A 57105-nucleotide genomic window follows, 5' to 3' on the forward strand; every position below is an offset into this window, starting at 1 on the left:
ACCAGCGCCTCCACCTCGGCCAGCGCCTGCTCGGCGTACCCGCCGCCGACCATCGCGGCCACCCTGCGCCCCCGCCACGAGGGATCCACGCCCTCGCCGACCGACAGCACGTGCCCCGCCACCCCGGTGCCTGGCACGAACGGCGGCTCGGCACCGAACCACTCCCTGCCCCAACCGGCGCGCAGCTGCGCCTCCACCGAAAGGACGTCGGCCGCGGCCACCCCAACAACGACCTGCCCAGGTCGCGCGACCGGGTCGTGGACCTCGCGCGCCCGCAGAACGTCTGGACCGCCGAACCTGGTGACCTCGATAACCTTCATGCCGAGGAGTATCGGACCTCAAGTTCGCTTCAGGTCAAGCTCGGCTAACCGAAGAGCTTCTGGGCCTGCTGGATGAGCGTCAGCACGGTCAGCGACCCGAAGAAGGCAATCGACCAGACCAGTGCCGCAAGCCGGTAGGTACGCACCTTGATCGGCCCCGGCAGCGCCCGCCTGTTGAGGACGATCAGCAGGATCGAGTACACGAACATCATCCCCGCGGCGAAGCACGCCGAGAGCACCAGCAGGATCAGCGGCTGGTCGAAGCCCGCCAGCAGGACCGCGATCCCGACCAGCGTCATCGCCCAGACGACGAGGAAGTAGACCCTGTTGATCGAGACCGGCCGGTCGCGCAGGTAGACCGTCTTGAGCACGTCGGAGGCGAGCCTGCTGGTGTAGTCGACGATGCCCATCGCCGAGGCGAACAGCGACAGCGCGCCGATCACCCAGAACAGCACGCCGAACCACGCGCCGACCGTGGCCGACAGCGCCTCGCCCTCCACCTTGAGGAAGCCGATGCTGTTGGCCAGCCCCGCCTTACCGAAGACCGTGGAGTAGGCCAGCATCGACATCAGCGCGATCGTCACGAACGACACCACCGCGAACGTCGAGGCCTGCTCCACGTTCGCGAAGCGCCACCAGGCCCGCCACCTCGCGAGGTTCTCCTTCGTCGGCGCGAACTGGAAGCCGGTCGACGAGGCGGCCTCCTCGTGGCCGGTGACCGGGCTGACCAGGCGGGGCACGTAGTGGCCCATGCCCAGGCCCTTGTCGCGGATCCAGTTGCTCTGGCACAGGTTCTGCCCGCCGCCCGCGCCCGCGTAGGCGATGGCGCCCATCAGCAGCGCGAACTCCAGCGGCGGAACCGGCAGGCGCGCGCCCACCGTGAGACCCCTGCCCAACGCCACCCACGCGTCCGCGTTGATCGCGAACAGCACGGCCACCACGATCAGCGTGACCACCAGCGCGATCTTGACGAAGATCACGCGCTCCAGCATGGTGTAGATGACCGGTGCCAGCGTCAGCCCGAGCGCGATCACCAGGAGCATGCCGATCGCGATGAAGCGGACGCTGCCGCCCGTCAGGTAGGTGACCATCGTCGCGGAGGTCGTCACCCAGCCGGGCCACAGGTTCGACAGCAGCGTCATGACGACGAAGACGGCGCCCCAGTGCTTCCAGAACCGGCTGAAGCCGGTCAGCGCGGTCTCGCCCGTGGCCAGCGTGTACCGCTCGATCTCCATGTTGAGGAACCACTGCGTGATGATGCCGATCAGCGCGCCCCAGATGAAGACCAGGCCGACCTGCGAGGCGATGTAGGGCCAGAGGATGAACTCGCCGGAAGCGAGCCCCACTCCCGCACCGACGAGCCCCGGCCCGATGAGCCGCCACCTCGAGGTGGGCGGGTCCGGCAGATCCCTGACAGTGACCGGAGGTAGGACACGCTCCGGCACGGTAGGCGTGAACACAGCTGCTCTCTACCCGATCAACACCACATATTCACCATTCCTGGTAAAACCCGTGATCCGCCCGCCGTCCGCCATCAGCCCTCCCAGCACCTCTCGCGTCGCGAGCCGCCACGCTTTCGCCGCCGACGGGTCGTCGCGGCGCAGCGCCTCGATGTCGGCGGGCGTGCCGACCAGCGCCACGGGCCCCTTCACCTGGCCCCTGACCGGGAGGCGGTCCTCCTCCTCCAGCACCACCACGCCCTGGTACGGCCCGCCCGGTGCCTCCTGCTCCTTCACCAGCCACTCGACCACCAGCCGGTCCGACTCGTCGCCCTCGTTGATCGCGTCCGCCATGGCGCCGTAGAAGCTCTCCACGTACTCGATGGGGCGCGCGCCGAGCTTGGCGAGGTTGAAGTAGGCGTTGCGGCGCACGAGCGGGTCGAAGGTCCAGGTGATGCGGTCGATGCCGCGTTCGGCGCACCAGGCGCGCTGGTGCGTCTTGAGCGCGTGGCCGATGCCCCTGCCCGGCGCGGCGCCCGTGACGTGGGAGTGCAGGGTGTTGCCCTCGGCGAGAATGCCCACCGACGCGCCGACCAGTGTGCCGCCCTCGTAGGCGCCCGCGACGTAGCTTCCTGTGTGGGAGAAGACCCGCATCAGCTCGACGGTGACAGGAGGGTTGGCGGGTTCGGGGTGCCAGATCTCGTCGAACAGCCTGAACACCTCGGCGAACTCGTCGATGCGGCGCAGCTCGCGCACCACCACCCGGGCTCTCCTCACCTCTGGAAATCTATCCGAGCCCACGCGCACCACACCCGTGCGGCGGCGGATTCGCCGAGGCGCGGGGTCCGGGGAGGTCTTTCGGGGGAAGGGCGGCCGGACCGCGTCCGACCGGCCGCGCCATCGTGTCCCGGGTGGGGCGGGGTCAGGAGGCCAGCACCGCGGCCACCAGGGCCCGCAACAGCCGCGTCCGCCCCGGCATCTCCGCCACGACCACGTGCTCGTGGTCGGCGTGCGCGCCGCCGCCCACCCCGCCGAGCCCGTCCAGCGTCGGCACGCCGAGCCCCGCGGTGAAGTTGCCGTCCGAGGCCCCGCCCACCGACGCCGACGTCAGCGCCCCGAGCCCCAGCTCCTCGGCCAGCCGCACCGCCACGGCGAACAGCTCCGCCGACAGCGCCGCCTCCATCGGCGGCCGGTTCGGACCGCCGCTCACCTCCAGCCGCGTCCCCTTCACCTGCGGTGACAGCGCCCGCATGAGCGTGTCCACCCTCGCCTGGGCGGTCAGCGTCGGCACCCGCACGTCCACGCCGACGCGTGCGAGGGCGGGCACCGTGTTCACCGTCGTCCCTCCGGCCAGCACCGTCGGCGTGACCGTCGTCCCCGTGACCGGCTCACCCGAGTCGACGAGTTCGGCCACCCCGGCGATCGTGAGGATCTGGTGGGCGAGCTCGATCCCGGCGTTGGCCCCGTTCCACGGTTCGAGCCCGGCGTGCGCCGCCTTGCCGTACACCGTGACCGTGTAGTCGGAGGTGCCCTTGCGCGCGGTCTTGAGCGCACCGCCGTCCGCGCTGGCCTCCAGCACGAACGTGGCCGCCAGGCCGCGGGCGGAGTCCTCGATCAGGGCGCGCGACGTGACCGAGCCGACCTCCTCGTCGCCGGTGACCAGCACGCAGACGCCGTCGAGTGAGCCGAGCCCGGCCAGCGCGTGGAACATCTGCACCAGCCCCGACTTCATGTCGAAGACACCCGGCCCGCGCGCGATCCCGTCGACGACCGACCACGGGTGGGTGGCCAGCGTCCCCATCGGCCAGACGGTGTCGTGGTGGCCGAGCAGCAGCACCTTGGGCGTGCCGAAGCTCCACCGCAGGTGCGCGACGCCGTCGACGACGATCGTCTCCGGTTGCGCGCCCAGGTGGCGGGCGCCCATCGCGGCGACCACCTTCGCGCTGCGCGCCACCGCCTCCAGATCGCTGGAGAAGGATTCGCAGCTGACCAGTTCCTCGAGATCGTCGATCACGCCAGGGCCTTTCCGAACAGGCGGTGCACGTTGCCGCCGACGATCTTGTGGACGTCCGCCTCGGGCAGCCCGCGCGCCAGCAGCCCCTCGGTGACCAGCGGCAGGCCGCTGGGCCCTTCCAGTCCGGGTACGGAGGCCCCGACGTCGAGACCCGTGGAGGTGACGTTCTCGCAGCACGGGGGAGTGAGGTCGCGCCTGACCTCGTCCATGAAGTCGGGCCCGAGGCCGACGTGGTCGATCCCGGCGACGCCCGCGATGTGCTCGATGTGGTCGAGCACATGGTCGAGCGTGGCCTCGCGGGCGTTCTCGGTGAGGAAGGCGGCCAGGAAGTTGACGCCGATCACGCCCCCGGTCCCGGCCACGCCCCTGAGCTGCTCGTCGGTGAGGTTGCGGTGGTGGTCGCGCAGGGCGCGCGCGGACGAGTGCGTGGCCATGACCGGCTTGGTCGCCAGCTCGAGCACGTGCGCCACGCCCGAGGCGCCCAGGTGGGAGACGTCGAACAGGATGCCCAGCCGTTCCATCTCCTTCAGCGCCTCGACGCCGTGGGAGGTGAGCCCGCTGCCCGTGGCGTCCTCGCCGCTGCCGTCGGCCAGCGGTGTGCGGCCCCAGTGGGCGATCGAGGCGATCCGCACGCCGAGCCTGTGCACGGTCGGGATCAGCTCCACGCTGGCGTCGATGCCGGGCATGCTCTCCATCGCCAGCACCAGCGCGATCCTGCCGGCGTCGACGGCCGCGTCGATCTGCGCGGCGTCGGTGCACAGCGCCACCTCGTCCGGGTTGCCCTCGGCGATCACGTGCGCGCACTCGATCATCCGCAGCGTCTGCCTGAGCGAGCCCTCCGGACGGTACTCCGACGAGATGAACACCGGCAGCACCTGCAGGTTCACCTTGCCGGTCCGCAGCTGCGGCAGCCATTGGGCGCGGAAGAACTCCGCCCACCGGTCCGGCGGTCTCGCCGAGACCGCCATCAGCAGATCGTTGTGCGTGTCAGCCACCACATGCGACGTCATGCCGAAGACGTTATCCGGTAGGCGGGCAGCGGCGGGAGGGCGGTGAGCCTGCGATACAGCGTCGTGGGCCCCGGCCAGTTGTTGGTGACCCGACCCTCGGCGGTCTTGTACCAGCTCCGGCAGCCGTTGTTCCACACCATCCGCTCCATCGCGGCGGCCAGTTGCCTGCGCCAGGCCGCCATGGCCTCGGGCCTGACCTCCATGGGCCCGTTCCTCTCCACGTACGGCAGGCACGCCATGACGTGCCGCACCTGACATTCGATCATGAAGACGATGGAGTTGTGGCCGAGGTTGGTGTTCGGGCCGTAGAGCAGGAACAGGTTGGGGAAGTTCGGCACCGCGATGCCGAGATAGGCCTCGGCGCCGTCCTTCCACTGCTCGGCGAGCGAGATCCCGCCCAGCCCGGTGAACGTGATCGGCTGCAGGAACTCGGTGGACCTGAAGCCGGTGGCGTAGATGATCGTGTCGGCCTCGCGCACCCCCTCGATGGTCTCCACGCCCTTCGGGGTGATCCTGGTGATCGGGTCGGTGACGACGTCGACGTTGGGCCGGGTGAGGGCGGGGTAGAACGAGCTGTCGATGATCACCCTCTTGCAGCCGACGGGGAAGGCGGGGGTGAGCTTCGCGCGCAGGTCCTGATCGGCGACCTGGGCGTGCAGGTGGCCGAGCGCCCGCTTCTCCAGCAGGCCGGCGCTCCAGCCCTGGGCGAGGGCGGGGTAGAGGGTGCCCTCGGCGTACCGGTAGATCCACTCGCGGTAGGCGCGCTGGAGACCGGGAACCAGGCGGAAGGCGAGCGTGGTCCTGGGGCCGAAGGTGGCGTCCGGCTTGGGGATGACCCAGTTGGGGGTGCGCTGGAAGACGTCGAGGTGGCCGACCAGCGGCTGGATGCGAGGGATGAACTGCGCGGCGGACGAGCCGTTGCCGATCACCGCCACGCGGTGGCCGGTCAGATCGTGGTCGTGGTTCCATCGGGCGCTGTGGAAGGCCACGCCCCCAAAGCCATCAATTCCCGAAATTTCGGGATATGAGGGGCGGTTCAGTTGCCCGACGCACGACACCACGACGTCGAACTCCTCGCTTCCCTCGCCGGTGGTGACCTGCCAGTGGCGGCCGTCGAAGGCGGCGGAGACGACCTCGGTATTGAGCCGGATCTTCGACCTGACGCGGTATTTGTCGGCGCACATGTCGAGATAGGCGAGAATTTCCGGCTGTTCGGGATAGCGGCGGGTCCAGCTCGCGTACTTCTCGAAGGAATACGAATACAGGTGGGAGGGAATGTCGCAGCCCGCTCCCGGATAGCTGTTGTCGCGCCAGGTGCCGCCGAGCTCGCCCGCCTTCTCGTAGACCGTGTAGGAGCCGATCCCCGCGCGTTCCAGCCTGATCGCCATGCACAGACCGCCGAACCCCGCACCGATGATCGCGACCCTCATGCGCCCCTCCACAGATGTCAGGATCCACTTACGGTAGGCGGCGCTCGTTCACGTGTCGAGGTGGCTGAACCGGTAGTCTGCGCAGGTGACGCTGGCAGACGTGATCAACCTGTTCGAGGCCGCCTATCCGCCGGAAAGGGCCGAGTCGTGGGACGCGGTCGGCCTGGTCTGCGGAGATCCCGCCCAGTCCGTGCGGCGGGTGCTGTTCGCCGTCGATCCCGTGCCCGTCGTCGCGGAGGAGGCGCTCGACTGGGGAGCCGACCTGATCGTCGTCCACCACCCCCTCTACCTGCGCGGCACCACCAGCGTCGCCGCGACCACCTACAAGGGGCGGCTGATCCACGACCTGATCCGCAACGACGTCGCCCTCTACACCGCCCACACCAACGCCGACGTCGCCAACCCCGGCGTCTCCGACGCGCTGGCCCGCGCCGTCGGCCTGGCCGGCGACCTGGTGCCGCTGCAGCCGTTCGCCGACGACCCGTGGCGCGGCCTCGGCCGCGTCGGCGACCTGTCCCGCACGATGACGCTCGGTGAGTTCGCCGAGCAGGCCCTCGCGGGGCTGCCCACGACCTCGTGGGGCCTGCGCGTCGCGGGCGACCCGTCCAGGCCCGTCAAGCGGGTGGCCGTCAGCGGCGGCTCGGGAGACTCCCTCCTCGGTACGGCACGCGCCGCCGAAGTCGACGTCTTCCTCACCGCCGACCTGCGCCATCACCCCGCAAGCGAGTTCGTCGAGGCAGGCGGCCCCGCCCTGGTCGACGCCGCCCACTGGGCCACCGAGTGGCCATGGCTCGACAGCGCGGCGTCCATCCTGAGCTCCAGTGGCGTTAACGTTGAGACGCGCGTCTCCGCCACGGTCACCGATGCTTGGACAAGAGGATATTGATCATGAAAGCAGCCCCTGCCGAACAGAAACGACTGCTCGACCTGGCCGAGCTCGACTCCGCTGCCGACCGCCTAGCGCACCGCCGTCGCACGCTGCCCGAGCTGGCCGAGATCGACGAGCAGTCGAAGCGCTTCGCCCAGCTGGCCACCCAGGTGATCGCCGCCGAGACCGAGGCCGGTGACCTGGCCCGCGAGCAGACCAAGGCGGAGAGCGACGTCGACACCGTGCGCACCCGCGCCGAGCGCGACCAGAAGCGCCTCGACTCCGGCATGGTCACCTCGCCGAAGGACCTGTCCAGCCTGCAGTCCGAGATCGCCTCGCTGCACCGCCGCCAGGGTGACCTGGAGGAGGTCGTGCTGGAGATCATGGAGCGGCGTGAGGCCATCGAGTCCAAGGCCGCCGACCTGATCGCCCAGCGCGACGAGATCGCCGCCACCCGCGGCGCCGCCGAGGACCGCCGCGACGCCGCCCTCGCCGAGATCGACAAGGAGGCCGCCGACGTCGAGGGCCGCCGCTCGCGCGTCGCCACCGAGATCCCTGCCGACCTGCTCGCCCTGTACGAGAAGCTGCGCGGCCAGTACGGCGTGGGCGCCGCCATGCTGCACGGCGGCCGGTGCATGGGCTGCAAGGTGACGCTCTCGATCGCCGACATGAACCGCATCAAGGCCGCGCCCCACGACGAGGTGCTGCGCTGCGAGGAGTGCCGCCGCATCCTCGTCCGCACCCCCGAGTCCGGCATCTGACCCCAGGCCCCCCGCCTCGGCCTTCAGCGATCAAGGAGCAGTCATGAGCACGACCTCGTACCTCATCGAGGCCGACGGCGGGTCGAGGGGCAACCCCGGTCCAGCCGGCTACGGGGCCGTCGTCATGGACGCCGCCGACCGTCAGGTCCTCGTCGAGGTGGCCGAGGCGATCGGCGTGGCCACCAACAACGTCGCCGAGTACCGCGGCCTGATCGCGGGGCTCACCTCGGTACTCGAACTCGGCGGCGAAGGGGCCTCCGTCGAGGTCCGCATGGACTCCAAGCTCGCCATCGAGCAGATGGCCGGCCGCTGGAAGATCAAGAACGAGGGGCTCAGGCCGCTCGCCATCGAGGCGCAGGCCCTGGCTAGGCGGCTGCGGGTCACCGGCTGGACCTGGATCCCCCGCGAGCGCAACAAGCACGCCGACCGCCTGGCCAACGAGGCGATGGACGCGGCCGCCAAGGGGCTGGCGTGGAAGGCGGGCGGCGTCGCCGTACCGGTGGCGGGCACGGCGGGCGGCGGCGAGGCCGGTCCGCCGGGCGGCGAGCGGAAGGCGCGCGCGCCGAAGGCGGGCGATCAGACCGACCTGCTCGACCTGTCGGCCCCGACCGCCTCGCTGGTCACCCAGCAGGCCACCAAGGGCACCGGCTGGGGCCCCGCCACCAGGGTCGCCACCTCGCTGCTCCTGCTGCGTCACGGCGAGACCCCGCTGTCGGCCGAACGCCGCTTCTCGGGCCTCGGCGACGCCGAGCTCACCGCGAACGGCCTGGCCCAGGCGGCTGCGGCCGCGCGCAGGCTGGCGGCTCCGCCGTACCGGATCGATGTGATCGTCAGCTCCCCGCTCAAGCGGGCCCGGCAGACCGCCGAGGCGGTCGCGGGGCTCGTCGGCGTCGAGGTCGAGGTGGACGAAGGCCTCAGGGAGACCGATTTCGGCGCCTGGGAAGGTCGCACGTTCACGGAGATCCAGCGTGAGTGGCCGGACGAGCTGGCCGCCTGGCTGGCCGACCCCAGCGTCTCACCGCCCCAGGGGGAGAGCTTCGACGAGGTGGCCCGGCGGGTCGAGGAGGCCAGGGACCGGCTGATCGAGCGCTACGAAGGCAAGACCGTGCTCGTCGTCTCCCACGTCACGCCGATCAAGACGCTGCTCAGGCTCGCGCTGCTCGCGCCACCCGAGGCCCTGTACCGCATGCACCTCGACCTGGCGTGCCTGTCGCTGATCGACTTCTACGCCGACGGTCCCGCCGTGGTGAAGGCGTTCAACGACATCTCCCACCTGCGCTGACCCCGGTCACGGCCCGGCCGGGCCCGATGCCGCGAGGTTCACCGGGCACGACCGGGCCGTGGGCACCGTCCCCTTCAGACGATGACCGCTCCATCGGATCTAGCGAGGGGACTGCCGGGTTTACCCGGCAGGGGAATCGCTTCCCTGAGATGGTTTCTGTGTTCGAAACGGGCAGGGCTTGTCCGTCGCCGACCTCAGCCGAGGGAAGCGAGAAGCTGCTCTCTTCAGGGAGCGGAGGAGTCACCACATCCCCGCGCTCTTGCCAATGGGTTGGAGGCGGTTTGGGATGCGATAATCTCGCTGGAGACGAGCCGGCCGGGCGACCGCGTCGAGCCTCCTCACGGAGGCTCGCCGAGGAAGGTCCGGGCTCCACAGGGCAGGGTGGTCGGTAACGCCGACCCGGGGCGACCCGCGGGACAGTGCCACAGAGAGCAGACCGCCTCCCGGATACCCGGGAGGTAAGGGTGAAAGGGTGGTGTAAGAGACCACCAGCGCCCACGGCGACGTGGGCGGCTAGGTAAACCCCACCCGGAGCAAGGTCAAGAAGGGACGCTCCGCCAGGAGCGTTCCGCGCGCGGCGTTCGAGGACTGCCCGTCCGAGCCGCGCGGGTAGACCGCTTGAGGCCGCCGGCAACGGCGGTCCTAGATGGATGGTCGCCCCTTCGTTCGCGAAGGACAGAACCCGGCCTACAGGCCGGCTCGTCTCTCCATCGATGACCTCCAGTGACGCCACGGTGGCGCCCACGGCGGGCGCAGCCGCCGCACGGCGTGCACCCCCAGGATGTACGCCACGACGGTCGCGACCAGCACCATCCACAGGTAAGCCACTCCCGGCTCAGCCCCTACGCAGCCGGATTCCCGGCAGGTCACGATCTATGGGCGGACTGTCTCTTATAGGGTCCTTTTCATGACCATCACCGACCTCGCCGATCTGCGGTTGGCCACTACGAACGCGGCGGCTCTGTGGAAGGCGCTGGGCGACGTGCGCGGCTGCGACGTGGTTCAGCGGCCCGGGTTCGTCGGCGTCGGGGGCGACGAGCGAGCCGGGTTGCGGATCGTCCTCCAGTCTCCCGCGCCCGGCGAGGACGACGTCGCCGAGCTGACCGAGCTGGCCGGGGGCTGGACCCGCGGACCCGTGCTCGTCGAGGACTCCTACGGCGTCGTCGACATGAGCGCGATCGGGCTGGAGCCCCGCCACCTGCCCGTCATGATCCGCAGGCCGGGTGAGGCCCTGCCGCCCGCCGCTCTGGAGGTCGTCAGGGTCGAGACGGAAGACCAGCTGGCGACCGCCGAGCGGATCGTGATCCAGGGCTTCCCGCTGTCCCGCTTCCAGCCGCACCACCCCCGGCAGGCCTTCCCCGCGGCGCTCCTGGGCCACGACGGCGTCGAACTGTTCCTCGTGGAGAAGGACGGCGAGCCCGCCGGCGCGTGCGTGACGGTCGCCGACGGCACGGTGGGCGGGCTCTACTGGGTGACCACCCTGCCCCAGTTCCGCTCGCGCGGGATCGGGCGGTCGCTCATGCACGCGGTGCTCGGCGGCCTGCTGAAGGACCTGCCGGTCACACTGACGTCGGCGAAGGCGGGCAAGCCGCTCTACGACTCGCTCGGCTTCACCACCATCACACAGTCCACGTGGTGGTCGTCGCCGTGATCTCGGGCGGGGCCGTCTAGCGGGCGGCCCAGTCCGCCAGGATCGCCGCCTCCTTCTCGCGGGCGATGCCGTGGACGTTCTTCCTGCCGAACACCCGCTCGCCGACCGGGATCTCCCGCAGCCACTCCCAGGTGTCCCTGACGGTCTCGGCCACGGTACGGCAGCGCAGCCCCGCCGCCTCGGCCTTCGCCGTGGAGATCGTCCAGAAGTTGGCCATCTCGGGCTTGGGCGGCGCCCACAGCGGCAGCTCCATCCAGACGCCGACCTCGTGGTCGAGCAGGAACTGGTCGTCCACCCACACGAACTCCGCGTCCGAGCCCGTGACCTGCCTGCACAGCTCCAGCCACTCGCCGTAGGTGGTGTTGCCCGCGGGCCCCGTGACCATGAAGCGGTCGCTGACGCCCTTCTCCGCCTGGTCGAGGGTGAAGATCGCGATGTCGCGCGCGTCGATCAGCTGCATCGCCACCGAGGGGTCGCCGGGAGCCAGGACCTGGCCGCCGCGCTCGATCCTGGTCAGCCACCACGGCAGCCTGGCGACGTTCTCGTAGGGGCCGAGGATGAGGCCCGGCTGGACGATCAGCGTGTTGCCCTCGAAGCCCTGCTCCACCGCGCGCTCGCAGCCCGCCTTGAGCACGCCGTAGTCGCCGTCCTCGGGCCCGGCGTCGGGCTCGCAGTCCCACAGGCCCGACTCGTCGGTCGCGGGCTCGGCGGGAAAGTCGCGCACCGCCGAGACCGTCGAGATGAAGGCGTAGGTGTCCGCGTGCCCCGACAGCAGGCGCGCGGACCGGCCCGCCACGCGCGGCACGTACGCCGAGGTGTCCACGACGATGTCCCAGCGCCGCCCCTCCACCAGGCGCTCCAGGTCCTCCGCCGACTCCCTGTCGCCGTGGACGGCCTCGACGCCCGGCACGTCAGGGTAACTCTGTCCCCTGTTGAACGTCGTGACCTCGTGCCCGCGCGCGAGCGCCTCCGACACGATCGCGCGGCCGACGAACGCTGACCCTCCGATGATCAGAACTCTCATGAGAGCATTCTTCGGGTACGGCACGCGATTCGCCCCATCTCTTCACCGAGAGCGTAGGCAGGCGTCACGGCCCTTCCTCCGCCGGGACCAGAGCCCCGCCGGCCGCCGCCTCGGCGAGCGAGGGGACGGGCAGGATGTGCACCCTCGCGGAGGGGATGTCGAAGTAGAGCCCCACCAGCTCCAGCGATCCCGCCGCCACCTGCTCGGCGACCTTCCTGTGCGTGCGCAGGTTCTCCAGCTGCTGGATCACGTTCACCCTGCACAGCCGGTCGAGCGGGCCGGTGTCGCTGCCGTCGCTGTCGGTGTGGACGAACCTGGCCAGGCTGTGGGCGCCGTGCCGCAACCACCGCCGCAGCCCCGGCAGGCTGCCCGCCTTCTCCCCGGCTGACAGCAGCCCCACCATGGCCCCGCACCCTGAATGGCCGCACACCGTGATCGTCCGCACGCCCAGCACCTGTGTCGCGTACTCGATCGCCGCCGACACCGAGTCGTCGTGCGGCTGCGCGCCGTACCGGGGGACGAGGTTGCCGATGTTGCGCACCACGAACAGGTCGCCTGGACCGCTGGCGGTGATGAGCGTCGGCACGATGCGGGAGTCCGCGCACGTGATGAACAGGTGCGTCGGCTGCTGCTTGCGCGCCAGCTCGGTGAAGATGGGCCGCATCCGCGGCGCCGTACGCCGGTGGAACTCGCGCGCGCCCACGGTCAGCTCGCACTCGGCGGGACCGCCCTGCTCGGGCACGGCCGAGCCCCTGCCCCTGCGGCGGTGCGCCCACGGCAGCCACCAGCGCTCGTGCGCCTTGGGCGGCGTCTTGGCGGGGAACATCCGATGGCCGCTGGCGGCCAGGCTGTACCACTCGTCGTGCAGCTCGTCGATGTCGACGCTGCCGCCCGAGCGCTCGTGCTTGAGCCGCCACGAGTGCAGCGTCTCGAACGCGGCGTTGTCCATGAAGTCGATGTCGAGGTCGAGGTCGACGGGCACGCCGGGCGGGATCGCGCGCAGCTCGTCGGTGAGCCTGGGCACGCCGAGGAAGGTGAGCGACCCCGAGATCGTCACGTGCCGCCGCCCGCCTGGCTCCTGCCGTACGTGCACGGAGACCCAGGTGAGCCGCCGCAACGCCAGCATGACGGCCAGCGCCAGCCCGAACAGCACCCCTTCGGCCAGGCCGAGCACGACCACGCCCGCCAGCGTGACCAGGTACACGGGCACCTCGCCGTGGCCGTGGACCTTCCGCACGTGACCCAGGTTGATCATCTGCAGGCCGATGAAGGCCAGCAGCGCGGCCAGCGCCTCCAGCGGGATCAGCCGGATCGCCCAGCCGAAGGACAGGACGAAGACCAGCACCCACACCCCGTGCAGGACGGTCGACCAGCGGCTGCGGGCGCCCGCCTGGACGTTCGTGGTGCTGCGCACGATCACGCCCGCGGTGGGCAGCCCGCCGAGCAGGCCCGACACCATATTGGCCAGGCCCTGCCCTCGCAGCTCCTTGTCCAGGTCGGTGCGTGGCCCGTCGTGCTGGCCGTCGATGGCGACCGAGCACAGCAGCGACTCCACGCCCGCCAGCAGCGCCACCAGCATGACCGCGGCGAGGATGCCATGCCAGTCGCCCTCGGGCAGCACGGGCGGCGCCCACTGCAGCAGGCCGCCGGGCAGGTCCACCCTGGTGACGTCCCAGCCGAACACCGCCGCCGCGATCGAGGCGAGCAGCAGCGCGGCCAGCGGCGCCGGGATCACGCGGACCCCGCGAGGCAGCCACTTCCACACCAGCAGCACGCCGATCGTGATCAGCCCGACGGCCGCCGCGTGATTGTGCAGGTTCACCACCTGCGCGGGCAGCTCGATCAGGTTGTCGATGGCCGCGCTCTGCGGGCTGCCGCCGAGCACCACGTGCATCTGCGACAGCGCGATCACCGCGCCCACGCCCGCGAGCATGCCGTGGATGACGGCAGGGGAGACGGCCAGCGCCACGCGGGCCGCCTTGAAGGCGCCGAGCACCAGCTGCACCACACCGGCCATCACCGTGATCATGCAGGTGGCCCGCCACCCGAAGGTGTGCACGAGGTCGGCCACCACCAGCGACAGGCCCGCGGCCGGCCCGCTCACCTGTACGGCGGAGCCGCCGAACAGGCCCGCCACCACGCCGCCGACGACCGCGGCGATCAGCCCGGCGGCCAGTGGCGCGCCGGAGGCGACGGCGATTCCGAGTGACAGTGGGACCGCGACGAGGAACACCACCAGCGACGCGGGCACATCATGTCGAAGGGCAGTCAGTCCGTTACTCTGAGTGTCCACCACCAGACTGTATCGGCTGACAGTCCGCCAAATGGGCCGTTAAGAGAGGCCTTTACGATCAACGGTAATAGTCGGGGTAGTCCTGCTCCGGGGAGCGATGGTGGCTGCCCCTGCGCCCCTGCTTGGCCGGCTCGGTCGTCTCCGGCTGGCCGTACATCTCGCCGTAGGAGGGCCAGCTGGCGTTCGCGGCGGGCGTCTCCGGCCACGCGGCGGGCGACGCGGGCGCTGCGTTGGGAGCCGCCTGCGGCTGCTCCTGCTGCTCGTAGGAGGGCGACGGGTACTGGCCGCCAGCGCCGCCCAGCGTGCCGTCGTACGGCGTGACCGTCCTGCCCGGCGCGGTGGGCGTCGTGGACGCGGGCGTCGGCCCGGTCGTCAGCGCGTCGTCGTCGGGGGCGGCCCAGCCGGAGCGCACCTCGTAGGAGCTGGGGTAGGCGGCGGCGGGAGCGGTGGGCTGCGTGTAGGTCTCGAACGCCGGCCACGACGAGGTGGGGGCGGGGCCGTCGAGGACGTCATGGGCGGGGGCCGCGGACCACGAGCCGGAGTTCGGACCGGCGGCCGGCTGCGGCGACTGCCACGTCGTCTCGGCGTCGGCGGAGCCGTAGGCGGGGAACGGGTCGCTCGTCGGCGCGCCGTGGATCGGGGCGGCGGGGGCCGCGGGGAAGGAGCCGCTGTTGGTGACGGCGGGGAACGATCCGCTGCCGAAGGCGGAGAAGGAACCGCTGTTCGGCTGCGGCTCCGGCTGGCGCGGCGGCACAGGCTGACGCGGGGGAACCGGCTTGGCGCCCGCGCCCAGGATGCTCATCACGTCGGGCGTCGGGGCGGCGAAGGTCACCGTGCGCTGGTCGGCCAGGTCGGAGGCCGAGGGCGCGGGGCGGGGCTCTGGCCTCGGCGCCGGCTCTACCAGATCGGCCAGCGGGCTCTTGTCGGCCGCCGCGGCGGCACGGGCGGCGGCCCTGCTCGACCGGCTGGACCTGCCCGACCTGGCGGCCGGGGCGGGGACAGGAGCCGGAGCCGGGGGAGCGGCGGCGGGCGCCGCGTCGGCGGCGGGCCGCGGCGGCAGCGGGAGCTGGACCGTGCGTTCCATGGACGGGTCGGCCATGGGACGCTCGGGCTCGACGGGCCTGCTGGCCGCCATGCGCGCCTTGACCGTGCCGCCCGCGCCGAAGCCGCCCTCGGTGGCCTCGTTGCGGATGTTGGCCCAGAACTCCTCGTCGTCGTCGGCGTCGGCGCCGTTGCCCCACTCGTCGACGCCGCGCTTGCCGCGCTGGCCCGTGCGGACCGGCTTGGGCTGCTTGTGCTGGTCGATGGGGCTGAAGTCGGGGCTGAAGTTGACCATGCGAGGTTCGTGCGCGGCGAACTCGTCCGTCGAACGGATCTGGGTCATCTCCTCCTTCTCCGCCATCGCTTTCAGTCGCTCCGGCGGGAGCGAACTCTCCCGCTTGTTCATCGAACGCATGCCCAGTGCCACGACTACGAGCACGAGGAGCACGACGGCGACGAGAACCAATACGACCGCAGTCATTGCACCACCCTCAAGGCCATGGCCTGCCAGCGGCGTCGGTGAGATCGCGCGGCCATCGACGCGATCTGCCCCCTTTGATCACCAACGCACAGCGAACGGATCTGATTGTGTCGGACCACTATGAGCGTTGTCACACCCAAAGTGAAGAATCGGTAACCATTACTACCGGCAGCGTTTGCGTCATCACTCGATGTGCACCGCCGTCAGGCGTCCACGCGCGATGGTCTGGTCGGCGATCATCTTCAGGACGTCGGGGAGGGAGGCTCTCCCCGTGCCCTCGAGCCGCCCGCTCAACGCGTAGACGCTGAACCGATAGCTTCCGGCTTTGTCGCAGGGCGGCTCGTAGCCGACCTTCGTGCTGGTCACCGCCGCCTGGCCGGCCTCCTTCGGCAGGTCGGACGAGGCGTCCTCGCCGAGCTCGGTCGTGCGCGGGTCGATGTTGTAGACCACCCAGTGCACGGCCGGGTTGGCGGAGCCGGTGTCGTCGACCACGATCGCGATCGACTTGGCACGGGACAGCACGTCGCTCGACCAGCGCAGCGGCGGGCTCTTCTTGGTGCCGTGACAGGAATATTCCGACGGCAGGGGAGTGTTGTCGCGCAGCCTCGAGCTGCTGACGTTGATCTCCCTGATCTCCCTGGCGGGGCCGTTCAGGATGCCGCAGCCGGACACGCCGAGCGCCAGCGCGGCCACCATCCCGATGACAGTGACGCGCCCTGCGCGCGTGTACGTGTTCGGCTGCCCCATGCCGGACGATGCTACGCGCCTGTCGGTGGTGCGCCGACCGGTTCGGGAGGTTCGGTCGAGAGGAAAGCCGTTGAAATCTGTAATAATCGGGGCATCGAAGGGTGACCTTGGACACAATCGTGGCCCTCGCGCTTCATCCCGCGCCTCGATGACCGGCGCTTCTCTCCCTCCGGCACGATCTGATCAATCTGATCAATCGGTACGGCGGCGGCGGTGGGAAAGCCCGCGCGCCCTTCTAAGCTGGGCAGTGTGAGTGAGCCGCCCGGCCCCGTAGCGGGTTCCCTGCGCGACCCAGAGCATCGCGTCTCGCCCAAGGCGGTACGCCTGTGGCTGCTGGAGGCGCTGATCGCTTTCGTGATCTTCGCGGGCGGCTCGTTCGGGCTCGCCGCCTGGATCCCGAGCTGGTCATGGCTGCCCGAGTGGCTGTCGGGCAACTCCTGGCTGGTGCCCGTGGTGGTGCTCGTGCCCGGCACGCCGCTGCTGCTGATCGAGCCCTTCGTGCGCTATGCCGTACACCGCTGGGAGCTTTCAGGAGACGTCGTCTACGCCAGGTCGGGCTTCCTGACCAGGGAGTGGGTGTTCGTGCCCGTGAGCCGCATCCAGACCGTCGACAAGGCCCAGGGATGGCTCGAGCGGATGCTCGGACTGGCCACGCTGGAGATCCGCACCGCCTCGCACGCGGGGTCGTCCACCATCAAGGGCCTCGACTACACGATCGCCGCGGGGCTGGCCGAACGGCTGGCGCACAGGGCCGAGGAGCTCAGGGACGACGCCACATGAGCGAGGAGCCCCCAGGACTGAAGCTCAGCCCCAAGGTCCTGCTCATCGACCCGGTGCGCATGCTGCCGTCGCTGCTCGTGCCGCTGGTGGGCGTGCTGTTCGTGGGCGGCTTCTCCTCGCGCTCCTTCGGCTGGGCCGCCGTGGGCGTGGTCGGCGCCGTCGTCTTCGCCGTCGTGCGCTGGGCGACGTTCAGCTACCGCGTCGCCGACGACCGGCTGGAGATCAAGCGGTCGCTCGTCAGCAGGTCGGTGCGGACCATCCCGCTGGAGCGCATCAGGGGCGTGGACGTCACCACGCCGCCCATGCACCGGCTGCTGGGCCTGGCCGTACTCAAGATCGACACGGGGGCGAGCGGCGGAGGGGAGCAGGAGGGCGAGCTCGACGGGGTGACCGTCGAGGAGGCCGAGAGGCTCAAGGGCGTCCTGCTGCGCCGCGCCAGGGCCGCCAGGGCGGAGGACCCCCAGAGCGCCCATGACGCGCTCCCTGACGCCCCTCCCGCGCCGCCCGAGGAGCGGGTGATCGTCAAGGTGCCGCGCAGGTGGCTCCTGTACGGCCCGCTGTCCGGCTCCTACCTGCTGACCCCGTTCGCCCTGGCGGGCGGTGCCATCGGACTGGCCTTCCAGTGGGGTGACGACCTGGGCTTCCGCGACCTCGCGTGGGACGCGAGCCAGTGGCTGTGGCAGCACCCCCTGCACATCGCGGGCGCCATCCTCGTCCTGGTGCTGGCCATGCCGTTCTTCGCGGCGGTCATGTACACCGTCTTCAACTGGGACTTCACGCTGAAGGAGCGCGAAGGCTACCTGGTCGCCGAGCGCGGCCTGATCACCAGACGCAGCGTCTCCCTCGAGGCCCGCCGCATCAGGGGCTACGAGATCGTCGACGCCATCGCCGAGCGGAAGGCCGGCGTCGTCAGGACATGGGCCATCGTCACCGGCCTCGGCGACTCCGAGACCAGGGGGCAACTGCTTCCCGACGTCCCCCGCCCCCTGGCGCTGGACGTCGCCGCGCAGGCCGTGGGGACGTTCGCCGCGCCGTTGCGCCCGCACCCGCCCGTCGCCCGCGACCGCAGGCTGTTCAGGGCGATCGCCCCAGCGCTCGCCGTGGCGGTCGCCGCCGCACTCCTCGGCGTCTTGACGTCCACGGGACTGTGGTGGGCGCTGGTCGTCGCGGCGCTGGTCGTCGCCGGGCTCGGCATCCCCCTCGGCCACGACCGCTACCGCTCGCTCGGGCACGGCTACGACGGCGTGCTGCTGTCGGTGCGCTCCGGCTCGCTGCGGCGCGCCCAGGCGGTCGTCGAGCGGCGCGCGATCGTCGGGTGGCGGCTGCGGCAGACATGGTTCCAGCGGCGGGCGGGGGTGCTCACGCTCATCGCGGGGGTGGGCGCGGGCAAGGGCGGCTACGAGGCGGTGGACGTCTCCGCCGAGCAGGCGGTCGGCTTCCCCGCCGAGGTCACCCCCGAGTGGCTGGCCCCCTTCCTCCGCACCCCGGACTGATCTTCGCAGGTCCTCTCCGGACGCGAACGACGGCCTCTGTTCTCCGCACTCCAGACGGATCTTCGGAGGGTCTCCCGAACGCGAACGAGGGGTGGTCCCGCGGGACCACCCCTCGATGATGTCGGCTCGCGTCAGTCCTGGCGGCGGGCGCCGAACATGATCTCGTCCCAGGTCGGCACCGAGGCCCTGCGGCCCCTTGCGCCCTTCTTGGCCTGACGCGCGGCGGGCGCGGGCGGCGGCGACGGCACGGGACCCGGCGCCGCGTCTCCCGGCTTCTTCGGGACGGGCGGCTTGGGCACCGGCGCCTTCTCCTGCGCGGGCTTGGCGTCCTCGTCGGCGCTCGGGCGCGCGGCGGGCACCGCGGCCTTCTCCTCGGGTACGGCCTGCCCGGCCGCCTCCTGCGCCTCATCGACCCGCTCAGGCTCGACGGCCTTCGCGTTCGCGGCGGCCTGCTCGTCCTCGGCCGCCCGGGCGACCTCAGCGGCTCTCGGGATCTCCACGGCCTTCCCGGCCTCTGGGGCCTCCACGACTTTCCCGGCCTCTGCGGCCTTCGTGGTCGCTTCGGCCTTGGCGGCCGTGGTGGACTCTGCGGCCTTCGGCTCGTCCACGGCCTTGGTGGTTCCTGCGGCCTTCGACGCCTCAGCGACCTTCGTGGGCCCCGCTGCCTTCGGCGCCTCCGCCTGCGTGGTCTCGGCGACCTGCACGGTTTCGGGGGCCTTCGGGGCCTCGGTGGACTTCGGCTCCTGCTCGGCGACGGCCTCAGTCACCTTGACCGGCACTTCGGCCACCTTCAGCTGCTCGGGGAGCGGCTTGGCGACCTCCTCGACGACCTTGGGCTCCTCTGAAGCCTTCGCCTCGGCCTCAGCGACTGTGGTCTCGGCGACCGTGGCCTCAGCGATCGTGGCCTCAGTGACGGTCGTGGCTTCCGGCTCGGCGACCTCGGCCTCAGCGACCCTGGACGCAGCGCCCCCGGACGCGGCGGGCTCGGATACGGCGGAGGCGACCCGCTCGGCTGCTTCGGCGGTCCGCGCCGGGGCAGGGCTGGCTTCTGCGGCGACCACGCCCTGCGCGGAGACCTTGGCGGGCCGCTCGGTAGTCGAGGGCACCTCGGGCCTGGAAGCAACGGGCTCTTCGGAGGCCGCGGAGGTCCGTGTGGACTCCCCGGTTGTCGAGGGCGCCCCGGGCGCGGCCACCGCGGGTTCTGCGGAGACCGCGGAGGTCGACGCCTCGGGTGCGGCTTCTGCGATGACCTTGGCCGCATCGACGGGAGCGGACACCTCCGCGACGACCGAGGCCTGCGAGGACTCCTCGATCGCCTCGGAGGCCTTCGACGTGTCGGCAGGCGTGGTGGCGGGCGTGGTGGCCTCGGCGGCAGGTGTCGCCGCGACCCCCGTTTCGACCGCAGGCGTCTGGGCGGCGGGAGCCGTGGGTGCCGACTCGAAGACGGCCGGTCCGGAGGCCGAGGCCGCGGTGGGCGCGCGGCCGGCGGCAGGGGCGACGGCGGGCGTCGAGGCGGTGGGCGCGGAGTCGGCGGGTGGCGTGAGGGCGGCCGGTGCCGCGAGCTCGTGTGCCACCACCGGCTCGGGGTCCCCAGCCGCGGGCGGCGCGGGGAATCGCGGCGCGACAGGCTCGGCGTAAGGCTCGGGCAGGCGCGGCGCGGCCGGCGCGGGCGCCTGGTCATCGGCCGCCGGGCGCTCGACCGCGGGCGCGTGGTCGAACGTCGTGGGGCGCGCGGTCGTGGGCGCGTGGTCGAACGCGGCTGGGCGGTCCTGCGCCGGAGCACGGTCGGCGGGGCGCTCGGGTTCGCGTACCGCGGGAGCGTAGATCGACTCGGGGTCGGGCGCGGCCCGCGCAGGGGGCTCCGCCGTACGCGGAAGGTTCGGCGCCCACGCGGCGGGCGGCTCGGGAACGGCAGGGCGCGCGGGCGGAGGCTGGGTGTAGGGCGCGGGGTCCTGGCGGGTCACCGAGGGGAACGGCACGGGCGGCTGCATCAGCGGCTCGGCGGCCAGCGGCGGCACCGGCTGCAGCTTGGCCACCCTCGGCGTGAACGGCGTGACGGTGGTGTCCTCGATCGGCGGGTTCGGGTCGAAGTCGGCCGAGGACAGCCGCATCGACTCCTCGTCGTGCGGGGTCACGTGACGGCGGCGCGGGTCGAACAGCCACTCGGCGTGGCGCGTGTGACCGTTCCACACGTAGCCGAGCTTGACCCGCCACAGCCCGTCGTCGCGCTTGGCGGAGTCCCAGTCGATCTCGTCGGCCGGCACGCCACGCCTGGTGAGCCGCTCGGCGACCAGGTCGCCGAGCGTGGGGCCTGGAGCCGACTCCCCTGGCATGCGCACGGACACGCGCTGCGCCTGCTGGGCGACGTACTCCCTTTCCTGGAGTACGGGGCCCTCGAACCAGCGGACCCGCTCGACGGGGATTCCCGCGGTCGCGGCGATCTCCTCCGCGGTCTCCCCGGCGCGTATGCGGGCCTGGATCTCCTTGGGGCGCAACGGACTCTCCACTTCGATCTCGTACTGGCCGAGACGGGAGAAGTTTCCGCGGACGGCAGCGCGGAGCCGGTCGTCCACGGGAAGCGTGAAACGGGTCCCTCTGCCGGCCGTGGCCAGCACGAGATAGGTCCCGTCCTCGCTCACCGCGACGAGTCGGAGCTCCTGCATGCGAGTCCCTTCGTCAGCGTTGTGCTCAATCTTCCCCCGGACCCTTGAGTCTCTCGCGTGTGCCGGTTGCCTGCCAGCACCGTACCCGGCATGTCCGAACATCGCCTTCATGGGACGGGCCCTGGTCGATGTGACGCCGGTCACATTTGACGTTTCCACCCGAAATTACCGCTCGTCACGGTGCAGCAGGAGGTTAGGAGTCCTCGACGGATTCTGGCGAATCACGTCACGCGCCGCCGTGAACTTCGGCGAAGTGGCGTCATCCGGTGTGTCGGCGGACGGATGGGACTCCAGGTGGCGGGCCATCGTGCCCGCCGTACGCGGGGAGGCCGTGACGGCCACTCCCGACCTCCCGAGCCTGCGCACGGCGGTCGCCAGGGCGGGGGAACGGCCCGCGGCGACGGACAGGTTCACCACCGCGGGGCGGCGCGCGTGCCTGCGCACCCAGTCGAGCCCCGCGATCACGTCGGACAGGTCGCCCGAACCGTCGCAGCCGAGCACCTTGACCGAGCCGACGCGCGCGCCGGGCGCCACGCCGTCCGCCTCGCCCGCCGCGAGAGAGGCGGCGCGGGTCCCGTGCTCACCGCAGAAACGCCTGCGGGCGCCCGCGGCGTCGAAGGCGTGCCACGCCCTGTCGCCGAACCGGTCGTCGGTGACGTCGACGCCGGTGTCGAGCACATAGACGGTGACGCCCGCGCCGGTGGCGGGGGAGCGGGACGGGGCCTCGCTCGTGGCCAGGTCGAGCGCGCGGACCGTGTCGTCGCTCTCCAGCGCACGTACCCTGGGGTCGGCGCGCAGCTCGGCCGCCTCCGCGGAGGTGAGCAACGTCGCGAAGCCGGGAAGCGCGGCGGTGTAGTAGCGGCGCACCCGCCATCGCGCGTCGCCGACCAGCGCGCGGGCGTCGGCCCTGTCCACGGCGGTGACGATGTAGGGGCGGGGCGGCTCGTCGGGAGCGGGGGCCGGGAAGCCGGCCGGGGCCACGACAGAGGCCACCACGGGAGCCGCTGTGGTGACGGCCGTCGCCAGGGCCGCGGCGGCGTACACGGAGGGTAGTCCGAATCGGCGGGGCACGATTGTCCAATCTGCTGTCACGCAGGTCACAGGAACAACAGGACACGCGACCGCGTCTAGTTACGAAGAAGCTCTTTACCGAACGAGTGACAAGAGGGGACTGATCCGGGGCATGAGCGGCGAGCAGCAGAGGTTCGAGCTGAGCGTGCCGCAGATCGCAGGAGGGGCACTGGCCGCGGTGACGGCGGCCGTGGCGGCGTCGTATCTCGGGGTGGCGGGCACCTTCGTGGGGGCGGCGGTGGCGAGCATCGCCAGCACCGTCGGCGGCGCGGTCTACACCCACTACCTGAAGCGAGCCAACGACCAGATCAAGCAGCACACCGTCGTCGCGTGGCGCGACAACGCGGAGCCGCCCGTCCACGTCGAAGGGGAGGGCGAGCTGGCGACGGCCGTCCACGCCACCGTCAGGGAGGAGCGGGATTCCTCGCCCACGCTGGTGATGGCCCCGGTCGCGCCGGTGGAGCCGAGGCGGCGGCTGCCCTGGCCGAAGCTGCTGGCGGCCGCCGCGCTGGTGTTCGCGATCAGCGCCGGCGTCATCCTCGCCTACCAGGCCTTCGCCCACGAGACCGTGCACGAGACGGTCACCGGCAAGACCGGCGCGGTCGAGCGGGAGAAGGGCGAGCCGCGGCGTCAGCAGGAGGAGAACGCGCCGGTCGCTCCGCCGGTGCCGGACGAGCCAGGCTCGCGGGAGCCGACGCCGACGTCGACTCCCACGCCCACTCCCACCCCGACTCCCACGCCGACGCCGACCCCCAGCACGACGCCGACCCCCACGCCGACGCCCACCGACTCCGCCTCTGCCGAGCCCACGCCTTCGGAGGCGCAGAGCGACAGGGGCACGGACGCCGACCAGAGCCCGCCCGCCGAAGACCGGCTCGAGCAGGTGCCCGAACAGCCATAGCCTGCCTCGTAGGATGCGGATCGTGACCGCGGCCGAGGAGTTCGAGACGCACAGGCCGCGACTGTTCTCGCTGGCCTACCGGCTGCTGTCCTCGGCAGCCGAGGCCGAGGACGTCGTGCAGGACGCCTACCTGCGCTGGAGCGCCGCCGACCGCGACGCGATCAGGACCGAGGCGGGTGGTCAACCCCGGCAAGCTCGGCCACATGGAGAGCCGGCTCAGCCTGGCGTGAGGCTCGTCAGGCGCCCAGCACCGTGTCCAGATAGGCGTTGGCGAACACCCTGCCGGGGTCGAGCCGGTCGCGCAGCGCCACGAAGTCGGCGAACCGCGGATAGACCCCGGTCAGGTAGGCGGCGTCGCGGGTGTGGAGCTTGCCCCAGTGCGGACGCCCTTCGAGACGCGTCATGATCTCCTCGACCCCCTCGAAGTAGGCGGGGTTCGGGGTGGGCCGGTAGATGTGGCAGGCGATGTAGGCCGACGGCCTGCCGTACGCGGTGGACAGCCACGCGTCGCTCGGCGGCGTGACCCGCACCTCGATCGGGAAGGTGATCTTCCAGTCCATCCGCTCGATCAGGTCTCTGGTCTCGCGCAGCGCCTGCTCGAGCCGTTCGCGGGGGACGGCGTACTCCATCTCCAGGAAGCGCACGTCACGGACGGAAGTGAAGATCTTGTAACTGGTGTTCACCGACTCCGAGTCGCCGAGGAACGCCGCCGACAGCGCGTTGAGCCGGGGGATCGCGGTGGGAAAGCGCCCGCCGATCCCGCACAGCGCCCCGAAGAGCGTGTTCTCCAGGAACACGTTGTCCATCCAGTGCTTGACGCTGCTCGGTGGCTGGGCGGGTCCAGGATGCCGGTTGTTGGTCTTCACCAGGCAGGCGTCGGTGTGCGGCAGCCAGAAGAAGTCGAGGTGCTCGTTGGCCGAGGTCATCGAGTCGAGCCGGTCGAGGATGTCGCTCAGCGGCGTTGCCCTGCGGCTGTTGTGCAGCAGGAAGGAGGGCTCGACGCGGAAGGTGACCGCCGTCAGCACGCCCAGCGCGCCGAGCCCGACCCTGGCCGCGTCGAACAGGTCCTCGCCTGGGGAGGCCGTCACCACGGAGCCGTCGGCGAGCACCATCTCCAGCCTGACCACCTGGTCGGCCAGGCCGCCCGTGTCGCGTCCGGTGCCGTGGGTGCCGGTCTGGATGGCGCCCGCGACCGTCTGCGCCGTGATGTCGCCCATGTTGGCCAGGGCGAGGCCGCGCTTGCCGAGCTCCTCGTTCAGCACGCTGAGTGGGGTTCCCGCGAGCACGCACACCGAGCTGGACCCGTTGTCGGTGGTGACGGAGCGGATGCCGGACAGCCCCTGTGGCCTGAGCATGATGCCGTCGGTGATGGCCACACCCGTGAAGGAATGGCCGGTGCCGACCATGCGGACGCGGCGGCCGCTCGCGGCGGCGTCCTGTACGGCCCGCGCCACGTCCCGCACGGACGAAGGGGTGCGCACCTCGGCGGGAGCGCCTGACTGGTTACGGGCCCAGTTCGTGAAGACCATGCGCACCCCTCCGGAGCAACGTTCGGTTTAAACGCGAACGATACTCACTTTTCCCAGCCTTCGGGAACGGGGAAGATGTCGCCTGGCTGCAGGTTATGGCTCTTGATCACCTCGGAGACCGTCACGAGATGGTAGCCCTTGCCCTGCAGCGTCTTGATGAGCGAGGGCATGGAGTCGACGGTCTGCTTCACCCAGTCGTGCATGAGGATGATGCCGTCCTGCTTGGCCACCGCGAGCGTCTGCTTCTTGATGGCCGCCTCGTTCTTCGACTCCCAGTCGCGGGAGCCGCCGGTCCACAGGATCATCGGCATCCCGAACTCCGCCGCTATGTCGGAGACCTGCAGGTCCGCCATGCCGTACGGCGGGCGGAGCAGTTTGGGCTCCACGCCCGCCGTCTGCTTGATGAGGTCCTGCGTCTTCTTGATCTCGTTCCGGATGGCCCCCGGCTCGAGCTGGGTGAAGTTGGGGTGCTTGTAGCTGTGGTTGCCGAGCTCGTGTCCCTCGGCGGCCATGCGCTTGGCGAAGGCGGGCCGGCTCTTCACGTACTGGCCCTCAAGGAAGAACGTCACCTTGGCGTCGTACTTCTTCAACGTGTCGAGCAGCTTGCCCGCGTACTGGCCGGGGCCGTCGTCGAAGGTCAGGGCGAGGCACTTGACCTGCGTACAGTCGACCTCCTTGCGGGCAGGAGCGGCGGAGGCGGCCGACGGGGTCAATGTGACCGCAACAGCCGCGATAGCCAGGAGTGAAACAAAATGTCGGGACATAGCAGACTTTCCTATGTTGAGGGTGGGTCTGAGGGGAACTCCCGACGGTAGCGGATCAACCTTTGACGGGTGAAGGAGCCTCCGGAAGTCTCAGCAAACCCGAACCTCCGATGCCGACGAGGGCCGCGAGCAGCGCGCACGCCAGCGAGAAGCCGTAGGCGTTGGAGGCGCCGAACGCCTCGGTGAGCCGTCCGCCCGCCCACGCGCCGATCGCCACACCGAACCCGATCGAGGTGGAGATCCACGCCATGCCCTCGGTGAGCAGGGACGGCGGCACCAGCCGCTCGGTGAGCGAGAAGCCCGTGATGAGCGTCGGCGAGATGGCCAGGCCCGCGACGAACAGGGCGCCCGCCATGAAGGGCGCGCTGCCGATGAACGCGATCGGCAGCAGGCCGACCGCGAAGACCACGATCGCCCTGACGAACCTGGCCCGCAGCGACACCTTCCACGCCCGCGAGCCGAACCACAGGCCCGACACCATCGAGCCGCCCGCGAAGGCTGCCAGCAGGAAGCCGGCCGCGCCCTTGACGCCGTGCTCCTCGGCGAAGGCCACGGTGATCAGGTCGACCGAGCCGAAGACCGCGCCGAGCGCGAGATAGACGCACGACAGCAGGGCGATGCCGGGGATGGTGATCGGGCTGCCGCCGACGTGCCGTACGGAGGAGACGGGGGGTTCGGTACGGCGCTGCATCGCGAAGGCGAGCGTGCCGATCAACATGAGCACCAGCGCCGCGATCAGCCCGGCGAACGGGTTGACCGTCGTCGCCAGGACCGTTACCGTCGCGGGCCCGGTGACGAAGATCACCTCGTCGGCCACGGACTCGAACGCGAAGGCGGTGTGCAGCTTCGCCGAGCCGCCGAGCTGGTGCGACCAGCGGGCGCGGACCATCGAACCGAGGGACACCGAGGTGGCGCCGACGACGAATCCGGAGGCGTAGAGCGTCCAGTCGGGCAGGCGGAATCCGGCGCACAGCATGAGCGCCACCATGGACACGCCGTTGACCAGGGCGAGCGGCGTGATGACCCGGCCCTGACCGAACCTGTCGACCAGGCGGCCCGACAGCGGGGCGGCGATGGCGTAGGAGATGTTGGTGACGGCCGCGACGGCGCCTGCCGTGGCGTACGAACCGGTGATCAGCGAGATCAGCAGGACGATTCCGATGCCCAGCATCGACATCGGCATCCTGCCGATGAATCCGGCGAAAACGAAACCTTTGACGCCTGGTGTGTTGAACAGCCCCCGGTACGGCCCGACCACTACGTCCCCCTACTCTTCAAGCGCCCAACCTTTGCGCACCGTCTGTCCGGACAGCAAGTGATTTTTCGCCTGATCGTCTAACGTGGCCTGCGTGTCTGCTCTTCCCTCCGTCCGGGGACTCATGATCGTTCTCGCCGTCGTGGTGTCGGTGGGCGCCGCGGGCGCTTTCGCGTTCGCGCTCGGCGACGAGAAGGAGAAGGAGAAGGACCCGGCTCCGTCCGCCGTCCGCAAGGACGAGACCCCGCGCCTCGACACTCTGGTGCCGGTCAAGGAGTTCGGCCAGGGCGGCCCTGGGATCACGGTCACGCCGCCGCGGGTGCTGGGCATCGCCGGCGCCACGGTCGCGAAGCAGACCCGCCTGGCGCTCGGCGGCCTCAAGCACGTGCAAAAGGTGATCGTGGTGGACGCCGGCTCGGTGAAGGTGGCGGGAACCGGCGTCAACCTGCTGGCCGTCGAGCCCTCCGAGTACCGCTCGTGGACGCCGCAGGCCGTCGCCGACCAGCCCGAGGTGTGGAGCGCGCTGGCCAGGGGCGAGCTGGTCGCCGACACCGCCGCCGCCCGCAGGTTCGGCCTGGTCCTCGGCGCGTCCTACCAGATCGACGGCGGCCCCAGGCTGCGCGTGGCCGCCTCCGCCACGCTCGGCCTGCCCGGTGTGGACGGCATCGTCAGCACCGAGGTCGGCCGGAGCCTGGGTCTCATGGAGGGCGTCGCCGTGCTCCTCCACGGCAAGGAGGGCAAGATCGGCGAGGCGGGCGTGCGCAAGCTGCTCGGCAAGGACGCCCAGGTCGTCACCGTCGGCCGCGTCAGTCCCCCCGCCCAGCGGCAGGCCCAGACCCAGACCCAGCCCGAGAAGCAGGTGGTACGGCAGGGCAGCTACCTGGACCTGTACAAGGCCGCCGCCACCCGCTGCCCCGGCCTGTCGTGGACCGTGCTGGCGGCCATCGGGCAGGTGGAGAGCTCCCACGGGCGCAACAACGGCCCGTCGAGCGCGGGCGCGCTCGGTCCGATGCAGTTCATGCCCGCCACCTGGAAGTCCTACGGCGTGGACGGCGACGGCGACGGCCGCAAGGACATCTGGAGCCCTTACGACGCGGTGCCGGGCGCCGCCAACTACCTGTGCGCCAACGGCGCCGGCCAGGGCGGGCAGAAGCTGCGCAAGGCCGTGTGGTTCTACAACCACTCATGGGACTACGTGAACAAGGTCCTCGGCCTGTCCGAGGCGTACGCGCGCACGTACGCCTGAGCGCCTGCCCCCGCGCCTGCCCCTGAGCGTCCCGCGGCTACGTGGGCCGCCGCACGGGTGCGGGGCAGCAGGTCAGCGCGCACGCCACCGGCTCGGGCTCGGCCATCAGCTCGCGCACCATCCGCACGAAGCGCGGATGCGTCCCGGCCGTCACCGCCCGCTCCAGCGGCAGCCCCAGCTCGGCGGCCAGGTGCCTGGCCTCGACGTCGAGGTCGAAGACGACCTCCATGTGGTCGGAGACGAAGCCGATCGGCACCAGCACCACCGCGGGCGCGTCCGTTGTCTTCAGGTGGTCGAGCACGTCCGGCTCCAGCCACGGCACCTGCGGCGGGCCGCTGCGCGACTGCCACACCAGCTCCCACGGCTCGGTACGGCCGAGCGCCTGGCTGACCAGCTCCGCCGACCTGCGCAGCTGCGCCTCGTAGAGCCCGCCGGACGGGCCCGCCGTCTCGGCCATCGAGACGGGGATGCTGTGCGCGGTGAACACCAGCCTGGCGTCATCACGGCCCAGCCGGTCGAGCGCCTGCCTGGTGTGGTCGGCCATCGCCGCGACGAACCCGGGGTGGTCGCCGAAGTGCCGCATCTTGACCAGCTCGGGGCCGCCCTCGACGGAGATGCGGGCGATGTCCTCGTAGTACTGGCGGCAACTGGAGTAGCCCGCGAACGCCGAGGTGGCGAAGACCGCCGCCCTGGTGACGCCGTCGGCCTTCATCCGCTGGACCGTGTCCTCGCCGAACGGCCGCCAGTTGCGGTTGCCCCAGTAGATCGGCACGTCCAGCTCCGGCCGCAGCGCCTCGATCAGGTCGCGGTTCTGCTGGTTGATCGGGCTGACCCCGCCGAAGGACTGGTAGTGCTCGGCCACCTCGAGCAGCCGCTCGCGCGGCACGCCTCTGCCCCGCACGACGTTCTCGAGAAACGGCATGACGTCGTCGGGCCCCTCGGGACCGCCGAACGACAACAGCAGCAGCGCGTCGTAGTTCCCCACGCCGGTAAGCCTACGGGGGCCACGATGTAGGTTCGTGACGTGAGCTCATTCAAGGATATTCGTGACTATGTGGCCATCCCCCGAGTCCTCTCGCTGAAGCTCGCGCCGGACGGATCCCGGCTCGTCAGCGCCGTCCAGTCGCTCAATCCCGACGGGAAGTCGTTCGGCACCGCACTGTGGGCGATCCCCGTGGACGGCGAGCCGTACCGGCTGACCAGGAGCGCCAAGGGAGAGGCGGGCACGGAGTTCACCGCGGCGGGTGACGTGCTGTTCACCTCGCGCCGCCCCGACCCGACAGTCAAGGACTCCGACGAGGAGGTGCCCGCGCTCTGGCTGCTGCCGCGCGCGGGCGGCGAGGCCCGCCAGATCGCCACCCGCCCCGGCGGGATCGGCGCGGCGAGGACGGCGGGCGACGTCGTCGTTTTCGCCTCCGAGGTGCTGCCCGGCGACGAGGCCACCGACGAGGAGCGGCGCAAGGCCCGCAAGGACGCCGGCATCAGCGCGATCCTGCACGAGGGCTACCCGGTCCGCTACTGGGACCACGACCTCGGTCCTGGCCGTACCCGCCTGTTCGCGGCCACGCTGGGGACCGACCGGCTTGAGGACGTCCGCGACCTGACCCCCGACTCGGGCAGCCACCTCGACGACCACCTGGACTTCGCGCTCACCCCCGACGGCGCCACCGTGGTCACCACGTGGACGGTGCCGCTCGACGCGGGCCAGCAGCGCACCGAGGTCGTCGCCATCGACGTGGCCACCGGCGAGCGGCGCACGCTCTTCGCCGCCGACGACCACGACTTCGAGGGGCCGCTGCGGATCTCGCCCGACGGCGCCCGCGTGGCCTGCTCGCGCAGCCGCCACACCGCGCTCGACGTCTCGGCCCGCTCCGAGCTGTGGATCGGCGACCTGGCCACCGGCGAGGGCAGGGCCTACGCCGACGACCTGTTCCCGATGGACCTGGCGTGGGCGCCCGACTCCAGCGCCGTCTACCTCGTGGCCGACCACCAGGGCCGCCGCCCCGTCTTCCGGGTGTCCCTCGACGGCGCCTTCGACAGGCTCACCACCGACGACGCCGCCTACCTCGCGCTCAGCGCCTCGAGCGACGGCTGCTTCGTCTACGCGCTGCGCAGCGGCTACCACGCCCCCGCCACTCCCGCCAGAATCGACACCGCCACCGGCGAGGTCGTCGAGCTGCCCTCGCCCGCCCCCGCGCTGGAGCTGCCCGGCACGCTGACCGAGCTGTCGGCCGTGGCCGACGACGGGCAGGAGATCCGCGGCTGGCTGGTGCTGCCCAAGGACGCCTCCGCCGAGAACCCCGCCCCGTTCCTGCTGTGGATCCACGGCGGCCCCGTCTCCTCGTGGAACGACTGGTCGTGGCGGTGGAACCCGTGGATCATGGCCGAGCACGGCTACGCCGTCCTGCTGCCCGACCCCGCCATGTCCACGGGGTACGGCCAGCACATGATCGACCGCGGCTGGGGCGAGTGGGGCCCGCGCACGCTCGCCGACCTCGACTCCATCGTCGACGAGGCGCTCAAACTGCCCGAGATCGACGACACGCGCCTGGGCGCCATGGGCGGCTCGTTCGGCGGCTACATGGCCAACTGGGTCGCCGGGCACTCCGACCGCTACAAGGCGATCGTCACCCACGCCTCGCTGTGGAACCTCGACCAGTTCGCCGGCACCACCGACGCCTCCATGTACTGGCAGCGCGAGTTCGGCCTGCCGGGCAGCGAGCGGTACGGCAAGCTCTCCCCGCACGGCGCCCTCGACCAGATCCGCACGCCGATGCTGGTCGTCCACGGCGACAGGGACTACCGCGTGCCGATCGGCGAGGCCCTGCGCCTGTGGTGGGACCTGCAGCGCAACGACGTCGAGTCGAAGTTCCTCTACTTCCCCGACGAGAACCACTGGATCCTCAAGCCGGGCAACGCCGTCGCCTGGTACGAGACGGTGCTCGCCTTCCTCGCCCAGCATGTGCTCGGCCAGGAGTGGAAGCGCCCGGACTCGGTGGTCTAGATGACGGACTTCGCGGCACTGGCCACGGACATCGCCCGCGAGGCGGGCGACATGCTGCTGGCCAAACGGCCGAGCAACCCCGAGGTCGTGCAGACCAAGTCGAGCCCGACCGACGTCGTCACCGCCCTCGACCGCGCCTCCGAGGAGCTCATCCGCGCCAGGATCAGGGAGGCCAGGCCCGACGACATGGTGCTCGGGGAGGAGGGCGGCGACACCCCCGGCTCCAGCGGCGTCAGGTGGGTCGTCGACCCCATCGACGGCACCGTCAACTTCCTGTACGGCCTGCCCGAGTGGGCGGTCTCCATCGCCGTCGAGGTGGACGGCAGGATCGTCGCCGGCGTCGTCAACGTGGTGCCGCGCGGCGAGTTGTTCTGCGCCTCCCTCGGTGGCGGGGCCGTCCTGCACAAGGACGGGCTCGCGGTCTCGCGGCTGCGCTGCAACAGCGGGGTGCCGCTGGGACAGGCGCTGGTGGCGACCGGGTTCGGCTACGACGCCTCACGCCGCCGGGTCCAGGGGCAGGTCGTGGCGGCCGTGCTGCCCTCGGTGCGGGACATCAGGCGCGGAGGGTCGTGCGCGATCGACCTGTGCTCCGTGGCGGCGGGCAGGGTGGACGCCTACTACGAGCGAGGGATCAACTACTGGGACTATGCCGCGGCGGGACTGATCGCCGCCGAGGCGGGCGCCAGGATCGGCGGGCTGAACGGCAAGCCGCCGAGCAGCGAGCTCACGTTGTGCGCCGCGCCCGGGCTGTTCGAGGAACTGCACGACCTGCTCGTGCCGCTCGACCCCGAACGCGACACCTGAAGCGCGCCCCTGACACGCGACACCTGACGCTCACCCCCCGCACACGACGACGGCCGGAGCCAGCGAGGCTCCGGCCGTCGTCACGTGCGGTGCGGTTCAGCGCGGCAAAGGGACACCGTGGTCGTCGGCCAGGCGTCGCAGATCCTCGATCTCCGCGGTGAGGGTGTCGGCGAGGTAGTCGTCGCCGACGGACCTCGCCTCGTCGAGACCCTTGTAGGCCTGGCAGAGGCGGCGTTCGATCGTGGTCGTGAACTCGCCCATCTCACCTTCTCTCTTACATGCATCTCGGGGGTGGCGCGTGCGGTCATAGGGGTTCAAAGCACGCGGCATAGGTGTCCCGCGGGTCTACCCACCCCCACCGCGGTCCGAAACCTCCGATCTCGTGTGCCCTGCGTCACGGTGGTGCCCGCACATGGCTTACCGTGCGTTTATCGGGGATGTGGTGAAAATGAAGGCCACATCCAGGAGCGAGGAAGAGGTGCCAGCAGCCGTGCGGGTGCTTGTGGTTGAGGACGAGCGAGTGCTCGCCGACGCGATCGCGACGGGGCTCCGTCGCGAGGCCATGGCCGTGGATGTGGCCTACGACGGCGGCGCGGCGCTGGAGAAGGTCGCCTACATCGACTACGACGTGATCGTGCTGGACAGGGACCTGCCCGTGGTCCACGGCGACGAGGTGGCGCGCAGGCTGGTCGCCGACCGCAGCGCCTCCCGCATCCTGATGCTGACCGCCGCCGGGGACGTCGACGACAAGGTGGAGGGCCTCGGCCTCGGCGCCGACGACTACCTGGCCAAGCCGTTCGTGTTCATCGAACTGGTGGCCAGGGTGCGCGCGCTCGGCCGCAGGTCGGCGCCCGCCCTGCCCCCTGTGCTCGAGCGGGCCGGAGTGCGGCTGGACCCGGGCAAGCGCCTCGTGGAGCGCGACGGCAAGGAGATCCAGCTGACGAAGAAGGAGTTCGCGGTCCTCGAGGAACTGCTGCGCGCCGACGGCGCCGTGGTCAGCCAGGAGGACCTGCTGGACAAGGCATGGGACGAGAACATCGACCCGTTCACCAACGTCGTGCGCGTCACCATGATGACGCTGCGTAAGAAGCTCGGTGAGCCCCAGGTGATCGAGACCGTCCCGGGAGTGGGATACAAGTTGTGAGCGACGAGCAGGACCGTCCGGCGGTCCCCACGCATCCGATGATCAGTCCGCACTCGGAGCGGGCGAGCATGACGCGGACGCGGGTGGAGCAGCTGGGCACGGGGGGCGGCGAGTGGGACGGTCCGCCGCCCATCCCGCCGGCGGACGAGGAGACGATGGCCGAGCGCATCAGGGTGATGCGCGACAGGGTGAGCATCAGGTGGCGGCTCACCCTGACCTACAGCGCACTGTTCTTCGTGGCGGGGGCCTTCCTGCTCGCGGTGATGTATCTCATCGTCAGCTCGGTGCTCCATCAGGGCTTCTCCTTCACCCTGCAACTGCCGCGGTGGGCGCCCACGGCGCTGGCGGAAGACCTGAACGACCAGTCGCAGCTGCTGATGAACAACAACATCAACATCGTCCTCGAGAACCTCATCAGGCAGTCGATCATGGTGCTGATCGGGGTCGGCATCCTGGCGCTGATCCTCGGCTACTTCGTGGCCGACAGGGCGCTGCGGCCCGTCGCGCAGATGACCGCGACGGCCAAGAAGCTCTCCGAGAGCAACCTCGCCCACAAGCGCATCGACCTCAAGGGCCCCCAGGACGAGCTGAAGGAGCTCGCCGACACCTTCGACGCGATGCTGACCAGGCTCAACGTCGCCTTCGACACCCAGCGCAGGTTCGTCGCCAACGCCTCGCACGAGCTGCGCACGCCCCTCACCATCAACAGGACGGTCCTGGAGATCGCGCTGTCCGACCCTGAGGCGTCGGAGGACCTGAAGGCGCTCGGCCGTACCCTCCTCGAGGTCAACGCCCGCAACGAGAAGCTGATCGAGGGCCTGCTCCTGCTCGCCCGTAGCGAACGCGAGCTGCGCGTGCGCAAGCCGGTGGACGTCAGGGAGGTCGCCACGACGGCCGTGGAGCAGCTCGCGCCCTTCGCCGCCGAGCACGGCGTCACCGTCACCACCGAGCTGTCGGCGGCGCCCACGCTGGGCGACCCCGTACTGCTAGAACGCTCCATCAGCAACCTGCTGGAGAATGCCGTCAAATACAACCTTCCCGAAACTGGACCAGAAAACGGAAAAGTCTGGATCCGTACGGGAATGGTGGACGGGGCACTGGTTGTTCAGGTGGCCAACACGGGACAGCATGTCCCGGCGTACGAAGTGAACAGCCTGTTCGAGCCCTTCAGAAGGCTCCACGCGGACCGTGTGGATTCGGCGAAGGGATCGGGTCTCGGCCTGTCCATCGTCCGCGCGGTCGTGCAGGCGCACGGCGGAAACGTGGCCGCGGTGCCGCGCGACGGCGGAGGACTTGTCGTGACCATTCGACTCCCCGGGCGCTAGTCCGGCGTGTTGATCTGACGGGGGAGTCTCGTTCGCGCCGTACATGTGGTTGGATGTGCCGTCGAACACGGTGGTGCATGCCGCCAATGCTGTGTGTTTCGCCATATTTGGCTAACCACGAGCCGTTGGCGGCGCGCCCCTTCGTGTCGGGAGGTTCAGCAGCCGTTCCTGCGGGGTACCGATGCACAAATCTCCCTGAAGGAACGGGCACAAGACGGGCCTCTCGGACGTTAGACACGCGCGACGAGCGCGAGACCATAGATGAGGGGGATGGAGCAAGCACCATGGCTACCGACTACGACAGCCCGCGCAAGACCGATGACGACCTGGGGGAGGACAGCCTCCAGGAACTCCAGGCGCGGCGGACCGACAAGTCCTCCGGCAGCATCGACATCGACGAGACGGACCTCGCCGAGTCGCTCGAGCTGCCCGGTGCGGACCTGTCGAATGAGGAGCTGTCCCTGCGGGTGATCCCTCGTCAGGCAGACGAGTTCACCTGCTCGCGGTGCTTCCTTGTGCACCATCGCAGCCAGCTGGCCTCCGAGAGGAACGGGCAGCAGGTCTGCAGGGAGTGCGCCGCCTGACGGAGAGGGCACCGCATCGTGTCATCCAAGAAAGAGGAGCGGGACGACCCTGTGAACGACCCAGAGGTCGCAGAGTCGTCCGCTGCCTCCGCCGCGGACAAGGACCAGGAGCACGAGCCCGACGATGCCGGCCGCGAGGTCGGCGAACTCGTCGGCCGCCTGGTGCGGCCCGGTGAGCTGGAGAGCGGCGAGCGGCGCAGGCTGCTCGGCCGCCTCACCAGGTCGCTGACCGCTGGGGCGAAGAACGCGAACGCCTCGGGCGTCGGCAGGGGCAGGTGGCTGGCCGACGTCTTCCTGAACATCACGCCCCGCATCCCGATCAGGGACCTCGCCACACTGTCCGAACACCACCACGGCCTCACCGGCGAGCAACTGGCCGACGACCTCGTCCGCACCGCGCAGAAGGCGACGATGACGGTCGGCGCGATCGGCGGGGCCCTGGCCGCCGCCGAGTTCGCCGCCCCGCCCCTGCTGCTGTCGGCGCCGGCCCAGCTGGTCGCCGAGACGATCGTGGTGGCGGCCATCGAGGTGAAGCTGCTGGCCGAACTTCACCAGGTCTACGGCGTCGAGGTGCCGGGCACGGGCACCCAGCGGGCCATGGCGTTCACCGTGGCGTGGTCGAAGCAGCGGGGCGTCGACCCGCTCGCGCCGGCCTCCGTCACGCTCGCGCTGGGCGCCGCGACGAAGACGGCGCTGCGCAACAGGCTGATGAGGACCCTCGGACGGCACCTGACAACCCTCGGCCCCTTCCTGACCGGAGCCGTGGCCGGCGGCGCACTCAACCGGGCGGCCACCAAGAAGCTCGGCGAGGCGATCCGCGCCGATCTGCGCATCAAACGTCCCACGCTTCCGCAGCCCCCCGGGTCGGCGGAGCTCGAAGGCTGACCCGCGTCGGCGCCCAGGGCGGCGGGCCTTCCCCCGCCTTGCCCCCTGGGCGGCCCGCGTCAGCGGGTGCGCAGCCCGTCGAAGGCGATCGTGAGGATGGCGTCGGCGAGCTCGTCGGCCGATCCGCCGCGTGACGGCTGGTACCACTCGGTGATCGAGTTGACCGTCCCGAACAGCAGCCGCGTCACCAGCGCGGGATCCACGTCCGGTCTGATGTGTCCTTCGGCCGCCGCCTCCTTCACCAGGTGGCTGACGAATCTGTCGAACTCCCGCCGCCGCTCCAGCGCGTGCTGCTCGGTGGCACTGTTGCCGCGCACCCTCAGCAACAGTGTGACGTACGGCAGGCGCTCCACGAGGATCGACACGCTGCGCCGTACCACCCATTCCAGCCGCGTGATCGCGGGTCCCGAGACGGCCATCGGGTCGGCGATCATGGTGAACAGGCCGTCCAGCGCCCTGTCGAGGGCCCGCCCGAGCAGTTGCTCCTTGCCCGGCACGTGGTAGTAGATCGCCGACTTGGTCATCCCGAGGGCGCGGGCGAGGTCCTCCATGCTGGTGCCGTCGTAGCCGCGCTCGTTGAACACCGTCACGGCCGTGTGCAGGACGGACTCGGGGTCGTGCCCGCGCCCGCGCTGACGGGCCGGAGTGGTGGTCATGTGGCTAATTATCCCGAAGGTCCACTACGCGTTGCAGCTTTCCCGCCGACCTGGCCAGCGTCCCCTGCTCCACGAGCTCCACCGCGATCGTGACCCCGATGGTGTCCTTGACCGTCCTGGCCAGGGCGTCGGCCGAGGCGCCAGGGGCGGCCTCCACGCGTACCTTCATCACGTCGAGGCGGCCGGGCCTGCTCAGCTCGATCAGGAAGTGCGGCGACAGGCCGGGCGTGCGCAGCACGACCTCCTCGATCTGCGTGGGGAAGACGTTGACGCCGCGCAGGATGATCATGTCGTCGGTGCGTCCCCTCACCTTCTCCATCCGGCGGAAGGCGGGCATCGCCGTACCGGGGAGCAGGCGGGTCAGGTCGTGGGTGCGGTAGCGGATGACGGGCATGGCCTCCTTGGTGAGGGAGGTGAAGACCAGCTCGCCCCTGCCGTCGGCGTCCGCGTCGACGATCTCCGGGTAGAAGTGGTCCTCCCAGACGTGCAGGCCGTCCTTGGTCTCCACGCACTCCTGCGCGACGCCGGGGCCGATGACCTCCGACAGGCCGTAGATGTCCACGGCGTCGAGGCCGAAGGCGCCCTCGATCTCGGCGCGCATCTCCTCCGTCCACGGCTCGGCGCCGAAGACGCCGACCCGCAGAGAGGTCGCGCGCGGGTCGAGGCCCTGGGCCTCGAACTCCTCCAGCAGCGCCAGCATGTACGAGGGCGTCACCATGATGACGTCGGGACGGAAGTCGGTGATGAGCTGCACCTGGCGGGGCGTCATGCCGCCGGAGACCGGCACCACCGTGCAGCCGAGCCGCTCGGCGCCGTAGTGTGCGCCCAGCCCGCCGGTGAACAGCCCGTAGCCGTAGGCGACGTGGACGATGTCGCCGGGCCTGCCGCCCGCCGCCCTCAGCGACCTGGCCATGACCTCGGCCCAGGTGTCGATGTCGCGCCTGGTGTAGCCCACCACGGTCGGCTTGCCCGTCGTGCCGCTGGAGGCGTGGACGCGCACCACCTGCTCGCGTGGCACCGCGAACATGCCGAACGGGTAGCACGAGCGCAGGTCGTCCTTGGTGGTGAAGGGGAACTTCGCCAGGTCGCCCAGCTCCTTGCAGTCGTCGGGGCGCACTCCTGCCGCGTCGAACTTCTCCCTGTACAGCGCCACGTTGCGGTAGGCGTGATCGAGGGTCCACCGGAGCCGCTCGAGTTGCAGCGCGGCGAGCTCGTCCGACGAGATCATGAGCCCTCCTCCTTCAAGGCGCGGCTGCGTCCGCGGAACTCCGCGACCACCCTTCCATCCTCGCCCCGCACCGTGATGTCGTAGATCCCGTTCCGCCCGAAAAGCGTCCGCTCCAGCGCCGTCGCGGTCAGCGTCTCGCCCGCCCGCGCGGCGGAGACGAAGGAGATCTCGGCGCCCGCCGCCACCGTGACGGGCCCGTGGGTGTTGCAGGCGCACGCGAAGGTCGTGTCGGCCAGCAGGAAGACGTAGCCGCCGTGGCAGAGGGCGTGCCCGTTGATCATCCGCTCGGTCACGGCCATCTTGCAGACCGCCTGTCCCGGAGCCAGGCTGACCAGCTCGATCCCCAGTACGGCCGAGGCCACGTCGGCCGCCATCATCCGACGTGCGGACTCCACGGATGTCTCCCTTGTCAGCTGACCGAATGTTCGGTAAACACATCATCGTCCGCAGGTCCTGTCAAGGGAGGCGCAGACCATGTTCGACCAGCACGGTGAGACGCTCACAAGGGCCATGAAGGCCATCGCCGAGCGGGGTTACTGGAGCGCCTATCCCGAGTCGCCGAGCCCCAGGGTGTACGGCGAGGGCGCGGCCGAGCGTGGCAAAGAGGCGTTCGAGTCCTACCTCGGCAAGCCGTTCCCGCTGGAGCAGCAGGGCACCGGGCTGTGGATCGGGGTCGAGCGCTCGCCGTACGGGATGGACCTGGGTGTGACCTATCCCGAGCCCTCGCCCGAGCAGCTCGTCGACCTGGCGGGGGCGGCGATGCCGGCGTGGCGCGACGCGGGACCGCAGGAGAGGGCGCAGGTCTGCGCCGAGATCCTGCACCGGATCAACCAGCGCAGCTTCGAGATCGCCAACGCCGTCCAGCACACCACGGGCCAGGCCTTCGTCATGGCCTTCCAGGCCGGAGGGCCCCACGCGCAGGACCGCGGGCTCGAGGCCGTCGCCTACGGGCTGGCCGCCATGACCGCCGCCCGGTCCCACGCGCGGTGGGAGAAGCCCGCCAAGGGCGACCCGCTGGTCATGGACAAGACGTTCACGGTCGTGCCGCGCGGCGTCGGCCTGGTCATCGGCTGCAACACCTTCCCCACGTGGAACGCCTACCCCGGCCTGTTCGCCTCGCTGGTCACCGGCAACCCCGTCATCGTCAAGCCGCACTCTGGCGCGATCCTGCCCCTGGCCATCACCGTGGCCATCGCCCGCGAGGTGCTGGAGGAGGCGGGCTTCGACCCCAACCTGGTCACGCTCGCCGCCGAGGAGGGCCAGGGCCTGGCCGGGCAGCTCGCCACCCACCCCGACGTGCGGATCGTCGACTTCACCGGCTCCACCGAGTACGGCGACTGGCTGGAACGCAACGCCACCCAGGCGCTCGTGCACACCGAGAAGGCGGGAGTCAACACGATCGTCGTCGACTCCACCGACTCCTACAAGGGCATGCTCGGCAACATCGCCTTCTCCCTGTCGCTCTACAGCGGCCAGATGTGCACGGCGCCGCAGAACATCCTCATCCCCTCCGGCGGCATCCAGACCGACGCGGGGCACAAGAGCCTCGCCGAGGTCGCCGCAGACCTCGCCGCCGCCGTGTCGCGGCTGCTCGGCGACGACGCCAGGGCGGTCGAGCTCACCGGGGCGATCGTCAACGCGGGCGTGCTGGCCAGAGTCGAGGCCGCGCCCTCGCTGGGCGAGGTCGTGCTGGAGTCCAGGAGCGTGACGCACCCGTCCTTCCCCGGTGCCACCGTGCGCACGCCGGTGATCGTCAAGCTCTCCCAGGCCGACGAGGAGACCTACGGGCGCGAGCACTTCGGCCCTGTCGCGTTCGTCATCGCCACAGGCTCCACGGAGGAGTCGCTGGCGGTGCTGCGGCGGACGATCTCGGCGCGCGGCGCGCTGACCGCCTCGGTCTACTCCACCTCATCGCAGGTGCTGGACGCGGCCGAGCGGGCGGCGATCGACGCGGGGGTGAACCTGTCGTGCAACCTGACGGGCGGGGTGTTCGTCAACCAGTCGGCGGCCTTCAGCGACTACCACGGCACGGGGGCCAACCCTGCCGCCACCGCCTCGCTCACCGATCCCGGGTTCGTGGCGGGCAGGTTCTTCGTCGTCCAGTCGCGCCGCCACGCCTGACATGACCGTGCGGGTCGCGGTGATCGGCGGCGGGCGCATGGGCGCCGGCATCGCCCAGGTCTTCCTCGCCACGGGCGCGCGGGTGACCGTACAGGAGGCCGACGACGCCGCGGCGGCCGCGGCCGTGGAGCGGATCGCCAGGGGGCTGCGGACGGCCGAGTCCAGGCAGCAGGACGTGCGCGCCGACGAGGCGCTGCGGCGGCTGTCCCTCGGGCCCGTGCCCGAGGCGGCCGACCTGGTGATCGAGGCGGTGCCCGAGGACCCGAAGCTCAAGGTCGAGGTCCTGGCCGCGGCCGAGGCGCGGATCGGGCCCAGGGCGCTGCTGGCCACCAACACCAGCTCGCTGTCCATCACCGAGCTGTCGGCCGGCCTGGACGGCCCGCACCGGCTGATCGGCCTGCACTTCTTCAACCCGGTGCCCGTCCAGCGCCTCGTCGAGATCGTCGTCACCCCGCACACCCCGCCCGGCGTGCTCGCCGCGGCCAGGCGGCACGTCGAGGCGCTGGGCAAGACGGGCGTGGTGGTCAACGACTCGCCCGGGTTCGCCACCAGCCGCCTCGGCGTGCTCCTCGGCCTCGAGGCCATCCGCATGGTCGAGGAGGGCGTCGCCAGCGCCGAGGACATCGACACCGCCATGACCCTCGGATACAGCCACCCGATGGGCCCGCTGAGGCTGGGCGACCTGGTCGGTCTCGACGTGCGGCTGGCCATCGCCGAATACCTGCACGCCAGGCTCGGCCCCCGCTTCGAGCCGCCCGCGCTGCTGCGCGAGATGGTGGCCAGGGGTGAGCTGGGCCGTAAGACGGGCAAGGGGTTCTACGCCTGGGACAACTGACCGATTTGTGTTTCTTTGTGTGAATCCGGGGTACATGTCAACGGCATTGTCGACATCCCGGGAGGATATGCGTGGCCGGCCGTAGCTCGTTTCTGATCGTCGCCAACCGATTGCCGGTGGACAGAACGGTCGAACCCGACGGCACGGCCTCGTGGCGGAGGAGCCCCGGCGGGCTCGTCACCGCGATCGCGCCCGTCATGCAGCGCCGCCAGGGCGCGTGGCTCGGCTGGCACGGCGCGGCGGACGAGAAGCTGGAGCCGTTCGAACAGGACGGCATGAACCTCATCCCGGTCCCGCTGTCGGCCGAGGAGATCGAGCTCTACTACGAGGGCTTCTCCAACGCCACCCTCTGGCCCCTCTATCACGACGTGGTCGCCCCGCCCGTCTTCGAACGCCGCATGTGGGACGCCTACCGCAAGGTCAACGAACGCTTCGCCGAGGCCGCCGCCGAAGCCGCCGAAGAGGGCGCGGTCGTCTGGGTGCAGGACTACCAGCTCCAGCTCGTGCCCGCCATGCTCCGCCGGCGCCGCCCCGACCTGCGCATCGGCTTCTTCCTGCACATCCCGTTCCCGCCCGTCGAGCTGTACTGGCGACTGCCGTGGCGCACCGAGCTCCTGGAGGGCCTGCTCGGCGCCGACCTGGTCGGCTTCCAGCTGCCCGGAGGCGCCTCCAACTTCATCAGGCTCTGCCGCCGCCTGCTCGGGCTGTCCTACAAGAGCAACGAGGTCTACGCCGGCGACCGCGTCGTCACCGCGCAGGCCTTCCCCATCTCGGTCGACTTCTCCGAACTCGACGTCATGGTGCGCGAGCCGCACATCGTGCAGCGCGCCAAGGAGATCCGCGCCGACCTCGGCGACCCCGAGCACGTCCTGCTCGGCGTCGACAGGCTCGACTACACCAAGGGCATCGGCCAGCGCCTCGAGGCCTTCGGCGAGCTGCTGGACGAGGGCAGGCTGAGCCCCGGCGAGGCGGTTTTCGTGCAGATCGCCACGCCCAGCAGGGAGCGGGTCGACGAGTACCGCAGGCTGCGCGACGACATCGAGTTGCAGGTGGGCAGGATCAACGGCGAGCACTCCGCGCTCGGCGCCCAGCCGATCCAGTACTTCCACCAGTCGCACGACCGCGAGGAGCTGGCCGCCCTCTACCTGGCGGCCGACGTGATGGTCGTGACGCCGCTGCGCGACGGGATGAACCTGGTCGCCAAGGAGTACGTCTCCTGCCATCACGACCTGCGAGGGGCGCTCGTGCTGAGCGAGTTCGCCGGGGCCGCCGACGAGCTGCGGCAGGCCTACCTGGTCAACCCCTACGACGTCGAGGGACTCAAGCGAACGATGATGACCGCCATGCGGGCCACGCCGCACGAGGTGGCCCGGCGGATGCGTGCTCTGCGCCGCCGGGTGTCTACCTACGACGTGGACCGCTGGGCGAGCGAGTTCCTCACTGCGTTGGAGTCTTGAGCGCCTTCCATGCGAGGTAGCGCTTCTTCGCGGTCTTGTTCACCACGATCTGGGCCACCTGCATGCCCACGCCCATCACCACCGCGTAGCCGATCGCCTCGGCCATGCCGACCTCGTCGGAATCGGTGTCGAGGGGCGGTTCCTTGCCGGTGGCCTTCACCCACACGTAACCGAGCACCTTCTTGGCCGCCCAGGCGGTGGCCAGACCCACCAGGCCGCCGATCACCCGCCAGGCGATGTCCGGCTTCTCCTCTGTCTTCATGTGTGCAACCCTATTCGTCTTCGACGCGTACCATTTGGAGGCATGACTCAGCGATCACACCATCCGCTCATGCCTGAGAAGCCCACTCTCGACGGCCTGGAGCAGGTATGGGTAGAGCGCTGGGAGTCCGAGGGCGTCTACCGCTTCGACAGGTCGAAGACGCGGGAGCAGATCTACTCGATCGACACCCCTCCGCCGACCGTCTCCGGCTCGCTGCACGTCGGCCACGTCTTCTCCTTCACCCACACCGACACCATCGCCCGGTACCAGCGGATGCGCGGGCGCGAGGTCTTCTACCCCATGGGCTGGGACGATAACGGCCTGCCGACCGAGCGCAGGGTGCAGAACCACTTCGGCGTGCGCGGCGACGCCTCCGTCCCGTACGACCCGTCGTTCCAGCCGCCCGACAAGCCCGGCAAGCAGCAGGTCAGCATCTCCAGGCGCAACTTCATCGAGCTGTGCGAGCGGCTCACGATCGAGGACGAGAAGGCCTTCGAGCAGCTGTGGCGGCGGCTCGGTCTGTCGGTCGACTGGAGCCTGACCTACGCCACCATCGACGGCGCCTCGCGTGCCGCCTCCCAGCGCGCCTTCCTGCGCAACCTGGCGCGCGGCGAGGCCTACCAGGCCGAGGCTCCGACGCTGTGGGACATCACCTTCCGCACCGCCGTCGCCCAGGCGGAGCTGGAGGACAGGGAGTGGCCAGGGGCCTTCCACCGGATCTCCTTCTACGGTGACCAGGGCCCCGTCTGGATCGAGACGACCAGGCCCGAGCTGATCCCCGCCTGCGTCGCCCTCGTCGCCCACCCCGACGACGAGCGCTACAAGCCGTTGTTCGGCACCTGCGCCCTGTCGCCGCTGTTCGGCGCCGAGGTGCCGATCCTCGCCCACCACCTGGCCGAGCCCGACAAGGGTTCGGGCATCGCGATGATCTGCACGTTCGGCGACATCACCGACGTCACCTGGTGGCGCGAGCTCAACCTGCCGACCAGGCCCGTCATCGGATGGGACGGCAGGTTGCTGCCCGAGCCGCCCGACGGCGTCGAGGCCGAGCCGTACAAGGAGCTGGCGGGCAAGACCGTCCACAGCGCCCGCGAGCGGATCGTGGAGATGCTGCACGAGTCGGGCGACCTCGACGGCGATCCGCGCCCGGTCAAGCGTCCGGTGAAGTTCTACGAGAAGGGCGACAAGCCCCTCGAGATCGTCACCACCCGCCAGTGGTACATCCGCAACGGCGGGCGCGACGCCGAGCTGCGCGAGCGGCTGCTGGCCAGGGGAGCCGAGCTGGTCTGGCACCCGCCGCACATGCGGGTCCGCTACGACAACTGGGTCAAGGGCCTGGCGGGCGACTGGCTCATCTCCCGCCAGCGCTTCTTCGGCGTGCCGTTCCCCGTCTGGTACGACGTCGACACCGGCGCGCTGATCCTGCCCACGGACGACATGCTGCCCGTCGACCCCTCCTCCGACGTTCCGCCCGGCTACACCGAGGAGCAGCGGGGAGTGGCGGGCGGCTTCGTCGGCGACACCGACGTCATGGACACCTGGGCCACCTCGTCGCTGTCACCCGAGATCGTGGGCGGCTGGGAGCGCGACCCCGACCTGTTCGAGCGGGTGTTCCCGATGGACCTGCGGCCGCAGGCGCACGAGATCATCCGCACCTGGCTGTTCTCCACGGTGGTCCGCGCCCACCAGGAGTTCGACTCGCTGCCGTTCACGAACGTCGCGATCTCGGGCTGGATCCTCGACCCCGACCGCAAGAAGATGTCGAAGTCCAAGGGCAACGTCACCACGCCCATGTCCATGCTGGAGGAGTACGGCTCCGACGCCGTGCGCTACTGGGCGGCGGGCGGCCGTCCCGGCACCGACACCGCCTTCGACACCGGCCAGATGAAGATCGGCCGCCGCCTGGCCATCAAGATCCTCAACGCGTCGAAGTTCGTGCTCGGCTTCCCCGAGGGCGAGCGGGTCACCGAGCCGCTCGACCTGTCGATGCTGGCGGCGCTGTCGCAGGCGGTGCGGGAGGCCACCGACGCCTTCGAGGGCTACGACTACGCGCGGGCGCTGGAGGTGGCCGAGCGCTTCTTCTGGTCCTTCTGCGACGACTACCTCGAGCTGGTCAAGGCCCGTGCCTACGACGACGACGCGGCCGCCTCCTCCGCGCACGCCGCGCTCAGGCAGGCGCTCGACGTGCAGCTCCGGCTGTTCGCGCCGTTCCTGCCGTTCGTCACCGAAGAGGTGTGGTCGTGGTGGCGCGAGGGGTCGGTCCACCGCGCCGCCTGGCCGGAGGCGGAGGCGGGTGGGGGCGACCCCGCGCTGCTGGCGCTGGTGTCGGAGGTGCTGCGGCAGGTCCGCAAGGCCAAGTCCGAGGCGAAGGTGTCGATGCGCGCCGAGATCGCCAGGCTCACCGTCCACGCCCCTCAGGCCGGACTGGTCCGTCAGGGTGCCGACGACCTGTGCGGCTCCGGCAACGTCGACGAATTCGTGCTGGAGGCGGGCGAGGAGCTGACCGTCGCCGTCGAGCTCGCCTGAGTTCTGCGGATTTGTGGGGGTACGGCCCATGCCCGTGCCCCCCGATCTTTCGTCCACGGCGATATCCGCGCGCGTTCGCGTCGGCGGCATGACAGTCTTGAACATGTGTTCTCCGACCGCCCAACCCAGCTGGTACCGCCCGTCGTGGCCAAGATGGCCGCATGGAGCGCGTGCCTGATCGTCGTCGGCGTGGTCGTCTACGTCTTCGCCTCGATCGTCGCCAAGCTCAGCTTCGTGGCGCTGCCGGTGGCGATCGCGCTGCTGCTGACCGCATTGCTCTACCCGCTCAGCAGCAGGCTGACCGACGCCGGCCTGCGGCCCATCTACGCCGCCTGGATCACCCTGCTGGTCGCGCTCGCCGTCCTGGCCGGAGCGGGCTGGCTCATCGGCGCCAGGGCGAGCGCCGAGTTCCCGACCGTGGTCGAGCAGGTGCAGCAGTCGATAAACGAGCTGCGCGACTGGCTGGTGACGGGGCCCATCCACCTCGACACCAAGCAGCTCGACGACTGGGTCAAGACCATCACCAACCAGCTGCAGACCTCGCAGGCCGCCATCACCAACACCGTGCTGACCGCAGGGCAGGTCGCCATCGAGGTGCTGGCCTCGATGGTGCTCATGCTCTTCGTGACGTTCTTCCTGCTCAAGGACGGCGACAGGATCTGGTCCTGGTTCCTCAAGGGCTTCGGCGGGATGTCCTCCCGCGTCGACAGGGCCGGCAGGGTGGCCTGGACGACGGTCTCCCACTACGTGCAGGGCACGGTCGCCGTCGCGGCCGTCCACGGCCTGGTCATGGGCATCGTGCTGGCGGGGCTCGGCGTGCCGCTCTGGGCACCGCTGGCCATCCTCATCTTCCTGGCCAGCTTCATCCCCATCGTCGGCATCTTCATCGCCGGCACGGTCGCCACGCTCGTCACCCTCGGCACGACCAGCCCGCTCAAGGCGCTGATCTTCCTGGCGGTGCTCATCGTCGAGCAGCAGCTAGAGAACCACGTGCTGCAGCCGCTCATCGTGGGCAGGGCGCTCAACTTCCACCCTCTCGCGATCATCATCGTGCTGGCCGTGGGCGGCATCCTCGGCGGCATCGCGGGGGCGGCCGTGGCCGTACCCGTCGCGGCGGTCATCTACCGGGCCCTGCCCGAGCTCCGGCACGAAGCGCCGGCTTTGCCACCGGCTGATGCGCCACCACCGCCGCAGGTTCCCGCGAAGAGCGAATCCGAGCAGCCCAAGGGGTAGTCTCATCCCTCATGACGCGTACGTTGGGGTGTAGCGAGGAGACCGCATGACCGTAGAGGTGCTCATCCACCGCCTCGACCCCGACCTGCCGGTGCCGAGCTACGCGCATGCCGGCGACGCAGGGGCCGATCTGGTCGCCGCGGCGGACGTCGAGCTGATGCCGGGCGAGCGCGCGCTGGTCGGCACCGGGGTGGCGATCGCGCTGCCCGACGGTTACGCCGCCTTCGTGCACCCGCGCTCGGGTCTGGCCGCCAAGCACGGCGTCACGCTCGTCAACGCTCCAGGCACCGTCGACGCGGGCTACCGGGGCGAGATCAAGGTGACGCTGCTCAACACCGACACCAAGGAGGCGGTCCGGCTGCGCCGCGGCGACCGCATCGCCCAGCTGGTCGTCCAGCGGGTCGAGCGGGCCGCCTTCTACGAGGTGGACCGGCTGCCCGGCTCCGTGCGCGGGGCCGACGGCTTCGGTTCCACAGGTAGATGAGGGAGTGATCGACAGTGTTCCGACGTCGCAAGCGTGAGCAGCCCGAGCAGCAAGTCGTGGAGGCGGCCGTCCAGCGGCAGGCGCGCGAGTCGGGCCCGTGGGACGCCGACGAGCCGCACCCCCAAGGTGATCGCGTCGACCTCGGCGGCATGCGCATCAGTGTCAGCGAAGGCTTCGACGTGCAGATCGCCGTCGCGGGCGACCAGCCGATCGGCGTGGTCGTCATCCACGACGACAGCGCCCTGCAACTGCACGCCTTCGCCGCGCCCAAGCGGGGCGGCCTGTGGGACGAGGTCAGGACCAAGCTGGTCGCCAGCGTGAAGGAGGCGGGCGGCACGGTCGAGGTGACCGAAGGCCCGTTCGGCCCCGAACTGGCCGGCAACATCCCGGCGGAGGGCGGCACCCAGGCGGTCCGTTACCTGGGCGTCGACGGCCCGCGCTGGTTCCTGCGCGCGGTCATCAGCGGCAAGGCCGCTCTCGACTCCGCCGTGGCCGAGCCGCTCGAAGCCGTCATCCGCGACGTGGTCGTGGTGCGCGGCGAGGAGCCGATGGCCCCCGAGGAGCCCATCCTGCTGCGCATTCCCGGAGAGCGGCAAGCCGTACCCGCCCCGCCTGAGGCCGGTCAGAACCCGTTCAGAAGAGGGCCGGAAATCACCGAGACCCGCTGACCGCCTCATCGCATAAGCTGAGTCATCATGACTAGTACGGCAGAGCCCCCCAAACGCGGGGGATTGCGCGGGTTCTTCAGCAGACTGGCCTCCACGCAGGCCGAGCTGGAGGCCGAAGAGCTGCGTGAAGACGCCGACCAGGCGGGCGCCACGCCGATCGTCTCCTGCGGTGGCAGGCGACGCTTCTGCGTGGCGGGTACGCTACGTACGGTGACGCTGCGTCCGCGGGGCGGCGCCCCCGCGCTCGAAGCCGAGCTGTACGACGGCTCCGACGTGATCGACCTGGTGTGGCTGGGCCGACGCAAGATCGCGGGCATCGAACCAGGCCGCATCGTCAAAGCCGAGGGCCTGGTCAGCATGCAAGACGGGCGCAAGGTGATGTTCAACCCGCGCTACGAACTGCGCCCAGGCGCCTGACAGGGAGCGATCGATCACGTGACAGAGCAGGCCACGGCCCACGACACCGTCGAGTCCGCCATCAGGGCGCAGCTGTCCAAAGCGCTCGGCGGCATCCGCGGCATCGTCGAGGCCGCGGTGCCGACCATCGCCTTCACGGTGTCATGGCTGGTGACCGAGCAGCTGAACCTGTCGCTCATCATCAGCGCCTCCCTCGCCGCCGTGCTGCTGGTGGTGCGCCTCGCGCAGCGCTCCACCCCGCAGTTCGTGATCAACAGCTTGATCGGCATCGGCATCGGCTGGTTCTTCGCCTCCCGCACCGGTGACGCGCGCGACGTCTACCTGCCCGGCATCCTCTACAACTCCGGATACGCCGCGGCCATGCTCATCTCCATCGCGGCCAGATGGCCGGTCGTCGGCTTCCTCATCGGCTCGGTCACGGGCGATCCCACCGCCTGGCACAAGGACGCCGGAATCGTGAAGCTGTGCACCAGGCTGACGTGGCTGCTCATGCTGCCGTGCGTGGTGCGGGTGGCGGTCCAGCTGCCGATCTACCTGTTCGGCGGCGGCGACGAGGCGATCGCGGCGCTCGGCATCGCGAAGGTGCTCATGGGGTGGCCGCTGCAGGTCGCGAGCCTGGCCGCGATGGCCTGGCTCCTCAGCCGCGGCCGCACCCCGATCCAGGCCGCCGCCGCGTGACCCCGCCGAACAGAATTCTTTCTGTTCGGCGCCGACTTTCTTTTCTGTACGGCGCAGCACGATAGAGGCCACCGGGGTCACCGGTGGCCTGCTGTCATTCACGCCACTCCAGCGCCGCCGCTGACCCGCCGTCACGTCGGGATCGTCAGGCGGGTTCTTCGGTAAACCCCCGCCCGCGTCCGCCGGGACGACGCACCCCGCTCCGCCTGCTTTGGACCCGAGTGGGCGGTCGGTCGGTTCACCGCCTCCCGGGTCTGCGGGCCGGGGGGTGGTCGGGCCATCACGTTTTTTTGCCGCCTCGGTGGGCCTGGGTGGAAGGTCGGGGCGGCGTCTCTTCGGGTGGTGCAGGGGCGAGTTTCTGGCCGCGCCCGGCTGCGAGGGTGTTCGGGATCGGGGCATCGCGTGCGAGTGTTGACATGAAGGATGTGGGGTGACATGTGAGGGTAGGGGCGAAGCGTGGGTGAGCCCTCCGAACAGCGGCTGGTCGGCGGCAGGTACCTGCTGTCGGACGAGCTGGGACGTGGCGGGATGGGCGCGGTGTGGCGGGCCCACGACCAGGTACTCGACAGGCCCGTCGCGCTCAAGCAGGTGCTGGTGCCTGGCTGGATGGGCGAGAAGGACAGGGAGCGCGCCTTCGAGCGGGTGCTGCGCGAGGCCAGGGCCGCGGCCCGGCTGCGCCACCCCTATGTGATCACCATTCACGACGTGGTCATGGACAAGGGTCACCCCTGGATCGTCATGGAGCTGTTGCCCGCCTCGTCCCTGGCGCAGGTGCTGGAGCGGACCGGCCCGCTGTCCGAGCAGGTCGCGGCCGACATCGGGCTCAAGGTGCTCGAAGCGCTCAGGACCGCCCACGCCGCGGGGATCATGCACAGGGACGTGAAGCCGGCCAACGTCCTCCTCCTCGACGACGGGGGAGTGGTGCTGACCGACTTCGGCATCGCGCACGTCGCCGACTCCCCGACGCTCACCGCGACCGGGATGCTGATGGGGTCGCCCGCCTACATGGCGCCCGAGCGGCTCGAAGGCGCGCCCGCCGGCGAGGCCAGCGATCTGTGGGCGCTGGGGGCGACGCTGTACACGGCGGTTGAGGGCGTCCCGCCGTACCCGATGGAGAGTCCTGTCGCGATCCTTGCGGCCATCCTCATGCGGGAGCCGCGGCCGATGCGGCTCGCGGAACGGCTGGAGGGGGTCGTGCAGGGGCTCCTGCGCAAGGATCCTGAGGAGCGGTTGTCACACGAGTCCGTGGCCGCGGCTCTGGGCAGGGTGGCGGGTCGGCCGCAGGAGGAGACGCGCAGGAGGGCGGGGTCGCGGGCGCTGGCGGCGCTGGTACGCGACCACCGGGCCGACGCTTCCTCAGGACCCGACCCCGATGCCCCCACCGACCCCGGCCCCGTCCGCCCCGCCGCACCCCCAGAACCGGGTGCGTTCGCCGGATCCGCCCCAGCCGCTTCACCCACCGACCCTTCCGCGTCCGTTTCGCCCGTCGGCCGTTCGTCCGATGCGCCCGCCTCTGCATCGCCCATCGACCCGTCGTCCGTCGACCCGTCGTCCGTCGCCCCTTTGTCCGGTGCGCCCGTCGGCTCTTCGTCTACGACGCCCGTGTCCGCTTCGCCCGCCGCGGGTTCGCCCCCCGCCGGTTCGCCCGCCTCCGCTTCATCCGGTGCGGCTGAGGGTCGGTCGTCTGGCGCGCCCGCGAAGGCGCCGGATTCTCCGGGTGATGTGCCACCGCCGCCGCCTCAACCCGGGGCCGGTGAGTCTCGGGGGCCGGGTGGCTATGCGGGAGGCGGCCCGCTGGTGGAGTCGCGGGGACCTCGGGGTGGTGGCTTTCGTGGGACGGGCGGCTCTGAGGGGAGTGGCCTGGCGGAGCGGCAGGTCGTACCCGGCGGGCGGCGGGTGGCGCGGGTGCTCAGGGGCGCGGCTGTCTTCGCGGCGGTCGCGGGGGTAGTCGCCTATGCGGTGCCCGGGGCGGCCAGGTGGGTGGGCGTCGAGGTGCCCACTGTCGGGGCGGGCACCGCGCTGCTGATCCTGTTCGCCGCCTTCGCGCTGCTGGCCGCCGTCCTGCCGAGACCGCTGCTGCCCGAAGGCGGCACGGCGGCGACCGTCACCAGGGCGCTGCCGTTCGTCGCGTTCGCCGGCTACCTGGGCGGATACCAGACCGGCGCCGGATCCCATGTGACCATGGCCATGGCCTACGGGCTCCTGTGCGCGTGGACGGCCGTCACGGCCGTGCGCACGTGGCAGCGGTCCAGAACCGCCGCCGCCGTCGCGGCAGCCGCGGTGACCGGCTTCGCGGCGCTGGCCGTGATGCACCTCTGGATCGACCTCGCCGGTCCGAGCGGCCTCACGACTGTGATCCTCGCGGTCCTGAACGAGGCGTCGGCCGCCGTCTGGGCGCTGGCCACCGTATGGGGGTGGTGGGCGGCCGGCCGTACCGGCTAGTGGGGGGACAGGAGCTGGGCCAGCTCGTCCTCCACCTCCTGGCTGGCGACGAACATCAGCTCGTCGCCCGCCTCCAGCGGGTCGTCGGCCGAGGGCACCAGCACCCGCCCCTCGCGCAGGATCGCCACCAGCGCCGAGTCGACGGGCCAAGGCACCGAGCCCGCGCGCTGGCCGACGACGGGCGCGTCCTCGGGCAGTGTGAGCTCGACCAGGTTGGCCTGGCCCTGGCGGAAGGTCATCAGGCGGACCAGGTCGCCGACGCTGACCGCCTCCTCGACCAGCGCCGACAGCAGGCGAGGGGTGGAGACCGCGACGTCGACGCCCCACGACTCGTTGAACAGCCACTCGTTGTTGGGGTGGTTGATGCGGGCGACCACACGCGGCACGCCGTACTCCGTCTTGGCCAGCAGGGAGACCACGAGGTTGACCTTGTCGTCGCCGGTGGAGGCGACCACGACGTGGCAGTTGTTGAGCCCCGCCTCGTCGAGGGAGGAGATCTCGCAGGCGTCGGCGAGCAGCCACTCGGCGCGCGGCACCGCGTCGATCTTGATTGCCTTCGGGTCGCTGTCGATCAGCAGGATCTCGTGGCCGTTCTCCAGGAGCTCGGCGGCGATGGAACGGCCGACCGCGCCCGCGCCTGCGATGGCGATGCGCATCAGTGGTCCCCTTCCGGTGCGGCGGCCAGCACCTTGTTGATCCGGTCCATGTCGTTCTCGGCGGCGATGACGTGGAGGATGTCGCCCTCCTGCACCACCGTGTCGGACTTGGTGACCAGGGTCTCGCCCATGCGGTTGATGAAGGCGACCCTGGCGCCGACGACCTCCTCCAGCGCGGTGACCTTGGTGCCGATCCACGTGGGGTTGGTGGCGACCTCGGCCAGCACGACCGTGCCCGTGGGGTCGCGCCACAACGGCTCGGCGCCCTCGGGCAGGATGCGGCGCAGGATCTGGTCGGCCGTCCACCGTACGGTGGCCACCGTGGGGATGCCGAGCCGCTGGTAGACCTCCGCACGCCGGGAGTCGTAGATGCGCGCCACGACGTTGTCGACGCCGAAGGTCTCGCGCGCGACCCGCGCGGAGATGATGTTGGAGTTGTCGCCGCTGCTGACGGCCACGTAGGCGGTCGCGGACTCGATGCCCGCCTCCTGCAGCACGTCGCGATCGAAGCCGACCCCGGTGACCCTGCGGCCCCTGAATCCGGCCCTCAGCCGCCTGAACGCCTGCGGATCGCGGTCGATGATCGCGACCGAATGGCCGTTGTCCTCAAGGATGTGGGCGATGGTCGACCCGACCCGCCCGCACCCCATGATCACGATATGCATGTGCTCCCCACGGGTTGCCTTGTCCTCAGTATGGCGCGCACAGGGAGCGCCGTGTCGGTGGGGATGGCAAGGAGGACTAGCATCTTCAGACGTGGCGAAGGTGACAGATCTTGTCAAGCGTCTCCTGGTGGGACGCGCACTCCGTAGTGGGCAGCTTCACGAGCAATTGCTACCAAAGCGGGTCGCGCTGCCCGTTTTCGCGAGTGACGCGCTCTCCTCCGTGGCGTACGCGCCGCAGGAGATCCTTGTCATCCTGTCCCTCGCGGGCGTCTCCTTCTACCACTACAGCCCATGGGTGGCCATGGCCGTCGTCGTGGTGATGCTGACCGTGGTCGCTTCCTACCGGCAGAACGTCCACGCCTATCCCAGCGGCGGCGGCGACTACGAGGTGGCCACCGTCAACCTCGGCAAGAACGCGGGGCTCACCGTCGCCAGCGCGCTCATGGTCGACTACGTGCTCACCGTGGCCGTCTCGGTCGCCAACGGTGTCGACTACGTGGGCGCCACCGTCCCGTTCGTGGCCGAGCACAAGCCGACCGTCGCCATCATCATCGTCGTGCTGCTCACGATCGTGAACCTGCGCGGCATCCGCGAGTCAGGCGTCGCCTTCGCCATCCCCACCTACGCTTTCATGATCGCGGTGCTCGGCCTGGTCACCTGGGGCGGCTTCCGGCTGCTGATCCTCGGCGACGAGCTCAAGGCGCCCACCGCGGGATTCCAGGTCGTGGCCGAGCAGACCAACCTGACCGCCTTCGCGGCGGCGTTCCTCGTGCTGCGCGCGTTCTCCTCCGGCTGCGCCGCGCTGACCGGTGTCGAGGCCATCAGCAACGGCGTGCCTGCCTTCCGAAAACCCAAGAGCAAGAACGCGGCCACCACGCTGCTCATGATGGGCCTGGTGGCCGTCACGATGTTCTCCGGCATCATCGCCATCGGCCTGGCCTCCGGCGTCACCGTCGCCGAACCCGAGCACGTCGCGGTGGACCTGCTGCGGCCCGACGGCACCCCCGTCGGGCCCGACTACTACCAGCAGCCGATCATCTCCCAGGTGGCCGACGCGGTCTTCGGCAGCGGCTCGCTGATGTTCGTCATCATCTCGGCGGTCACCGCGCTCATCCTGTTCCTGGCCGCCAACACCGCCTTCAACGGCTTCCCCGTGCTCGGCTCGATCCTCGCCCAGGACCGCTACCTGCCGCGCCAGCTCCACACCCGCGGCGACCGCCTGGCCTTCTCCAACGGCATCGTCATCCTGGCGCTGGGCGCCTGCCTGCTGCTGTGGGGGTTCCAGGCAGACGTCAGCCGCCTGCTGAACCTCTACATCGTCGGCGTCTTCGTCTCCTTCACCCTCAGCCAGACCGGCATGGTCATCCACTGGACCCGCCATCTGAAGACCGAGACCGACCAGCGCGTCCGCTTCCAGATGCAGCGCTCCAGGGTCATCAACTTCTTCGGCGGCGTCATGACGGCGCTGGTGCTGGTGGTCGTGCTGCTGACCAAGTTCCTGGTCGGCGCGTGGATCGTGTGCCTGGCGATGCCGATCCTGTTCCTGATGATGAAGGGCATCCGGCACCACTACGACAACGTCGCCGCCGAGCTGGCCGTCACCGAGGAACTCGACGAGACCATGCTGCCCGCTCGCAACCACGCGATCGTGCTCGTCTCCAAGATCCACAAGCCCACGCTGCGGGCCCTGGCCTACGCCCGCGCCACCAGGCCCTCCACCATCGAGGCGGTCACCGTCGGCGTCGAAGGCGAGGAGGCCGCCGCACTCCAGGAGGAGTGGGAGCGCAGGGGGATCCCCGTGCCGCTCAAGATGCTGGACTCGCCGTACAGGGAGATCACCCAGCCCATCCTCGACTACGTCAAGACGCTGCGCCGCCGCTCTCCGCGCGACGTCGTCACCGTCTTCATCCCCGAGTACGTCGTCGGCCACTGGTGGGAGCACCTGCTCCACAACCAGAGCGCGCTGCGCCTCAAGGCGCGGCTGCTGTTCAAGCCCGGCGTGATGGTGACCAGCGTGCCGTGGCAGCTCCACTCCTCCGACCGGCTGCGTGCCCGCCGCGAGGCGTTCGCGCCCGGCGCGGTCCGCCGGCCCTCGCACGAGGCCAGGGGCGACGACGACAAGGCCAAGGCATGAGTAGTCTGGGCAGGTGGAACTTGAAGTAGGGCCGGTGGCCCACGGTGGCTGGTGTGTGGCGCGGCACGAAGGGCGCGTCGTCTTCGTACGGCACGCGCTGCCAGGTGAGCGCGTCATCGCGGAGGTCACCGAGGAGACGACCCGCTTCCTGCGCGCCGACGCCGTCCAGATCCTCGAACCCTCGCCCGACAGGGTGACGCCGCCGTGCCCCTACGCGGGCCCCGGCAAGTGCGGCGGCTGCGACTGGCAGCACGCCAGCGTGGAGGCTCAGCGCGCGCTCAAGGCCGACGTCGTGGCCGAGCAGCTGCGCAGGCTGGCGGGCATCACCCGAGAGGTGCTGGTCGAAGAGGTGCCGGGCGCCAAGGACGGGCTCGGCTGGCGCACCCGCGTCCAGTTCGCCGCCGACCGCGACGGAAGGCTCGGCTTCCGCAGGCACCGCTCCCACGACATCGAACCCGTCGACGCCTGCCTCATCGCCCACCCCGAGATCGAGGCCGTCGGCGTGGAGTCGCGCACCTGGCAGGGATCCTCGGGCGTCGAGGTCATCGCCTCCTCCGCCGGCGACCACGCCGTCGTCATCGCCCCCAAACCGCGCCGCTCCGTCGCCGTGCCGTCCCTCGACGCGCCCGCCTCCATCCTCGTCAACCAGGGCAAGGGCCGTACCGAGCCCCGGCACGGCTCCGGCATGCTGCACGAGCGGGTCGGCGACCGCGAGTTCCAGGTGACGGGCAGCGGCTTCTGGCAGGTCCACCCCGGCGCCGCCGAAACCCTCCTCGACGCCGTCCTCAGCTACGCCGCCCCCGAGCCGGGCGAATGGGCGCTCGACCTCTACTGCGGCGTCGGCCTGTTCGCCGCGGGCCTGGCCGAGGCGGTCGGGCCCTCCGGCGCGGTGTTCGGCGTGGAGAGCGAGGCGGCCGCCGTCCGGGACGCCCGCCTCAACCTGCGCGACCTGCCGTGGGCGCAGGTGGAGCGCGGCCGGGTGGAGGACGCGCTGGACCGCTTCGAGATCGAACGCGCCGACCTGGTCGTCGTCGACCCGCCGCGCTCCGGGCTCGGGCGTGAGGTGGTGGAGCGCGTCGCCTCTCTGGAGGCGGCCCGGGTGGTGTACGTGTCGTGCGACCCGGCTACGTTGGCGCGGGATCTGCAGTGGTTCGGGGAGCTGGGGTACGGCTTGGCGGACTTGCGAGCCTTCGACGCCTTCCCGATGACGCACCACGTGGAGTGCGTCGCGCTGCTGGTCAGCTGATTTTGTGTCGCGCTGACCAGCAGAAACGCAACAGATGATGCGCACGTATGACCAGGGACGCGCGCAGAGCGAGACGTTCTTCGGCTTCCCGCAGCGCGAGCTCGACATGTACACCAGCCAGGTGCTCACCGCCGTTCGGGCGAGGCGTGGGACGCGCAGCAGAAAGCGCTGGACGCCTGCCCCGTCGACGACGTGATGGACCGGCCGCTGATCCTGTCGACCGGGCCCGCCTTCTCGTCGGCCAGGGCGAGGCGCGCGAGTCAGCCCAGGTCGCTGGTGACGCGGTGACGAGCCTGACCTGGCGATGCGGATTCCGCTGCTGATGAGCCGCGCCCGCCAGGTCGGTGCGCTGCTGGCGCAGGCTGACGCGGACTACGCCGAGGACGACCTCGACGATGCCGACGTGGTCGATGCGTGAGATGGAGTCGGTGCCGTCCCAGTCGAAGAACACGACGTTGCCGGACTGGCGGGCCCAGTGCCTGATTGCCGCCGTTCGCCGCGCCGTCTCGCGCTACGGGGTACCCGTCTACTTGTGAGACTCCGGCCGTCATGGGATCCCACCCCCGTGGCGGCCGTTGCTGCCGGTGACGCTCACGAGCTGATCTCTGCAAGCCAGATGAAAGGGACCAATAACCAGATTCAAGTACAAAGCACATAAATCACCCCAGTGAAAGGAGCTAGGTCTCGGATCGTCGGTGCAGAAGGGCAGGTCGGCTGCCCACGCGCGACCGACATATTCGCGGCTCTCATGACCTACATGACCACCCAGGACCTGGGCAAAAGTCCAGCATGGCTCCGTCCACGCGACGACCGGTAACGGGCGTCGGTTCACCGCTGCCGCGGTGCTGGCGCTCGTCCTGGCCTCCGGCGCGGTGGCCGCGAACGCCGGCGCTGCCGACGCCGCCGTGGCCCAGCCTCGGCAGCCGTCGCCGGCGATCAGCAGGAACCACAACGAGACCGTGCTGGTCCCCAGCTGACCACACTGAACGGAGAACAGATATGTCCGCACACGACCACCAGCCAGGGGCTCAGACCGGACGGCGGCTCACCGCTGGGCTGCTCACGCTCCTGCTTGCCGCCGGCGCAGCAGCGGCCACCGCCGGCGCAGCCGACGCCGCCGCGGCGAAGCCCAAGCCTGACAGGTCGGACAGGCTGAGTCTCAACCACAACGAGACCGTCCTGCTCCACGCCTGGACGCGCTGACACCGATGGAAACCGAGCAGGACCTGGTTCAAGCCCTCACCGAAGCCGCGCGACTCAGGAGTGAAGGGAACTATTCCGCCGCGCTGGAGCACGCCGTCCAGGCGCGCCTGTTGCTGACCGAAAGCGGTACGGCAACCGAAGCCGACACGGCCGAGGCGCTGGCCGGGGTCCTGCTCATGGAAGGCGGCTTGCGCCGGCACCTCGGTGACCTGGCGCAAGCCGCTAGAACGCTGAACGAGGCGCTCACCCTGAGCGAGCAGGGAGGTGCCACCACCGAGGGTGTCCGGCTGAGGTTGGCCATCCAGGGCGAACTCGCCGCCGTCCACCGCACCGGCGGCGACTACGAGCAAGCCGAACGTCTCCTGCGCTCGGCCATCGCCCGCGC

The 57105-nt window shown here is 70.6% G+C and carries 53 protein-coding genes, 1 other RNA gene and 1 pseudogene (2 of these 55 only partly in view); 32 read left to right on the top strand and 23 right to left on the bottom strand.

The genetic code is table 11. The features are described from left to right. The 6 genes from AB0B45_RS05875 to AB0B45_RS05900 all read right to left on the bottom strand — a co-directional run. Positions 1-320 carry the 5' portion of a zinc-binding dehydrogenase gene (locus AB0B45_RS05875; protein WP_358125930.1) on the bottom strand. It extends 1504 nt beyond the left edge of the window, so 320 of the gene's 1824 nt are visible here — the first part of the coding sequence; the start codon lies at positions 318-320; its stop codon lies off the left edge, out of view. Positions 321-364: 44 nt separating this feature from the next. Then, a complete protein-coding gene (locus AB0B45_RS05880; RefSeq protein ID WP_358125933.1) occupies positions 365-1780 on the bottom strand; it encodes an Nramp family divalent metal transporter in 1416 nt (471 codons plus the stop codon). Between the two features lie 9 nt (positions 1781-1789). Next, the gene (locus tag AB0B45_RS05885; RefSeq protein ID WP_358125936.1) at positions 1790-2536 is read right to left on the bottom strand and encodes a GNAT family N-acetyltransferase; all 747 of its coding nucleotides are present in this window, start codon (positions 2534-2536) and stop codon (positions 1790-1792) included. Between the two features lie 145 nt (positions 2537-2681). After that, on the bottom strand, positions 2682-3773 hold the full coding sequence (locus AB0B45_RS05890; protein ID WP_358125938.1) for a M20/M25/M40 family metallo-hydrolase: 1092 nt from the start codon (positions 3771-3773) through the stop codon (positions 2682-2684). After that, positions 3770-4783 (bottom strand): dipeptidase, encoded by a 1014-nt coding sequence (locus AB0B45_RS05895; RefSeq protein ID WP_358125941.1) that lies wholly within the window; start codon positions 4781-4783, stop codon positions 3770-3772. The genes AB0B45_RS05890 and AB0B45_RS05895 overlap by 4 nt, the downstream gene beginning before the upstream one ends. Further along, positions 4780-6213 carry an NAD(P)/FAD-dependent oxidoreductase gene (locus tag AB0B45_RS05900; RefSeq protein WP_358125945.1) on the bottom strand — a complete coding sequence of 478 codons (1434 nt, stop codon included), beginning with the start codon at positions 6211-6213 and terminating at the stop codon, positions 4780-4782. Before AB0B45_RS05900 ends, AB0B45_RS05895 begins: the two co-directional genes overlap by 4 nt. Positions 6214-6298: 85 nt before the next feature. Here AB0B45_RS05900 and AB0B45_RS05905 point away from each other — a divergent pair, with 85 nt between their 5' ends. The 5 genes from AB0B45_RS05905 to AB0B45_RS05925 all read left to right on the top strand — a co-directional run bounded on the left by AB0B45_RS05905 (position 6299) and on the right by AB0B45_RS05925 (position 10775). Continuing rightward, complete coding sequence (locus tag AB0B45_RS05905; RefSeq protein WP_358125948.1) at positions 6299-7099, top strand: Nif3-like dinuclear metal center hexameric protein; 801 nt, start codon at positions 6299-6301, stop codon at positions 7097-7099. 2 nt (positions 7100-7101) lie between these two features. Continuing rightward, on the top strand, positions 7102-7842 hold the full coding sequence (locus AB0B45_RS05910; protein ID WP_358125951.1) for a C4-type zinc ribbon domain-containing protein: 741 nt from the start codon (positions 7102-7104) through the stop codon (positions 7840-7842). A gap of 43 nt (positions 7843-7885) precedes the next feature. Further along, positions 7886-9124, top strand: a complete 1239-nt coding sequence (locus AB0B45_RS05915) for a bifunctional RNase H/acid phosphatase (RefSeq protein WP_358125954.1) — start codon at positions 7886-7888, stop codon at positions 9122-9124. Positions 9125-9431: 307 nt separating this feature from the next. Next, positions 9432-9830: RNase P RNA component class A (gene rnpB / locus AB0B45_RS05920), an RNA gene on the top strand. Between the two features lie 201 nt (positions 9831-10031). Then, positions 10032-10775, top strand: a complete 744-nt coding sequence (locus AB0B45_RS05925) for a GNAT family N-acetyltransferase (RefSeq protein ID WP_358125957.1) — start codon at positions 10032-10034, stop codon at positions 10773-10775. Between the two features lie 16 nt (positions 10776-10791). Here AB0B45_RS05925 and AB0B45_RS05930 read toward each other — a convergent pair whose 3' ends face one another. The 4 genes from AB0B45_RS05930 to AB0B45_RS05945 form a co-directional block, all read right to left on the bottom strand. Then, entirely contained in the window at positions 10792-11799 is a 1008-nt protein-coding gene (locus tag AB0B45_RS05930; protein WP_358125960.1) for an NAD-dependent epimerase/dehydratase family protein, read from the bottom strand. A gap of 64 nt (positions 11800-11863) precedes the next feature. After that, the gene (locus AB0B45_RS05935) at positions 11864-14092 is read right to left on the bottom strand and encodes a bifunctional SulP family inorganic anion transporter/carbonic anhydrase (RefSeq protein WP_358125962.1); all 2229 of its coding nucleotides are present in this window, start codon (positions 14090-14092) and stop codon (positions 11864-11866) included. Positions 14093-14150: 58 nt separating this feature from the next. Then, positions 14151-15614, bottom strand: a complete 1464-nt coding sequence (locus tag AB0B45_RS05940; RefSeq protein ID WP_358125965.1) for a hypothetical protein — start codon at positions 15612-15614, stop codon at positions 14151-14153. A 183-nt stretch (positions 15615-15797) separates the two neighbouring features. Further along, positions 15798-16361 (bottom strand): YbhB/YbcL family Raf kinase inhibitor-like protein, encoded by a 564-nt coding sequence (locus tag AB0B45_RS05945; protein WP_358125968.1) that lies wholly within the window; start codon positions 16359-16361, stop codon positions 15798-15800. 249 nt (positions 16362-16610) lie between these two features. Between AB0B45_RS05945 and AB0B45_RS05950 the strand changes: the two genes are divergently transcribed. Then, positions 16611-17141 (top strand): PH domain-containing protein, encoded by a 531-nt coding sequence (locus AB0B45_RS05950; protein ID WP_358125970.1) that lies wholly within the window; start codon positions 16611-16613, stop codon positions 17139-17141. Continuing rightward, complete coding sequence (locus AB0B45_RS05955) at positions 17138-18634, top strand: PH domain-containing protein (protein WP_358125973.1); 1497 nt, start codon at positions 17138-17140, stop codon at positions 18632-18634. Before AB0B45_RS05950 ends, AB0B45_RS05955 begins: the two co-directional genes overlap by 4 nt. 131 nt (positions 18635-18765) lie before the next feature. Here the strand turns inward: AB0B45_RS05955 and sepH are convergent, their stop codons facing one another. Both sepH and AB0B45_RS05965 read right to left on the bottom strand, forming a co-directional pair. Then, entirely contained in the window at positions 18766-21297 is a 2532-nt protein-coding gene (gene sepH, locus AB0B45_RS05960; protein WP_358125976.1) for a septation protein SepH, read from the bottom strand. A gap of 165 nt (positions 21298-21462) precedes the next feature. Then, positions 21463-22368: a S8 family serine peptidase gene (locus tag AB0B45_RS05965; protein ID WP_358125978.1), complete on the bottom strand. Its 906-nt coding sequence runs from the start codon at positions 22366-22368 to the stop codon at positions 21463-21465. A gap of 112 nt (positions 22369-22480) precedes the next feature. Here AB0B45_RS05965 and AB0B45_RS05970 point away from each other — a divergent pair, with 112 nt between their 5' ends. Beyond that, a complete protein-coding gene (locus AB0B45_RS05970) occupies positions 22481-23269 on the top strand; it encodes a hypothetical protein (RefSeq protein ID WP_358125981.1) in 789 nt (262 codons plus the stop codon). A gap of 13 nt (positions 23270-23282) precedes the next feature. Then, a pseudogene (locus AB0B45_RS05975) lies at positions 23283-23423 on the top strand (sigma factor); the annotation flags it as partial. An 82-nt stretch (positions 23424-23505) separates the two neighbouring features. Here AB0B45_RS05975 and AB0B45_RS05980 read toward each other — a convergent pair. The 3 genes from AB0B45_RS05980 to AB0B45_RS05990 all read right to left on the bottom strand — a co-directional run bounded on the left by AB0B45_RS05980 (position 23506) and on the right by AB0B45_RS05990 (position 26820). Beyond that, positions 23506-24798 (bottom strand): D-arabinono-1,4-lactone oxidase, encoded by a 1293-nt coding sequence (locus AB0B45_RS05980; protein ID WP_358125983.1) that lies wholly within the window; start codon positions 24796-24798, stop codon positions 23506-23508. 44 nt (positions 24799-24842) lie between these two features. Beyond that, a complete protein-coding gene (locus AB0B45_RS05985; RefSeq protein ID WP_358125987.1) occupies positions 24843-25511 on the bottom strand; it encodes a polysaccharide deacetylase family protein in 669 nt (222 codons plus the stop codon). 106 nt (positions 25512-25617) lie between these two features. Further along, positions 25618-26820 (bottom strand): MFS transporter, encoded by a 1203-nt coding sequence (locus tag AB0B45_RS05990; RefSeq protein WP_358125990.1) that lies wholly within the window; start codon positions 26818-26820, stop codon positions 25618-25620. A gap of 91 nt (positions 26821-26911) precedes the next feature. On the opposite strand from AB0B45_RS05990, the gene AB0B45_RS05995 reads away from it, so the two are divergent. Beyond that, positions 26912-28063 (top strand): lytic transglycosylase domain-containing protein, encoded by a 1152-nt coding sequence (locus AB0B45_RS05995; RefSeq protein ID WP_358125993.1) that lies wholly within the window; start codon positions 26912-26914, stop codon positions 28061-28063. 37 nt (positions 28064-28100) lie between these two features. On the opposite strand, the gene AB0B45_RS06000 is transcribed toward AB0B45_RS05995, so the two are convergent. Beyond that, complete coding sequence (locus AB0B45_RS06000) at positions 28101-29048, bottom strand: ferrochelatase (protein WP_358125997.1); 948 nt, start codon at positions 29046-29048, stop codon at positions 28101-28103. Between the two features lie 39 nt (positions 29049-29087). On the opposite strand from AB0B45_RS06000, the gene AB0B45_RS06005 reads away from it, so the two are divergent. Both AB0B45_RS06005 and AB0B45_RS06010 read left to right on the top strand, forming a co-directional pair. Then, positions 29088-31067 carry a prolyl oligopeptidase family serine peptidase gene (locus tag AB0B45_RS06005; protein WP_358126001.1) on the top strand — a complete coding sequence of 660 codons (1980 nt, stop codon included), beginning with the start codon at positions 29088-29090 and terminating at the stop codon, positions 31065-31067. Continuing rightward, positions 31068-31871 (top strand): inositol monophosphatase family protein, encoded by an 804-nt coding sequence (locus tag AB0B45_RS06010; protein ID WP_358126004.1) that lies wholly within the window; start codon positions 31068-31070, stop codon positions 31869-31871. Positions 31872-31967: 96 nt separating this feature from the next. Here the strand turns inward: AB0B45_RS06010 and AB0B45_RS06015 are convergent, their stop codons facing one another. Beyond that, positions 31968-32132 (bottom strand): hypothetical protein, encoded by a 165-nt coding sequence (locus AB0B45_RS06015; protein WP_358126007.1) that lies wholly within the window; start codon positions 32130-32132, stop codon positions 31968-31970. A 229-nt stretch (positions 32133-32361) separates the two neighbouring features. On the opposite strand from AB0B45_RS06015, the gene AB0B45_RS06020 reads away from it, so the two are divergent. The 4 genes from AB0B45_RS06020 (at position 32362) to AB0B45_RS06035 (ending at position 35809) form a co-directional block, all read left to right on the top strand. Further along, on the top strand, positions 32362-33015 hold the full coding sequence (locus tag AB0B45_RS06020) for a response regulator transcription factor (RefSeq protein WP_358126009.1): 654 nt from the start codon (positions 32362-32364) through the stop codon (positions 33013-33015). After that, positions 33012-34340 (top strand): HAMP domain-containing sensor histidine kinase, encoded by a 1329-nt coding sequence (locus AB0B45_RS06025; protein WP_358126012.1) that lies wholly within the window; start codon positions 33012-33014, stop codon positions 34338-34340. The genes AB0B45_RS06020 and AB0B45_RS06025 overlap by 4 nt, the downstream gene beginning before the upstream one ends. Positions 34341-34624: 284 nt before the next feature. After that, positions 34625-34924: a DUF4193 domain-containing protein gene (locus tag AB0B45_RS06030; protein WP_090929286.1), complete on the top strand. Its 300-nt coding sequence runs from the start codon at positions 34625-34627 to the stop codon at positions 34922-34924. A gap of 18 nt (positions 34925-34942) precedes the next feature. Further along, positions 34943-35809 carry a hypothetical protein gene (locus AB0B45_RS06035; RefSeq protein ID WP_358126015.1) on the top strand — a complete coding sequence of 289 codons (867 nt, stop codon included), beginning with the start codon at positions 34943-34945 and terminating at the stop codon, positions 35807-35809. Between the two features lie 59 nt (positions 35810-35868). On the opposite strand, the gene AB0B45_RS06040 is transcribed toward AB0B45_RS06035, so the two are convergent. From AB0B45_RS06040 to paaI, 3 genes are read right to left on the bottom strand one after another with little or no spacing between them, the layout of a single operon-like run. After that, positions 35869-36465: a TetR/AcrR family transcriptional regulator gene (locus AB0B45_RS06040; RefSeq protein ID WP_358126017.1), complete on the bottom strand. Its 597-nt coding sequence runs from the start codon at positions 36463-36465 to the stop codon at positions 35869-35871. Positions 36466-36469: 4 nt separating this feature from the next. Next, on the bottom strand, positions 36470-37693 hold the full coding sequence (gene paaK, locus AB0B45_RS06045; protein ID WP_358126020.1) for a phenylacetate--CoA ligase PaaK: 1224 nt from the start codon (positions 37691-37693) through the stop codon (positions 36470-36472). Further along, on the bottom strand, positions 37690-38070 hold the full coding sequence (gene paaI, locus AB0B45_RS06050) for a hydroxyphenylacetyl-CoA thioesterase PaaI (RefSeq protein ID WP_358126270.1): 381 nt from the start codon (positions 38068-38070) through the stop codon (positions 37690-37692). Before paaI ends, paaK begins: the two co-directional genes overlap by 4 nt. 97 nt (positions 38071-38167) lie before the next feature. On the opposite strand from paaI, the gene paaN reads away from it, so the two are divergent. From paaN to AB0B45_RS06065, 3 genes are all read left to right on the top strand, one after another. Further along, a complete protein-coding gene (paaN, locus tag AB0B45_RS06055) occupies positions 38168-39814 on the top strand; it encodes a phenylacetic acid degradation protein PaaN (protein WP_358126023.1) in 1647 nt (548 codons plus the stop codon). Between the two features lies 1 nt (position 39815). Beyond that, positions 39816-40649, top strand: a complete 834-nt coding sequence (locus tag AB0B45_RS06060) for a 3-hydroxyacyl-CoA dehydrogenase family protein (RefSeq protein ID WP_358126027.1) — start codon at positions 39816-39818, stop codon at positions 40647-40649. Between the two features lie 71 nt (positions 40650-40720). Then, positions 40721-42106, top strand: coding sequence for a trehalose-6-phosphate synthase (locus tag AB0B45_RS06065; protein WP_358126030.1), 1386 nt, complete (start codon positions 40721-40723; stop codon positions 42104-42106). Here the strand turns inward: AB0B45_RS06065 and AB0B45_RS06070 are convergent. Next, entirely contained in the window at positions 42087-42368 is a 282-nt protein-coding gene (locus AB0B45_RS06070; RefSeq protein ID WP_358126033.1) for a DUF4235 domain-containing protein, read from the bottom strand. The two genes, AB0B45_RS06065 and AB0B45_RS06070, sit on opposite strands and share 20 nt — an antisense overlap. Positions 42369-42437: 69 nt before the next feature. Between AB0B45_RS06070 and valS the strand changes: the two genes are divergently transcribed. The 7 genes from valS (at position 42438) to AB0B45_RS06105 (ending at position 50816) form a co-directional block, all read left to right on the top strand. Beyond that, positions 42438-44894: a valine--tRNA ligase gene (valS, locus tag AB0B45_RS06075; protein WP_358126036.1), complete on the top strand. Its 2457-nt coding sequence runs from the start codon at positions 42438-42440 to the stop codon at positions 44892-44894. A gap of 105 nt (positions 44895-44999) precedes the next feature. Next, positions 45000-46127 carry an AI-2E family transporter gene (locus AB0B45_RS06080; protein ID WP_358126040.1) on the top strand — a complete coding sequence of 376 codons (1128 nt, stop codon included), beginning with the start codon at positions 45000-45002 and terminating at the stop codon, positions 46125-46127. 46 nt (positions 46128-46173) lie between these two features. After that, positions 46174-46611 (top strand): dUTP diphosphatase, encoded by a 438-nt coding sequence (dut, locus tag AB0B45_RS06085; RefSeq protein ID WP_358126043.1) that lies wholly within the window; start codon positions 46174-46176, stop codon positions 46609-46611. 14 nt (positions 46612-46625) lie between these two features. Next, complete coding sequence (locus AB0B45_RS06090; RefSeq protein ID WP_358126046.1) at positions 46626-47279, top strand: DUF3710 domain-containing protein; 654 nt, start codon at positions 46626-46628, stop codon at positions 47277-47279. A 27-nt stretch (positions 47280-47306) separates the two neighbouring features. Next, positions 47307-47696 (top strand): OB-fold nucleic acid binding domain-containing protein, encoded by a 390-nt coding sequence (locus tag AB0B45_RS06095; RefSeq protein WP_358126048.1) that lies wholly within the window; start codon positions 47307-47309, stop codon positions 47694-47696. An 18-nt stretch (positions 47697-47714) separates the two neighbouring features. Further along, the gene (locus AB0B45_RS06100; RefSeq protein ID WP_358126050.1) at positions 47715-48374 is read left to right on the top strand and encodes a DUF3159 domain-containing protein; all 660 of its coding nucleotides are present in this window, start codon (positions 47715-47717) and stop codon (positions 48372-48374) included. A 456-nt stretch (positions 48375-48830) separates the two neighbouring features. Beyond that, positions 48831-50816 (top strand): protein kinase, encoded by a 1986-nt coding sequence (locus tag AB0B45_RS06105; protein ID WP_358126053.1) that lies wholly within the window; start codon positions 48831-48833, stop codon positions 50814-50816. Here AB0B45_RS06105 and AB0B45_RS06110 read toward each other — a convergent pair. Together AB0B45_RS06110 and AB0B45_RS06115 are read right to left on the bottom strand one after the other, a co-directional pair. Beyond that, positions 50813-51472, bottom strand: coding sequence for a TrkA family potassium uptake protein (locus tag AB0B45_RS06110; protein WP_358126056.1), 660 nt, complete (start codon positions 51470-51472; stop codon positions 50813-50815). The genes AB0B45_RS06105 and AB0B45_RS06110 overlap by 4 nt on opposite strands. After that, positions 51472-52137 carry a TrkA family potassium uptake protein gene (locus AB0B45_RS06115; RefSeq protein WP_358126059.1) on the bottom strand — a complete coding sequence of 222 codons (666 nt, stop codon included), beginning with the start codon at positions 52135-52137 and terminating at the stop codon, positions 51472-51474. The genes AB0B45_RS06110 and AB0B45_RS06115 overlap by 1 nt, the downstream gene beginning before the upstream one ends. A 91-nt stretch (positions 52138-52228) precedes the next feature. Here AB0B45_RS06115 and AB0B45_RS06120 point away from each other — a divergent pair, with 91 nt between their 5' ends. The 6 genes from AB0B45_RS06120 to AB0B45_RS06145 all read left to right on the top strand — a co-directional run. Continuing rightward, complete coding sequence (locus AB0B45_RS06120; RefSeq protein WP_358126062.1) at positions 52229-54271, top strand: APC family permease; 2043 nt, start codon at positions 52229-52231, stop codon at positions 54269-54271. 13 nt (positions 54272-54284) lie between these two features. Then, a complete protein-coding gene (locus AB0B45_RS06125; RefSeq protein ID WP_358126064.1) occupies positions 54285-55517 on the top strand; it encodes a class I SAM-dependent RNA methyltransferase in 1233 nt (410 codons plus the stop codon). Between the two features lie 34 nt (positions 55518-55551). After that, positions 55552-55713: a hypothetical protein gene (locus tag AB0B45_RS06130; protein WP_358126066.1), complete on the top strand. Its 162-nt coding sequence runs from the start codon at positions 55552-55554 to the stop codon at positions 55711-55713. Positions 55714-56359: 646 nt separating this feature from the next. Further along, positions 56360-56494, top strand: coding sequence for a hypothetical protein (locus AB0B45_RS06135; RefSeq protein ID WP_358126069.1), 135 nt, complete (start codon positions 56360-56362; stop codon positions 56492-56494). 22 nt (positions 56495-56516) lie between these two features. Beyond that, positions 56517-56720 carry a hypothetical protein gene (locus tag AB0B45_RS06140; protein WP_358126072.1) on the top strand — a complete coding sequence of 68 codons (204 nt, stop codon included), beginning with the start codon at positions 56517-56519 and terminating at the stop codon, positions 56718-56720. A gap of 5 nt (positions 56721-56725) precedes the next feature. Then, positions 56726-57105, top strand: partial view of a tetratricopeptide repeat protein gene (locus tag AB0B45_RS06145; protein WP_358126075.1) — the beginning only. 742 nt of this gene lie beyond the right edge of the window; only the first 380 of its 1122 coding nucleotides appear in the window; its start codon is at positions 56726-56728; the stop codon falls past the right edge of the window.

Origin of the sequence: Nonomuraea sp. NPDC049152 (assembly GCF_040648355.1) — a bacterium.
Taxonomy (GTDB): Bacteria; Actinomycetota; Actinomycetes; order Streptosporangiales; family Streptosporangiaceae; genus Nonomuraea.

What these genes read in the sequence shown, in the direction of transcription:
- AB0B45_RS05895 (WP_358125941.1), bottom strand. Translation starts at nt 4,783, where the DNA reads ATGACGTCGCATGTGGTGGCTGACACGCACAACGATCTGCTGATGGCG.
- AB0B45_RS05900 (WP_358125945.1), bottom strand. Translation starts at nt 6,213, where the DNA reads ATGAGGGTCGCGATCATCGGTGCGGGGTTCGGCGGTCTGTGCATGGCG.
- AB0B45_RS05910 (WP_358125951.1), top strand. Translation starts at nt 7,102, where the DNA reads ATGAAAGCAGCCCCTGCCGAACAGAAACGACTGCTCGACCTGGCCGAG.
- AB0B45_RS05915 (WP_358125954.1), top strand. Translation starts at nt 7,886, where the DNA reads ATGAGCACGACCTCGTACCTCATCGAGGCCGACGGCGGGTCGAGGGGC.
- AB0B45_RS05925 (WP_358125957.1), top strand. Translation starts at nt 10,032, where the DNA reads ATGACCATCACCGACCTCGCCGATCTGCGGTTGGCCACTACGAACGCG.
- AB0B45_RS05930 (WP_358125960.1), bottom strand. Translation starts at nt 11,799, where the DNA reads ATGAGAGTTCTGATCATCGGAGGGTCAGCGTTCGTCGGCCGCGCGATC.
- AB0B45_RS05940 (WP_358125965.1), bottom strand. Translation starts at nt 15,614, where the DNA reads ATGACTGCGGTCGTATTGGTTCTCGTCGCCGTCGTGCTCCTCGTGCTC.
- AB0B45_RS05945 (WP_358125968.1), bottom strand. Translation starts at nt 16,361, where the DNA reads ATGGGGCAGCCGAACACGTACACGCGCGCAGGGCGCGTCACTGTCATC.
- AB0B45_RS05955 (WP_358125973.1), top strand. Translation starts at nt 17,138, where the DNA reads ATGAGCGAGGAGCCCCCAGGACTGAAGCTCAGCCCCAAGGTCCTGCTC.
- sepH (WP_358125976.1), bottom strand. Translation starts at nt 21,297, where the DNA reads ATGCAGGAGCTCCGACTCGTCGCGGTGAGCGAGGACGGGACCTATCTC.
- AB0B45_RS05970 (WP_358125981.1), top strand. Translation starts at nt 22,481, where the DNA reads ATGAGCGGCGAGCAGCAGAGGTTCGAGCTGAGCGTGCCGCAGATCGCA.
- AB0B45_RS05980 (WP_358125983.1), bottom strand. Translation starts at nt 24,798, where the DNA reads ATGGTCTTCACGAACTGGGCCCGTAACCAGTCAGGCGCTCCCGCCGAG.
- AB0B45_RS06010 (WP_358126004.1), top strand. Translation starts at nt 31,068, where the DNA reads ATGACGGACTTCGCGGCACTGGCCACGGACATCGCCCGCGAGGCGGGC.
- AB0B45_RS06015 (WP_358126007.1), bottom strand. Translation starts at nt 32,132, where the DNA reads ATGGGCGAGTTCACGACCACGATCGAACGCCGCCTCTGCCAGGCCTAC.
- AB0B45_RS06030 (WP_090929286.1), top strand. Translation starts at nt 34,625, where the DNA reads ATGGCTACCGACTACGACAGCCCGCGCAAGACCGATGACGACCTGGGG.
- AB0B45_RS06040 (WP_358126017.1), bottom strand. Translation starts at nt 36,465, where the DNA reads ATGACCACCACTCCGGCCCGTCAGCGCGGGCGCGGGCACGACCCCGAG.
- paaK (WP_358126020.1), bottom strand. Translation starts at nt 37,693, where the DNA reads ATGATCTCGTCGGACGAGCTCGCCGCGCTGCAACTCGAGCGGCTCCGG.
- paaI (WP_358126270.1), bottom strand. Translation starts at nt 38,070, where the DNA reads ATGATGGCGGCCGACGTGGCCTCGGCCGTACTGGGGATCGAGCTGGTC.
- paaN (WP_358126023.1), top strand. Translation starts at nt 38,168, where the DNA reads ATGTTCGACCAGCACGGTGAGACGCTCACAAGGGCCATGAAGGCCATC.
- AB0B45_RS06060 (WP_358126027.1), top strand. Translation starts at nt 39,816, where the DNA reads ATGACCGTGCGGGTCGCGGTGATCGGCGGCGGGCGCATGGGCGCCGGC.
- AB0B45_RS06070 (WP_358126033.1), bottom strand. Translation starts at nt 42,368, where the DNA reads ATGAAGACAGAGGAGAAGCCGGACATCGCCTGGCGGGTGATCGGCGGC.
- valS (WP_358126036.1), top strand. Translation starts at nt 42,438, where the DNA reads ATGCCTGAGAAGCCCACTCTCGACGGCCTGGAGCAGGTATGGGTAGAG.
- dut (WP_358126043.1), top strand. Translation starts at nt 46,174, where the DNA reads ATGACCGTAGAGGTGCTCATCCACCGCCTCGACCCCGACCTGCCGGTG.
- AB0B45_RS06095 (WP_358126048.1), top strand. Translation starts at nt 47,307, where the DNA reads ATGACTAGTACGGCAGAGCCCCCCAAACGCGGGGGATTGCGCGGGTTC.
- AB0B45_RS06110 (WP_358126056.1), bottom strand. Translation starts at nt 51,472, where the DNA reads ATGCGCATCGCCATCGCAGGCGCGGGCGCGGTCGGCCGTTCCATCGCC.
- AB0B45_RS06115 (WP_358126059.1), bottom strand. Translation starts at nt 52,137, where the DNA reads ATGCATATCGTGATCATGGGGTGCGGGCGGGTCGGGTCGACCATCGCC.
- AB0B45_RS06130 (WP_358126066.1), top strand. Translation starts at nt 55,552, where the DNA reads ATGATGCGCACGTATGACCAGGGACGCGCGCAGAGCGAGACGTTCTTC.
- AB0B45_RS06140 (WP_358126072.1), top strand. Translation starts at nt 56,517, where the DNA reads ATGTCCGCACACGACCACCAGCCAGGGGCTCAGACCGGACGGCGGCTC.